The sequence below is a fragment of the Deltaproteobacteria bacterium genome (assembly GCA_020845775.1).
Lineage (GTDB): Bacteria > Bdellovibrionota_C > UBA2361 > SZUA-149 > JADLFC01 > JADLFC01.
This window is the reverse complement of record JADLFC010000167.1, coordinates 1-43,815: the sequence shown is the minus strand read 5'-3', so window position 1 is coordinate 43,815 and position 43,815 is coordinate 1. Positions and strand designations below refer to the sequence as shown.

36 protein-coding genes and 1 tRNA gene are annotated in these 43,815 nt (G+C 46.4%); 23 read left to right on the top strand and 14 right to left on the bottom strand.

Going from position 1 to position 43,815, the window contains the following annotated elements:
* Both pdxT and pdxS read right to left on the bottom strand, forming a co-directional pair.
* A partial coding sequence (pdxT, locus tag IT291_10740; GenBank protein MCC6221704.1) for a pyridoxal 5'-phosphate synthase glutaminase subunit PdxT occupies positions 1–386 on the bottom strand: 386 nt, incomplete at its 3' end.
* Positions 387–424: 38 nt separating this feature from the next.
* Complete coding sequence (gene pdxS, locus IT291_10735; protein ID MCC6221703.1) at positions 425–1,309, bottom strand: pyridoxal 5'-phosphate synthase lyase subunit PdxS; 885 nt, start codon at positions 1,307–1,309, stop codon at positions 425–427.
* Positions 1,310–1,467: 158 nt separating this feature from the next.
* On the opposite strand from pdxS, the gene IT291_10730 reads away from it, so the two are divergent.
* Positions 1,468–2,679: a DUF4340 domain-containing protein gene (locus IT291_10730; GenBank protein MCC6221702.1), complete on the top strand. Its 1,212-nt coding sequence runs from the start codon at positions 1,468–1,470 to the stop codon at positions 2,677–2,679.
* A 2-nt stretch (positions 2,680–2,681) separates the two neighbouring features.
* Here IT291_10730 and IT291_10725 read toward each other — a convergent pair whose 3' ends face one another.
* From IT291_10725 to IT291_10710, 4 genes are all read right to left on the bottom strand, one after another.
* Complete coding sequence (locus IT291_10725) at positions 2,682–3,722, bottom strand: general secretion pathway protein GspK (protein MCC6221701.1); 1,041 nt, start codon at positions 3,720–3,722, stop codon at positions 2,682–2,684.
* 90 nt (positions 3,723–3,812) lie between these two features.
* Positions 3,813–4,142 (bottom strand): hypothetical protein, encoded by a 330-nt coding sequence (locus IT291_10720; GenBank protein ID MCC6221700.1) that lies wholly within the window; start codon positions 4,140–4,142, stop codon positions 3,813–3,815.
* Between the two features lie 339 nt (positions 4,143–4,481).
* Positions 4,482–5,885, bottom strand: a complete 1,404-nt coding sequence (locus IT291_10715; GenBank protein MCC6221699.1) for an HD domain-containing protein — start codon at positions 5,883–5,885, stop codon at positions 4,482–4,484.
* A gap of 1 nt (position 5,886) precedes the next feature.
* Positions 5,887–7,041: a 3,4-dihydroxy-2-butanone-4-phosphate synthase gene (locus IT291_10710; GenBank protein MCC6221698.1), complete on the bottom strand. Its 1,155-nt coding sequence runs from the start codon at positions 7,039–7,041 to the stop codon at positions 5,887–5,889.
* Between the two features lie 182 nt (positions 7,042–7,223).
* On the opposite strand from IT291_10710, the gene IT291_10705 reads away from it, so the two are divergent.
* Both IT291_10705 and IT291_10700 read left to right on the top strand, forming a co-directional pair.
* Positions 7,224–7,793 carry a hypothetical protein gene (locus tag IT291_10705; protein ID MCC6221697.1) on the top strand — a complete coding sequence of 190 codons (570 nt, stop codon included), beginning with the start codon at positions 7,224–7,226 and terminating at the stop codon, positions 7,791–7,793.
* Entirely contained in the window at positions 7,786–8,373 is a 588-nt protein-coding gene (locus IT291_10700) for a TlpA family protein disulfide reductase (protein MCC6221696.1), read from the top strand. Before IT291_10705 ends, IT291_10700 begins: the two co-directional genes overlap by 8 nt.
* Before the next feature lie 23 nt (positions 8,374–8,396).
* Here IT291_10700 and IT291_10695 read toward each other — a convergent pair whose 3' ends face one another.
* Complete coding sequence (locus IT291_10695; protein ID MCC6221695.1) at positions 8,397–8,897, bottom strand: hypothetical protein; 501 nt, start codon at positions 8,895–8,897, stop codon at positions 8,397–8,399.
* Positions 8,898–9,154: 257 nt separating this feature from the next.
* Between IT291_10695 and IT291_10690 the strand changes: the two genes are divergently transcribed.
* Both IT291_10690 and IT291_10685 read left to right on the top strand, forming a co-directional pair.
* Positions 9,155–10,546 (top strand): hypothetical protein, encoded by a 1,392-nt coding sequence (locus IT291_10690; GenBank protein MCC6221694.1) that lies wholly within the window; start codon positions 9,155–9,157, stop codon positions 10,544–10,546.
* Between the two features lie 43 nt (positions 10,547–10,589).
* Entirely contained in the window at positions 10,590–11,252 is a 663-nt protein-coding gene (locus IT291_10685) for a DedA family protein (GenBank protein MCC6221693.1), read from the top strand.
* Between the two features lie 33 nt (positions 11,253–11,285).
* Here the strand turns inward: IT291_10685 and IT291_10680 are convergent.
* Together IT291_10680 and IT291_10675 are read right to left on the bottom strand one after the other, a co-directional pair.
* A tRNA-Lys gene (locus IT291_10680) sits at positions 11,286–11,358 on the bottom strand.
* 53 nt (positions 11,359–11,411) lie between these two features.
* A complete protein-coding gene (locus IT291_10675) occupies positions 11,412–11,729 on the bottom strand; it encodes a hypothetical protein (protein MCC6221692.1) in 318 nt (105 codons plus the stop codon).
* 183 nt (positions 11,730–11,912) lie between these two features.
* Between IT291_10675 and IT291_10670 the strand changes: the two genes are divergently transcribed.
* Genes IT291_10670 through IT291_10650 form a run of 5 tightly spaced genes read left to right on the top strand, consistent with a single transcriptional unit; the run spans position 11,913 to position 17,656 of the window.
* The gene (locus tag IT291_10670; protein MCC6221691.1) at positions 11,913–12,464 is read left to right on the top strand and encodes a cytochrome c; all 552 of its coding nucleotides are present in this window, start codon (positions 11,913–11,915) and stop codon (positions 12,462–12,464) included.
* 30 nt (positions 12,465–12,494) lie between these two features.
* Positions 12,495–13,850 carry a glutamate--tRNA ligase gene (locus tag IT291_10665; GenBank protein ID MCC6221690.1) on the top strand — a complete coding sequence of 452 codons (1,356 nt, stop codon included), beginning with the start codon at positions 12,495–12,497 and terminating at the stop codon, positions 13,848–13,850.
* Between the two features lie 2 nt (positions 13,851–13,852).
* Entirely contained in the window at positions 13,853–15,910 is a 2,058-nt protein-coding gene (uvrB, locus tag IT291_10660) for an excinuclease ABC subunit UvrB (protein ID MCC6221689.1), read from the top strand.
* Between the two features lie 17 nt (positions 15,911–15,927).
* On the top strand, positions 15,928–17,331 hold the full coding sequence (locus IT291_10655; GenBank protein MCC6221688.1) for a spore maturation protein: 1,404 nt from the start codon (positions 15,928–15,930) through the stop codon (positions 17,329–17,331).
* 19 nt (positions 17,332–17,350) lie between these two features.
* On the top strand, positions 17,351–17,656 hold the full coding sequence (locus IT291_10650; protein ID MCC6221687.1) for an RNHCP domain-containing protein: 306 nt from the start codon (positions 17,351–17,353) through the stop codon (positions 17,654–17,656).
* On the opposite strand, the gene IT291_10645 is transcribed toward IT291_10650, so the two are convergent.
* The gene (locus tag IT291_10645; GenBank protein MCC6221686.1) at positions 17,616–18,410 is read right to left on the bottom strand and encodes a thioredoxin domain-containing protein; all 795 of its coding nucleotides are present in this window, start codon (positions 18,408–18,410) and stop codon (positions 17,616–17,618) included. The two genes, IT291_10650 and IT291_10645, sit on opposite strands and share 41 nt — an antisense overlap.
* A 74-nt stretch (positions 18,411–18,484) precedes the next feature.
* Positions 18,485–20,533 carry a glycosyltransferase gene (locus tag IT291_10640; GenBank protein MCC6221685.1) on the bottom strand — a complete coding sequence of 683 codons (2,049 nt, stop codon included), beginning with the start codon at positions 20,531–20,533 and terminating at the stop codon, positions 18,485–18,487.
* Positions 20,534–20,638: 105 nt separating this feature from the next.
* Between IT291_10640 and IT291_10635 the strand changes: the two genes are divergently transcribed.
* From IT291_10635 to guaA, 8 genes are all read left to right on the top strand, one after another.
* A complete protein-coding gene (locus IT291_10635) occupies positions 20,639–21,820 on the top strand; it encodes a DUF1972 domain-containing protein (protein MCC6221684.1) in 1,182 nt (393 codons plus the stop codon).
* A gap of 441 nt (positions 21,821–22,261) precedes the next feature.
* Complete coding sequence (locus IT291_10630; GenBank protein ID MCC6221683.1) at positions 22,262–22,702, top strand: HU family DNA-binding protein; 441 nt, start codon at positions 22,262–22,264, stop codon at positions 22,700–22,702.
* 91 nt (positions 22,703–22,793) lie between these two features.
* Complete coding sequence (locus tag IT291_10625; protein MCC6221682.1) at positions 22,794–24,167, top strand: hypothetical protein; 1,374 nt, start codon at positions 22,794–22,796, stop codon at positions 24,165–24,167.
* Between the two features lie 30 nt (positions 24,168–24,197).
* Positions 24,198–24,713: a hypothetical protein gene (locus IT291_10620; protein MCC6221681.1), complete on the top strand. Its 516-nt coding sequence runs from the start codon at positions 24,198–24,200 to the stop codon at positions 24,711–24,713.
* Positions 24,714–24,916: 203 nt separating this feature from the next.
* Positions 24,917–26,335 carry a hypothetical protein gene (locus IT291_10615; GenBank protein ID MCC6221680.1) on the top strand — a complete coding sequence of 473 codons (1,419 nt, stop codon included), beginning with the start codon at positions 24,917–24,919 and terminating at the stop codon, positions 26,333–26,335.
* A gap of 140 nt (positions 26,336–26,475) precedes the next feature.
* Positions 26,476–27,381 carry a hypothetical protein gene (locus IT291_10610; GenBank protein MCC6221679.1) on the top strand — a complete coding sequence of 302 codons (906 nt, stop codon included), beginning with the start codon at positions 26,476–26,478 and terminating at the stop codon, positions 27,379–27,381.
* Between the two features lie 51 nt (positions 27,382–27,432).
* Positions 27,433–28,899, top strand: coding sequence for an IMP dehydrogenase (guaB, locus tag IT291_10605; protein MCC6221678.1), 1,467 nt, complete (start codon positions 27,433–27,435; stop codon positions 28,897–28,899).
* A gap of 48 nt (positions 28,900–28,947) precedes the next feature.
* Positions 28,948–30,543: a glutamine-hydrolyzing GMP synthase gene (gene guaA, locus IT291_10600; GenBank protein ID MCC6221677.1), complete on the top strand. Its 1,596-nt coding sequence runs from the start codon at positions 28,948–28,950 to the stop codon at positions 30,541–30,543.
* Positions 30,544–30,561: 18 nt separating this feature from the next.
* Here the strand turns inward: guaA and IT291_10595 are convergent, their stop codons facing one another.
* Positions 30,562–32,025, bottom strand: coding sequence for a glycosyltransferase family 39 protein (locus IT291_10595; protein ID MCC6221676.1), 1,464 nt, complete (start codon positions 32,023–32,025; stop codon positions 30,562–30,564).
* A gap of 139 nt (positions 32,026–32,164) precedes the next feature.
* Between IT291_10595 and IT291_10590 the strand changes: the two genes are divergently transcribed.
* Both IT291_10590 and IT291_10585 read left to right on the top strand, forming a co-directional pair.
* The gene (locus IT291_10590) at positions 32,165–33,661 is read left to right on the top strand and encodes a lipopolysaccharide biosynthesis protein (GenBank protein ID MCC6221675.1); all 1,497 of its coding nucleotides are present in this window, start codon (positions 32,165–32,167) and stop codon (positions 33,659–33,661) included.
* Between the two features lie 128 nt (positions 33,662–33,789).
* Entirely contained in the window at positions 33,790–35,682 is a 1,893-nt protein-coding gene (locus IT291_10585) for a response regulator (GenBank protein ID MCC6221674.1), read from the top strand.
* Here IT291_10585 and IT291_10580 read toward each other — a convergent pair.
* Positions 35,665–35,973 (bottom strand): hypothetical protein, encoded by a 309-nt coding sequence (locus IT291_10580; protein MCC6221673.1) that lies wholly within the window; start codon positions 35,971–35,973, stop codon positions 35,665–35,667. The genes IT291_10585 and IT291_10580 overlap by 18 nt on opposite strands.
* Before the next feature lie 238 nt (positions 35,974–36,211).
* On the opposite strand from IT291_10580, the gene IT291_10575 reads away from it, so the two are divergent.
* Together IT291_10575 and IT291_10570 are read left to right on the top strand one after the other, a co-directional pair.
* The gene (locus IT291_10575; GenBank protein MCC6221672.1) at positions 36,212–36,493 is read left to right on the top strand and encodes a hypothetical protein; all 282 of its coding nucleotides are present in this window, start codon (positions 36,212–36,214) and stop codon (positions 36,491–36,493) included.
* Between the two features lie 122 nt (positions 36,494–36,615).
* On the top strand, positions 36,616–40,326 hold the full coding sequence (locus IT291_10570) for a hypothetical protein (protein MCC6221671.1): 3,711 nt from the start codon (positions 36,616–36,618) through the stop codon (positions 40,324–40,326).
* A gap of 41 nt (positions 40,327–40,367) precedes the next feature.
* On the opposite strand, the gene IT291_10565 is transcribed toward IT291_10570, so the two are convergent.
* Complete coding sequence (locus tag IT291_10565) at positions 40,368–40,940, bottom strand: lytic transglycosylase domain-containing protein (protein ID MCC6221670.1); 573 nt, start codon at positions 40,938–40,940, stop codon at positions 40,368–40,370.
* 563 nt (positions 40,941–41,503) lie between these two features.
* Between IT291_10565 and IT291_10560 the strand changes: the two genes are divergently transcribed.
* A partial coding sequence (locus IT291_10560) for a methyl-accepting chemotaxis protein (GenBank protein MCC6221669.1) occupies positions 41,504–43,815 on the top strand: 2,312 nt, incomplete at its 3' end.

The following is a 43,815-nucleotide window of genomic DNA, read 5'->3' as shown; positions in this document are numbered from 1 at the left end:
CTAGTCCACTCTAAACGCTCCTCTATAAAGGAATCTTTTTGTCTGCCATAGGCGTTTCTAGTAACGTCGATGTCGAGCACATTTAGAGATTCTTGCCGAGGAGAAAATACGTTCTTTGCTAGCAAGATAATTCCTGCACAAGTGGCTAGTACTGCTAGGCCGTCGCTTGCAATATCTCTAATGCTGCGACGAAACTTGGCATCCATCAGCTTTAACATCGCGGGCGACTCGCCACCGGGTAAAATTAAGCCAGAAATATTAGAAAGTTGTTCAGCTTTTCTAACTTCAATAGACGAAACTCCAAGACTACTCAATTTGTCGCGATGCGCTTGAAAATCGCCCTGAAGCGCTAAAACGCCTATTTTTATTTCCGATGACCTATGCATTCTACGCAATTAGCTATCGCTAGTTCATAGCTACTGATCTACCAGCCCCTTCGAGCCAAACGTTCTTCGGCGGTTAAACTTTCTATATTAATTCCAGGCATCGCTGCTTTAAGCCCTCGCGACACCTCGAGCAGCATTTTAGGATCGTCGAAGTGCGTTACAGCCCTCACTATAGCTTGGGCCCTTTTGGCAGCGTCCTCTGATTTAAATATGCCAGAACCCACGAAAACGCTTTCCGCACCGAGTTGCACCATTAGAGCCGCATCGGCAGGGGTTGCCACTCCGCCTGCTGCAAAATTCGGAACTGGCAACTTGCCCTTAGCGGCGACGAGGCGCACTAGCTCGACACAGGCTCCAAGCTCCTTTGCAGTTGTAACTATCTCCTCTGAGGAGAGCGTAGTCAAATGGCGCATCTGTGATGTAATGCATCGCATGTGAGTAACTGCTTCTACTATATTTCCCGTTCCAGCTTCTCCCTTCGTTCGAATCATTGCAGCACCTTCGCTTATGCGTCGCAGTGCCTCCCCCAAATCCCTGGCACCACAGACAAAGGGAATGTTAAACTTAAACTTATCAATGTGATATTTTTCATCCGCCGGTGTTAGAACTTCGCTCTCGTCTATAAAATCAACTCCAAGTTCGCAAAGAATTTGCGCTTCGGCAAAGTGACCAATTCTTACCTTAGCCATAACAGGGATGCTAACGGCAGACATGATTTTTTCAATTACATCTATTGATGCCATGCGAGCTACTCCACCATCCTTGCGAATATCGGCTGGAACGCGCTCCAACGCCATAACCGCAACTGCCCCAGCATCTTCGGCAATTTTCGCCTGTTCGGGATTAACGACATCCATTATGACGCCGCCCTTAAGCATATCCGCTAGCCCGACTTTAAGTTTTAATCCTTCTGTGCTCGTCATCTCCCTTAGTCCTCTATGAAAGCTAATATATGAGTGGTTTGGTATATTAATGTAGCCGAGGGGTATTCTACAAATATTTTTGATAATTGTCGATCGTCTGCGCTCTATATATATAGAAGTTTGCAGAAATTCTTTTTCCCATGAAGTTGACTAGGTAAATGAGTAGAAGAAACCTCAAATTGCTTGGAATAATTGTAATGCTCCTCATCGGATCCTTGTTCTGGAGGTCGTCCGAAGAACGCGATGTTTCGCTTACCTCGGAAGGGTCGAATAGAATGCTATTTGGCGATGTGCCTTCAGAAAAAATTGCCAGGGTTATAATAGCCGATGGCAGTGGTAAGTCCGAATTGCTGCTAGTCGACAATCAATGGGTTTTGCCGGCGCGCTCCAATTATCGCGCGGATAACACAAAAGTCCAGGCCTTTGTCTTGAATCTATTAAGTCTAAGCGTTTCAAAGGTAGTTAGTAATTCGACTAAGGATTACGAGAAGCTAGGGGTAGGCGAGAGGTTGGACGGGAGTGGTATTGGAAAGGTGTTATTTTTTGATGTCGAGAATAGTGTGCTAGGCGGTTTGCATGTGGGATCTCTTCGCGAGCGCGCAAATTCTTCGCCCCAAAAACCTAAAATATTTGATGGGCAGTATCTTCGGCGAGTTGGGGAGAATGCAGTGTATCTCTTAGATGAGGCAATTTCGATAAATTCTTCTAACTTGTTTTGGCTGGATTTGAGTCTAGCTAACGTGCTTACGTCTAGGATTGAATCGGTTGAGCAGGCGAGACTTAAAAGCGATGGAGAAGTTTTAGTAGAATTTGAGTTGATCCGAAATGCCGCGTTTCAAGGCGCAAGCGACACATCCTTTGTCCCAGGCGGAACAGTGGTCGAGGGAGCTAGAGTTCGACCACTTACTATTTCACAGGTAGTTTCAGGTTTAGAAAATCTCAGGCTTAACGATGTGGCAAGACGAACAAATGCCGTTGGCAATGGTGCCCTGCCAGTGGAGTTTGATATGAAAACTACCTACAGGCTTTTAAATGGCCTTTCCTATGCAGTTTCTACTCATGAATCTAAGGAGAGTGAAAAATACTATGCCGCGATTGAAGTCAAGTTCGACATGGAACGCGCGTCTCGCTTGGTAGAAAGGGAGGAGCAAGCGAAGCAAGAAGAGGCATCGTCCATCGGTAGCGGGGATGATTCCAATAGTAAGAAGATTGAACGTGAACTAAAAATGTCAAATGTCGAGGAGGCTAAAGTTTTAAATGAGGCGTATGCGCCGTGGATTTATGAACTGCCGGACTATCTGGCCCAGAAATTTCGCAGTAGCAAAGAAGATCTGTTCGAGAGAGCCGAATCTCAAAAACCCGTTTTCTAAACTCAATAGTACTTAACAGATTTTACCCGAGTCCCTCTTTGCTGAGTTCCGTGAACGCTTACAATAGCATGAAGCCATTTAGTCACATTTGGCATTGCGACGCGACTAATTACGCTGAATTCGGAGCTAGTAACTTTAGTGTGCTTGGCAAGGAGTGGATCCCCAAGAACCAGTGGGTAGAGGATGTCTTTTGTTATTGGCAGATTTAGGCGCTGTTGAGCGAGTTCAGCAGCTTGGGATTCTGAAAAGCCTACGGCTATCAACACCTCATAAGGTGCAGTATTTACATTAATTCGCCGAATAATAGCACTTGGCTGATCGGAGACGCGTATAAAAGGAGCTATCCTTCGCACTCGCTCTGCCGTCATGCCTGGAACGAGTTGCAATTCTGTTAGACTTTTTAGTGGCCGGTCAAAAAACATATCGCTATTGGAGCTCGATTCTATGCCCTCGCCATCAAAGGAAATGTTGCTGTAAGAGGTATCGTCTGGGTCAATCCAGTCGTGAATTATCGCTACCTGTTGACCAGCCTCATAAGCTAGATTCCCAGGAGTTCGGTACTGTTCGGGGTCGTAACTTTCGCTAAGAAATCCAGCGGCAATAAATATTTCTCGAACTGAGTTTTTCCAAAACAAACTCGACTCCTGCAGAGGGTTCGCCTTTTCTTGTGCCTGCGGGTTTGTTGCCTCTACGAGACTTCCGCCATGTGGATTGGGATTTGGCGTGGGTGGGTCGGCTATGGAATTGATGTCAATTTTTCCCTCTTCGTCGACTATGATTAATCTCGTATTTCCTTGAAAATCCGAGATAGGTAACGTCGGTGCGGAGCCTATCAATGCCCACGGTTCGCCCAACCAATCCTCGTTAATGCCATCTAGTTTCGGTAATTCGAGCAGCAAGCGAGCAAAGTTCAAGGTGGATTTAAGGATGTATTCCGCTTGAATTGATTCACAATATGCGCGTGAGGTACGAGTATCGAAACGCATTCGATAAGAAAAATCCATTACCAATATGCTCGCAAGGGCAAGAACAAATACTGTCATGAGCAGGGCGAGACCCGACTCATCTTTGCTCCGCAATGAGATTTTTTTTGCAATTAGTCGAGTTAGGAAAGCGATTACTACCACTTTATATTACGACAACATGAGCTCCTTTTCCCTTTCGCCAGAGGGAGACCGCAAGTTAAATAGTATCTCGCGAGCATCATCGCGAATCATGCCTGAAAGCCCATTAATTAGCTGAACATGCCTACTTACTTCCTGCCAGTTTTCCAAGGTAAAATGCTTACAAAGATCATTCCCCAACGTGCGCTGCTTTCTTAAAATTTCCTCATATGAGTCAATTCTGCTAAGGAGTTCAACAGGCGGTTCGTGCTTAGCCCGCAGAGAAACTCGCGCAGACTCAATCGCTTGCTCAAGGTCATTTAGAGAATCAAATAGTCTTTTGATCACTAGATGTTTCACAGAGGTTCTCCTTAAAAAATAGCTAGTTCAATTGCTTTGCACAGCAATGAGCAGCAAATGCGTGCTCATTCCCTCTTACGTAACGGCTATAGCCTTTGTGGGGAAACAAATACACCCTACAGCAAATATGCGGCCAAACACAACTTGCTTTTAATATGGGGAGTTATAAAATTTATGTGAACTAAGAATGTCGCCAAAATGTGCGGTGTTTTTCTCTGATATGTGGGCTTACTACTCAAACAACGTGGAGGTAAGAGGGGTTAGACAGGCTGTCTAAGAATGAGTCGACCTGTCGCTGAATAATTCAATTGCGATTTCTACTGCGTGAGCATGTAGAAATTATCGGATTCGTCCCAGTTTTTCTTTAACTATTTTTGGTACCGCCATCCACCTTTTTGGGTTTTCCCTCTTGGTGCACAAGTGGTTAATGAGTGGCTCGACTTGAGCGGCTGAAACTATTGAGTTGTTGTCGAGAATGACTAGTGGCGCTTGCTCGCTCGGCTCCTTATGTGAGTCGGCTCTCTGGATGCTAAGGACGTAATACGTTGGGTCAAGTCCAAGATTACTAGCTATTTCTCGGGCTCGGACTAGCAATGGATGCTCGCTGCACTCGCCAGGCGCGCATGGCGCAGACTTATCCAAATCTAGTCTAATGGTTTTAAAAAGCTGTCTATCGCGCAAGCGAATAGCGAGGTCTCTTAGTATGTGGTCTTTGCATTCGCACCAGCTTTCAGTGTGATAGCTCCACCAACCTTCAGTCATTTTAAATATGGTTTCAAGCGGAAGCTGATGGGCGTAATTGTTAGTAGTTATGGCACTAAACATGACGTCATCGCAAAAAATGCCTAAGTCTTCTAAAGCATTTCTCGGCGAAGGATTACCTGAGTATGGTTTAGTAGAGACGACTACGAGATCGCGAAGTCTCCTAATCAGGCTAAACATTAAAGCATCCGCCGATTGAAGGACTCTGTGTTGATATACCTGACGGTACATTGATTCCCTAGCGACGAAGAAGTGAGTGAGAGCGTCTAGCCTATTTTCTTGAATGACCAAATGTCCATCTGGAGACAAGCTAAAAGCGTCAATTAATGCCAGCACGTTGTAGCGTCCATAGCTAACGCTACACATTGCGCTGTCGACGATGGTCCAATTTCCTCTATCGGCATTCCAGCCAGCCCCTGATATTATTGATTTAGTCCAGGGCGGTAGAGAGCTGTCGTCAAGCAATATTCGCGAGACCAAATCTGGCAATTCCTTGCGCGCAGATTTTAATATCCTGCTAATTTCGGCATCCTCCTTAATAACTCTAACGCTAATGCCTTCGTGATCGTCAGCGGTATCGCGGCCCCACAATTTTGCTGCAACGTGAGAACCTGGAGCTACGTGTCCAACATCGTGGAGTATGGCCGCACATGCAACGGCGTCTCTATATGGCATAACCATTTCGGGACTGATTTTTAGCAAGCGATCCATCAGCAACATAGAGAGATAGGCAACGCCTAAACTGTGTCCGAAACGCGAATGTTCGGAATACATGTACACTAAATTCGTGTTACCGGTCTGCCGTATGTGGCGAAGACGCTGCATCCAACGCGTTTCAACTAATCTTAAAACGAGATTTCCTACAATGTCGGCAGAATCGAAAATTAAGGTTTGATGCGCAACGTCGGCAAAACTAACCGTCGACGAAGAGTTGCCTTTGCCAGCAGCGTGAACATTATCTGGCCATGCGGCATCGTCCATTCTAGCAAACCTTCTCCTGTGAAATAGACTCTTGCGGTTTTAGCGGTAGCCTATCGACGATCTCCACGGAAAATGCCTTAATCCCCGCTAACTCCTGACTGCTATTGGTAAGCAGTTTAATGCGACGGATTCCAAGTGCCGAGAGAATTTGAAAGCCTATCCCGGTTTCTCTTAGTTCGCGGCTCTTAGTCGGCGTAAAAGCGCTTTTTCTTGCAAGTGCCTCCACCTGTGCCTGCAAAACTCCCTTCTTGGGATGCCGAATGTAAACCAATACGCCGCATCCGGCCTCGCTAATAGTGCTAAGCGCGCTGTGAATTGAATCTCTAGTGTTGGCATTGTCAATTCCCAAAAGATCCCCAATCCTATGCTCAGCTTGAACTCTGACTAACACAGCTCGGCTCGTTCCGTCCGAAGCAAGTTCGCCGATGTCTCCTTTTATGAGTGCAAGATGCTCACTGTCATCGCTCTTGGAGCGAAAGACGACTGCGCGAAAAGTGCCGTGTTGTTTTAACGGTATACGAGTGTCGGCTATTTTCTCGATAATGTTTTCCGTAGCGAGTTTGTGTTTAATTATATCCGATATTCCAACGGTTCTGAGGTCGTTAACATCAGCTAGTTCAAGTAGTTCCTCGTAGCTTGCAAAATCGCCATCCTTATTTAAGCAGTGGCAAATAGCTGCAACCGGAACCAAATTAGCAAGTTTTAGGAGATCTGTGCTCGCCTCTGCAATTCCACTGTTTACTAAAACTCCACCATTGTTTGCGCGTAGTGGAAAGATGTGACCAGGCATGACTAAGTCTAGCTTGGGGTGAGCGGTGGTGGCTAGGGCTTGTAAAGTCGCTGCTCGATCGGAAGCGCTAATTCCAGTTGTGACGTTATTGCGAGCATCGACGCTTACAAAAAAGTCTGGAGCCGAGTTTGCCTTTGCGGGAGTCATCATGTGAAGTCCTAAATCAGCTAATCGCTCCTCAGTTATAGCAGCAGATATAACTCCGCGACCAAAATTGACCATGAAGCATATGTCCCTGCTGAGAACTTTCTCAGCAGCTAGCACTAAATATCCGCTAATATGCTTACTGGCGTCGTCGATTGCGACTATAAGCTTTCCCGCTTTTAGTGCTTCTATGGCCCGACTTACTTCTGTATTCTCTTGCATCTAAAAAACCTTTTATGCACTAATATTGTCGACAAATCTTGTGCGCCGAAAAATAGGCTTTCCCTATGAATGTGTCCACGTGCTAAGAATTATTGTTTAGGCGTAATTTTTTATTCAAATGGCCCTTTCGATTGTTCTTGTAGCATAGTGTGCCAAAATTGTCAGGCCTAGGGGGTCACAACATGGTGGATATTATGAGAGTTAGTTATTTACATGAGTATTTTATGAATTGTGGCTTTTTACTCGTCTTAGTAGGCCTTGGTTTTATAGCTATCCCCTTGGCTGAGGCGATAGAGCCAGCCGCGCAAAAGGTGGATATTGGCTTGTCTCAAGGAGCAAAGGTTGCTGAGGGAGAGGTTGCGAGCATAGAAGGCGATGGAGGTGAAATTGGCCAAAATGTCAACGTAAGAATACGATCTATAGAAATTGCGCCGACCGCAGTTCTGGTGAATCCTGGAACTACGGTAATATGGGTAAACGACACGTCGAGCCCTTTAAAGGTGAAGTTTGTATCGCGGGCAGTTTCTACTACGTGCAAGGCCCCTCTAGGCTTTATTATTGGGCGAAAGGGCATTTACGAGTCTAAGGAGCTTAATAGCGGCAGTGCTGCTAGCTTGTGTTTTCTCGAAAAGGGAAAATACGAGTACGTGGTGATATTTCCGCGCGATGCCGTAGTGGAGAAGAGTGGGGAAAGTGCGGATGGGAAAACGCTTCTAAGCCCGATGAAGGGCTTGGTTGAGGTTGGTGGATAGAGTCAGTCATTCCCCAAAAATGTTGATGCTATGCGTCGTTCTGGCATGTAGGAATGTTTTTATTTTTATTTTAGCCAGCTTTTTTTTGCCTCTGTCAGCGTTTGCCGATGATTTGATTGTTGAGTATAAAGTATCGCCTCCGCGGATGGGGGAGGCTTATGATATTTCGGCGCTTCAATTTACTTACCTCGACAATAAAGCTTTTAACGCGACTGAGATAAGGAATAAGAAGGTAGTCTTGTATTTTTGGTCAATATATTGCAGCAGTTGCATGGAGCATCTTCGAGAGTTTGATGCCTGGCGGGATAAGTTTATCAGTCATGACGTAGCTTTTGTTAGTGTTCATCTATTTGAAAGTGACGGCAAGAAGGTGGCGGCGAAAGTAGCTAGTTTGGGAGTTAATTTAACAGTCTTGTTATGTCCTACTTGGGTGCGCGATTTGCTTGGAATTCGCGAGTTGCCAACGGCTTTATTATTTGACAGTTCCGGGATATTTGTTGGGCGGCTAGATGGCATTTCTAGTAGCGAACAATTGGGCGCAGAGCTATTTAAAGGGCAGGTTGAGGATGACTCTCCTTAGGTGGGGCGTAGACTTTTCTGGAGTTAAGTGGTCAATTTCCTAAAAAATTTTAGGAGTATGGACGAGTTTTTGTTCTTTAGTTTTGCGTTAGAAAGCGAGTTTAGCTGAGTGCCGCTTATAACAACTGGAGTTGGAGCTGCTTTTTTCGTTACGCTGTGTAGCTTTGAGTTGGTGCTAGGCTGCGTTTTTTTTCGCCTTGCGCTAGCGTTTACTAGTTGCTGTTCTGCTTCCGGAGCTTGGTCGTGCATGAGTCGCCAAAGGGCGTATCTACCGCAGGCGGAAGAGAAGTTGCAGATCAGCAGATGGTGAGTTTCTAATGCAGCCGAGTCTATTGACATTTTGTAATCGCGGCCAGTTTCTAATAAAAAGTAACTGTGAAGTATTTCTACCCAATTTTTTCGTGCGCGATATGCAGATAGCTCGTCCTCGTATTGGCCAATGAGGGCTGCTGCTTCGGCGTTAAAAAGTAGTCCAGAGCCATTTCTGGCCTCGCTTAAGGTAGCTCTTTCTATTTCCATGGCCATAAAAACCGGTGGTTCTTGCAGTTTGGATTAAGTCGTTCGGTGCTTTATTTGGTATCGTCATAAGTTGTGAACTTCTTTACGGATATGCTTAGTAAAAGTTAGGAAGACAGTTGCCTTAAATGCTCGCGAGTTTTTTGTGAACTCTAGACGTTTGTGTGCGGAGCGCGGTGCCGGGTTGTGTATCTTTTGCGCTGGGATTTATTCGTGATATTTAGGGGTTATAGCGACTCGCAGTAATTTAAAGGGAGGTACGGGTATTGGATAATGTAATATCGCATGCGGTTGAACGGAGCGGGTTTCGACCGATGGTAGGGGCTTTGCCGATTGATTGCGGACTGGCTTTTGCGTTTAGCCACAAGTGGTCGCTTATTAGGTTGGCAATTGTTCCACTGTTGTTAGAAATTTTAGCAAGTTATGTCGCCAATTCTAGTAATTTGGCTCGACCTGCCTGGCTTCTTGGGGTTGTTATTCCGGCTATTTCCTCTGTGTGGGTTTTTTCTGCCGTTTTAATGCTGGCTGTAGACGAATTAAGGAATGAAACCAAGCCTCTATGGGAAGTTATAAAGAGGTCTTTTTTTTACATGCCTAAGGCCTTTATAAGCTATAGCGTAGTCGTTTCTATCGTAGTAGTTGGTCTTTATCCATTGGTAGTGCCTGGCTTTTTGTTTTTCTGTTTCTTTATGTGGGCGCCAGCATTTTGCGTTGGAGAGGCGTACTGTCATAAAGGAAAAGAGAGCGAAACAGAGGAACTTGAGGAAGAGGGACAAGTCCTGCTTTCGAGGAATAAGGCTAAGAAGTATTTTTGTAACTTGTTTCCCTGGGATCTCGGCTTAGTTCGCTCGTCTCGCCTTGTTACTAAGCATTTATCTACGACAGTTCAGCTTTCCTTAATTTTACTTGCGGGTCTAGTTGTGCCCATCGCGTTAATTGGCGTAGCTACTGCATCTAGCGGTCAAATGTTTGCCGTTGTGATTCGAGAGGGTCTTCTTTCCCTAGTAGGCGTTTTTATCACGGCCATTTGGGCGGGCACATTTTTAAACATATTGCCAACTGAGGCGCTGAGAGAAATAGGTATTGTTGAACCTAGGGGTCGGGAGATCTTGTTAAAGAATGGACTGGCGAGCAGGTTTTGTCGCGTGCAGGGTAGATGGATTCCAAGCGTTATTTTGCTTTTGTTGACGGTCATTTCTGCTTGGAGCATGGTGCAACAGTCAGTTAAGTTGAGTCAGGTTCCGGCATCGGCAAAAGTTGATGTCGCGTCGGCCGAGATTAAAGAGAGTGAATTTGTGCTAACATTACACCTACGAGACGAAGAACAAAACTTTCGTTGGCTTGCTCCAGAAAGATTTATGGTAGCGGTTAATTCGGCGCAGCCGTTAAGTGCGGAGAGCACTAGCGTGTTTCCAACTGACGAAACTGTTTCTGAGGGTGCGCGCATTGCCCCGCACCAAGCTGTTTTATTTGGACAAGATGGGGCAATTCTACCTTATGTACATCCTGCCCACCGCATGGGGGAACTCCAGCTCGTTCTGCATTTTGAACGATCGAAACTACCGATTGAGGAAGATAGTAATTTTTCTCTATACTATAAAACGATTTTAGGAGATGGGAGTAAGCTATATCAGGGCTCGTTGAATAAGAACTGGTAATAGTAGCGAGGCCGAGGTAAAGTGACGCATTGAGGGTTTATTTGTGGAAGCTTTGATTCAATTATTTGACCTATTTCTTCATATCGATAAGTACCTGGATATTATCATTCGGGACTATGGTGCGTGGACGTATGGGTTGCTGTTTGTGGTGGTATTTTGCGAAACCGGCTTGGTCGTGACTCCTTTTTTGCCCGGCGACTCGTTGCTCTTTGCTGCAGGCGTGTTCGCGGCACGCGGATCGCTAGATGTTTGGCTTCTTGGGCTTTTGCTTTTTGTAGCAGCTGTTATCGGAGATGCAGTCAATTATGCGGTAGGGGCTTATATAGGACCCAAGGTCTTTGAGAGGAAAGGTTCTAGAATTTTTCGCCCGGAATACCTCGAAAAAACTAGGAGTTTTTATAATAAGTACGGCTCGAAAACCATAGTGATTGCTCGTTTCGTTCCCATTGTCCGTACATTTGCCCCTTTTTTAGCTGGGGTCGGTTCCATGCGCTATCGGCACTTTGCCATGTTCAATGTTTCTGGTGCCGTGCTTTGGGTAGTCTTGTTTGTCGGCGCTGGTTTCTTATTCGGAGAGCTTGAATTTGTAAAAAAGAATTTCACTGTGGTTATCTTTGCGATTATCCTTCTTTCTATACTCCCTGCGGCAGTAGAGGCATGTCGTGCTAGACGTGTGAGTAAGGCTAGTTGTTTGGTGGAAAACTAATCGTATCTGCGCGTTATTTCAATAGGTTGAATATGAGGCGTACTGGACTCGAACCAGTGACCCGTTGCTTAAAAGGCAACTGCTCTACCGCCTGAGCTAACGCCCCTCATTTGCAGGAGCGTGAGACTCTCGTATTTTTGCATGCGTTGTCAAGACTGATTAAAGTCTAAGATTATTGAGAGCAGTCAGTAATCTTGAGGATTCAAGTAGGTTATTAATTTGTCTCTGCACGTCGAGAACTCTTTGAAAGGTTGCATCGAGGTCGCTGGCGGAAGTTTCGCGGTCTAGTTTAATTAACAAGCGTTCATAGGTTTCCAATAGTTCATGCATTTCGTTTTTTTTCTCTTCGTCCTGTAAATTCGCCTCAAAAATTTGCCTAAACGACACATGGCGTTTATAGGCACGAGGAAGAAAACGATTTAGTTCCGTTATAGGCATGTTGCTTTTCATATTATTTGCAGGATGTGTCGAACGCAAAGGAAGTGTCTCCCGAGCCATTCTTTTTGACCGATTTCTAAGCAAAAGACAATCCCCAATTAATATTATTAAGTGCCTCGTGGCTATGAACTATTGAGTGAGGTAGGGTATTGACAAAGCTAAGGCATGGGGGGAGATTTGGTGCCGGATTTATTGTATCAATAGGTGTTTTAGTGAAAAGTTATGAAATTAATTAAAAAAACTTTTATTGTTTTTTCCTTGTTAGCGGTTGCAGGTTGTGAGCGCAATTGGCGCGATGTGGGCGGAAAAGGCGATGTGATAACTGCGCCGAAATACGAGACCTCTGCTAGCGTCTCAGCAGTGCCGGGAAACTCGCAAATTGCCGAAGTAGCTCCCAAAGGCGCTGGGCCAGATGGAGCTGCGTTATACGCTAGGCACTGCGCTGCTTGTCATCAAGCTACCGGCCAAGGAATCCCCGGAGTTTTCCCGCCACTCGACCAAAGCGAATATGTGGTAGGTGACCCGAATCACTTAGTCGCCATTGTAAATTATGGGCTGCTTGGGCCAATAACCGTAAACGGTGCGGCTTACAATAGCGCCATGGCGGCTCTTGGCACACAGATGAACGATGAGGAGCTTGCAGCAGTAGCTTCGTACGTTAGGGGTGCTTGGACCAACAAGGCTTCGGCGATTGATAAGTCTGTCATTGCCGAAGTGCGAGCAAAGTGGGGGCAGCGTGGGCCGCTTACGGTTGCTGAGCTCAGCGGCAAGTAGGCGCTTAAATCTGCATTCCTAGGTTAAACAGTGGAAACAACGCGCGTTAGATTTGCACCTAGCCCCACCGGCGAACTTCACGTCGGCGGAGCGCGAACGGCACTGTTTAACTACTTTGTGGCAAAAAAAAATAAGGGCACATTTATCCTCCGCATCGACGACACCGATCGAGAGCGCTCGAGACCCGAATTAGAGCGGGATATCTGCGAAAACCTGCGTTGGCTAGGCATCGAATGGGACGCCGGGCCCGATAATCCGGGAAGTTATGGTAGTTTAAGGCAGTCTGAAAGGCTTAATAGGCATTGCCAAGCGGCTCGCGAGATGTTGGCTAATAACAAGGCCTATTGCGATGAAGGTGGAGCACTGCGCCTAAAATATCCAACAAGTGATATTGTAATAAATGATGTCATCTGCGGAGAATGTGTATTTTCGCCCAAAGCCCTGGGACCGGAACCGGTCATCCTCCGCCAAGATGGCACGCCGACATATCACCTAGCCTCCGTAGTCGATGATGCTGACATGGGGATTACGCATGTAATAAGAGGTCAGGATCACCTCACTAATACGGCAAAGCAGGTTCTAATTTTTCATGCGCTCGAAGCTAGACTTCCAGTATTTGCGCACCTGCCGCTTATTTTGGGTACGGATGGCCAGAAACTTTCTAAGAGAAACTCAGAAGGTTTAGCCGCCGTTTCTCAGTTTAGGACAAGTGGATATTTGCCACAGGCGCTTGTGAACTTCCTAATGCTTCTAGGTTGGTCACACCCTCAAGGCAAAGAACAAATCTCTATAGAGGACGCAGTTGAGGCTTTTTCTTTAGATCGAGTCGGAAAGACGGCCTCTATATTTGATGTGCCTAAGCTAGATTGGCTTAACGCTTGGTGGATAAAACATTTGCCCGTAGAAGAAATTAGCCGTGAAGCATTGCAGTTTACGGCTGAATATAGAGACATAATCCTTCAACGCGGAGACAAGTATTGGCGAGATGTCATAAGCACTTTGCGAGATGAGCTTAGGTCGCTGCGAGACGCAAAAGTGTTGGCAAAGATATTAGTCGCTGAGGAATTTGAAGTTTCTGCTGATTCGCGCGCACTTTTAACCGATTGCGATGAGCAAGCAGTTTGTAGCCAGATTGCAAAGGCATGGCTCGAATTAATAAAGGAAACCGCGACTGAGGGCGATTCGGATTGCTACGATGCAGCGCAGTTTCAGCAACTAAACTCTATGCTTAAGAAGCAATTGGGATTTGGCGGGAAAAAGCTTTTTCAAGTTCTGCGAATTGCGATAACCGGACAACTTTCTGGTCCCGAACTCAAGGCAATAATTCCGTTTATAAGACGAGAGTTGTTGATCGAACGAGCAAGTCAAATACTTGAGAATTTTTAGCCATGTGTGGCGATGGCCCGCTCTATTCCACCAACGCATTTTTAATTAATAGCGCCTATGGCCCTAGCGGGGATCAGAACAATGCCATTGAGGAACTTTCTCGCAACCTGTGCGCTGGCAAAAAGCGACAGGTTTTATTGGGCGTTACTGGGAGTGGAAAAACTTTTACAGTTGCCAAAGTTATTGAAAAGGTTAATCGCCCGGCATTAGTCATAGCGCACAACAAGACATTGGCCGCTCAACTCTATTCAGAGTTTCAAGAGCTGTTTCCCGAAAACGCAGTGAGGTATTTTGTAAGCTATTACGACTACTATCGCCCAGAAGCCTATCTTCCGGCTACGGATACATATATCGAGAAAGACGCTGCCATCAATGAGGAGATCGACAAACTCCGCCACGCTACTACCAAAGCCCTTCTTGAGAGGCGAGATTGCATTGTCGTTGCAAGTGTTAGCTGCATATATGGATTGGGCGCGCCGGAAAACTATTTTAACATGATGCTGTATCTCGAAGCAGGAGACCGCGTATCCCGTGAAGAAGTCGTAAAAAAACTAGTGATGTTACAGTATTTGCGAAATGATGTTGATTTTCGCACAGGCAGATTCCGCGTTCGCGGCGATGTTGTCGAAATTTGTCCCGCCTATGAGGATTCCCGCATTATACGCATAGAGTTCTTTGGCAATGAGGTCGAGGAGCTTAGCGAAGTAGATCGCCTTAGTGCCAAGGTGTTGCGCCGCTTAGAAAGAATCTGCATTTATCCGGCAAGTCATTTCGTTACTACTAAGGAACGACTAAAACAGGCCGTTCAGACTATTAGACGAGAATTGCGCGAGCGCCTGAGCGAGTTAGAGCGACAATCAAAGGTATTAGAAGCAAGGCGTTTGGAGCAGCGCACCCTCTACGACATAGAGCTTTTGGAGGAAATGGGATTTTGCCCAGGGATTGAAAATTATTCGCGACACCTTACCGGAGGCACTCCCGGCGAGCCGCCACCGACCCTACTTAGCTACTTTCCAGAGGATTTGTTGGTGTTTATAGATGAAAGTCATGTCACAGTTCCACAACTCGTTGGAATGTATAGGGGAGACCGCGCGCGCAAGCAAACTCTAGTAGACTATGGCTTTCGCCTTCCATCGGCTCTGGATAATAGGCCGCTTAGATTTGACGAATTTGAGAAAAATGTTGGCCAGGTCATCTTCGTCTCCGCTACACCGGCAGAGTTTGAGATTGGAGCAAGCGAAGGATTTGTAGTAGAGCAAATTATTAGACCCACCGGCTTATTAGACCCTGAAGTCGTCGTGCGGCCTGCGATAAGCCAAGTTGAAGATTTTTTAGGTGAAATTAAGGAAGTCGTCGGGCGAGGGGAAAGGGTGCTGCTCACAACACTTACCAAGAAGATGGCTGAAGACTTATCCACCTATTATAGAGAAATTGGGGTGCGCGTAAGGTATTTGCATTCGGAGATTCATACGCTAGATCGCATTGAACTAATACGAGGTTTAAGAGAGGGCGAATTTGACGTGCTCGTAGGAATCAACCTCTTGCGCGAGGGTTTGGATTTGCCAGAGGTTAGCTTGGTAGGCATCATGGATGCCGATAAGGAGGGATTTTTGCGGTCCCAGACTAGCCTCATTCAAACGATTGGCAGGGCGGCGCGGCATCTCCATGGGCGGGTGATTTTGTACGCGGACGTAGAGACGCGTTCGATTAAGGCAGCAGTAGCAGAGACAAACCGTCGCCGCGAAATACAGCAAAAACATAACGAGACTCACGGCATAATCCCCACACCCGTAAGGCGCGCACGAGACGGCATTGGATTGGTGGCTCAGGAATATGGCGAGTCGGGAGATCGTTTGTGGATGGGAGTTGACACAAATGAAACTATCGCCGGCTTCTCATCCGAGGAGCTCCCACATGATATTGCTGGATGTAAGGCGCTAATCGAGCGCATGAGAGGCGAGATGCTAGGTTTTGCTGCTCAATGTGAATTTGAAAAGGCCGCATCGCTGCGCGATAAAATATCTTGGCTGGAAAAATACATGTTGGGTTTTTGTGATTAATATGGGCTTGTAAGAGTATGGCGAATAATAAAAGCACTGGCAGAGATAACGCTGAAGAGATTGCTTCCACTACCGACAATAAGGCGAGCGCGATAAGCATAGTCTTTGTTTTTTTCGTTGTGGGAGGCATTTTTTTTGGCGCTTTTTCGGGGAAAATGCAGCAAATCACCGAGGAGAGTTTTAATGCAGCTAAAAGCGCGGTGACTCTTGCGATTAACCTTATAGGTGTCATGGCGTTATGGCTCGGCTTTATTCGCATTTTAGAAGCAGGAGGCTTAATGTTTTGGATAGCACGTAAAGTTAAGCCACTGATGACCAAGCTTTTTCCAGAAGTTCCGGCGGAACATCCGGCAATGAGTGCAATGATCCTAAACCTTTCGGCCAATCTTCTAGGATTAGGCAACGCGGCAACTCCCATGGGAATACGGGCTATGGAGGAGTTAAACAAACTTAACCCCTTTCCAGGGATGGCAACTAACGCAATGTGTCTGTTTCTAGCCATAAATACATCTAGTGTAACGATTTTGCCGTTGGGAGTTATAGGAGTAAGAGCTGCGGCTGGAAGCAAATATCCAGCAGAAATATTCTTGCCAACATTAATCGCGACGATTGCTTCGACGACGATTGCAGTAATCGCGGCTACTCTTTTGGCGCGCAGGGATAAGAAATATTTGGAGTTAACTCAGCAGGCTATAACTACACCGCAAGGTGGGTCAAAAGTTTCTAGTAACGAAGTCGATATAGACGCCTCCAAAGCGGAAAACTTTGGCAATTTTAAACACCTGCTTGGCAGTAGCAAAGCTAGTAATCGACTCATAGCGAGTGGGATGTTGCTCATGTTATGTATCGCGCTTGTAGTTCGCGCATTTAAGGCACCAAATATACTTGATTTTCTAAGTAATGAGGTTATGCCGTTTTGGCTGATGCCATTTTTAATGCTCGGCATAATTTGCTTTGGAATAGCTAGAGGAGTGCGGATTTATGAGGCAATAACCGAAGGAGCCAAACAAGGATTTGATATTGCGGTAAGGATTATTCCATTCCTAGTCGTAATACTAGTAGCAATCGGAATGTTTCGCGCATCTGGCGCAATGGAGGTTATGGCAGTGAGGCTAGAGCCGCTTACGGGACTTATAGGCATGCCAGCAGACACATTGCCAATGGCGCTAGTTAGACCCCTTTCGGGGAGTGCGGCTTTTGGGATTATGAGTGCGCTAATAGAGGCGGATCCAAATTCTTACTCGGCTTATGTAGCCTCTACCATGCAGGGAAGTACCGAGACGACTTTTTATGTCCTAGCAGTTTACTTTGGTGCGGTGGGCATTACCAAAATTCGCTACGCCTTAGTGGCTGCACTACTAGCTGATGTGGCGGGTTTAGTTACCTCTTCTCTTGTCTGTTCGGCCATGTGGAGACATTGATGTGACCGACGCTAATAAACTGTTTTCGGCCTGCAAGGAGGATTTTACCTGTTTTCGTTGTGCTAAAGTAGTTAAGGGAAACGGTTATACCAATCATTGTCCACAATGCCTATGGAGCAAACACGTCGACAATAATCCAGGCGATAGAGCTTCAAATTGTGGAGGGGAAATGGAACCAGTAGCAATAGAAAAGAGAGGAAAGCAGATGGCGATCTTACACAGATGTCAAACTTGTGGGTTTGAACGCCGCAATAAGACCGCCTCTGCGGATAGCTTCGAGGCAGTTATTGAAGTTTTGTCTTCCAGCGCTCGACGATGTCCTTAAAGTATGGCAGTGGTCGCGCGCCGCGCACCTGCACGCCATTTACAAAAAAACCAGGTGTCCCACGAACGCCATGCTTGGTGGCCAATGCGACGTCATCCTCTATTACTTTGTCGTACTTGCTCGCGTTGGCGGTTAGGTCAGCCTTGAACTTATCTACGTTAAGCCCGCTAATGCCTTTAGCCATCTCAAGAAATCCTTCATCGGTTAGATTTTGCTGATTCTTAAATAGCGCGTCGTGCATTTCCCAGAATTTTCCCTGCTCGCCAGCGGCCAGTGCTGCTCGCGATGCGGGCTTGGCTTGAGCATGAAAGGGTAGAGGCAAATGCTTGAAAACGACTTTTACGTCATTTGGATATTCCTTTAACAACTCATCCATTACGCTTGCGCCGCGTTGACAATAGGGGCACTGAAAGTCCGAAAACTCAACAACGGTAATTTTTGCATCGGCCTTGCCGCGTGCCGGAGAATTGCTCACATCTAGCTTAATAGGATTATTGAACTGATCCTCCAGCTCTTTTTGCTCGCTCTCTGCAGCTTTCTTCTGTTCGTCCTCTCTCTTTTTCCTAAAATGAGCTTCGAGAACCTCGCCAATCTTTTCGACATTCTCTGGTTTAGCCAAATAAGAATTCATCTGCTGCTCAAATTCAGCAGTATCCAATGCCATAGCTGGTGACGAAGCTAGTAAAAGCAAGCTGGACATTAACATGCCAGCATGTGTTTTCTTTCTCTTTAGGAATATATTTTTTGTAACCATTCTCTATCCTTTCTCCAATCGATTAAAATCTACCCTGGACGTTCTGCGTCCATGTTCGAAAGTCCTTTAAGTATCTACCCCGCACAGTGTTCTTTTGCAAGGAGAACGCTGTAAATTCGCTGGCCCATAGCGAGCAGCGTAAGCGTAGAGAGAAACTGTTCGAGGGATTTTTGGTCGATATCCTGGCTCGTAGCCGCTATTAAAGCTTTTTTGAGGGCCGAGCTAAGAAAACTCACTAACGAGCTGCCTAAATCCGGGCACTTTAAAACGCTTAGATGCGGCATGTCTAACGCAATGTTGGGAATCTCGCTCTGGGGCACCTTGGCACTGGGCGAAGGTGTTGAAGAACTAATCCACGATGCCAAGTTAGTTGTCATAGACTCTGGTGTCTCTCTTGTGAGGGCAATAATTCCAATGCCTGCTAGGGCAGCTATGGCCGCTTCAACGCGCAGTTCTATAATTGCAGACATCTCTGTCAGCGTGCTGCTAACATTTAGAACAGTTTCACAGCTACTTAAGACATACATAGTTGACTTCTCCACGAGATCGCGATTTTCATTTTGAGACGAAAGGTCGATAATTCTAAGATTGCTATTCGACTTGCTTTCTATTAGCGACAGGTTTAGATCGTCAGCAGCCATGCGCTGCAATTCATTATTGCAAAGTGCGACAAACGTGAAATCCTTTATACTTGAAATTACAAGCCTTAGAACGCTCATCTTCCAACAATAGTCTTCCATCGACGAACTCAATAATCCCCCTTGGTTGCTTGAACCTTGGCTTATTTTGTCAGGCATAAAGATGAGCACTGTGGCGCGAGATGATTTTGTAGGCGTGACTGCCTTAAAATTGCCCTCTCTTGCCATGCGCAGGCTATTGGGGAGCTTAAATGGCGGAAGCATCCATGCGTGCGGCGACAACCTTGCGTTCGCTCCCAAAAATTTAAGCGGCGAAAATTTGGACACGACGAAGGGAAGTATTTCTTTGTTTACCAAAAGAGATTCGTGCGAGCTGTGAGAAAAACAAAGTTTAGTGGAAAAATTTAATGGCCTGAATGCATAAGCACTCAGTTGCGAGTTTTCTGTGCTACTAGCGCCTTTAGCGTGGGCGGTTATTTCTGTAATCGCTAGCAAGGACTCATTTTCGTCTTGAGATTTAGTTGCAGTTGACGCCCTGCAGCGGTTTCCGGAGGCTTCCAAAGATGCCGAGATTAGGGCTTGCATCTGGTGCGCCTCAGTAGAACGGTTGTAACAAAGTGCGATCTCGAGCGGCATTCTAAAATGCTCCAAATGGGCTTTTGCCTCAAAGGCAGTTTCTTTAGCCTTTTCTGCAAGTGCGTTTGCCTCGAGTTGTGCAGTTAGAGAATCCTCGTGCAAACAGTAGAGGTACAATGTTTCGTCTGTATCGATGTGAGATAAAGGTGCGGCGACACTAGCCCTAAGCCAGTAATCGTAGTCCTCGTGCCCTAAAAGGCGCGAATCGTACTCTCCAACCATGTCTCGAATACAGCGCCTGTAAAGGAAGCAAGCATTGACAAAGTTATCCCCAAAATCTGCTAAAAGATCCGCTGACAAAGGGAGAAGAAGTTTGTGGCTGGCGTCTGTCTGCTGATTTTGCGGCCTATAGGAGCTGTTTTTTAGTGGCTTTCCATCGCGATCTATCAGCTCCACATTCGCGTAAACTAAACCTATGCTTGGGTTAGCAATCAAATAGTCAGCAAGCATGCCAATAGCCCGGGAGTGGTAGCGGTTATCGGCTGATGTCCATGTCAAGAACCTTCCCTTTGCTGCCGAAAATCCACGGTTTAAAGTCTCGCAAAGTCCTCTATGGGGTTCGTGAAGAACTGTTACTCGGCTATCAGCGAGGAATGGCTTAACAGCGGTTTTAATTTCATCGGTAGAGCCGTCATCAACGATTATTAGTTCCAATGGATAATTATCGTTTGCCAGAACTGAGGAAATCGACTTAGTAATAAAACCACTTTGGTTATAGACGGGTAGGATTACGGATACGAGGGGACGATATACCCAGGTAAGTTTAGTTCTTGTAGTAGCAAAGGGAAAGTTAAAAAATTGCCTGCGCCGCAACATTGCTAATAAATGGAAGTAATAACAAAAAAACACAAACGAGCCTGGTTTCTGGTGTGGAGTTTAATGCAGGCTGGCAATTGCCACAATCGCCCGCCTGCATTTTGAGTGCTTATCAGTTACAAATTTTCGGAACGTAAGATGAAGATAGCTATTTGCGGCATTCGCGGAATACCGGCTAGTTATGGCGGGTTTGAGACTTTCGCCGAAGAGCTTTCGGTAAGGCTCGTGGCCAAAGGGCATGAAGTTCTCGTTTATGGCCGTACGCACGTGATTAGTCATAATGAGCCATATTATCGGGGGGTGCGCATTATACTGTTGCCAGCTATACGGCATAAATACTTAGAAACGCCTTTGCACTCGCTATTGTGTTTTATCGATCTGTGTTTTCGTCGTGCGGATGTAGTGCTCGTCTGCAATGCAGCCAATAGTCCTTTTGCTTGGCTTCTTCGCCTTGCGGGACTACCAGTTGCAATTAATGTCGATGGCATAGAGCGCCATCGCGCTAAATGGAATAAACTTGGGAAGCTTTGGTACAAGTTGGGCGAGATTGCTTCCGTTAAGTTCGCTAACCGCCTAATTGCCGATGCTCAAGTAATAGCCGATTACTATGCTGAGCAGTACTCTGTTAAGGCCGAGGTCATACGCTATGGTTACAACGAGTCGTGTTTAGAGCAGGAAATTACCGCTAAATTAGATTTAAGTTGCAGTGCTGTAGCTCCCGCATCCTCTTGCGTTTGGAATAACGAAGTGTGTGGCAGTTTGGGAGTTAGTCCAAACAACTATGTATTATACGTTAGTCGACTAGAGCCGGAAAACAACGCGCACGTAGTGATTGAGGCTTATAATGGGTTGCCGCAGCGCATTAGGGACTCGATACCGCTAGTTGTAGTTGGGGATGCTCCTTATGCTGGATCTTATATTGCGCGTCTAAAGCGCATCGCTGGGCCGGGCGTTCTTTTTGCGGGATATCGCTTTGGCGAAGCATATCGTGCTTTGCAACTTGGTGCGCGTGTATATGTTCAAGCTACAGAAGTTGGCGGTACTCATCCGGCTTTGGTTGAAGCAATGGGATTTGCAAACTGCATAATTGCGAACAAAACGCCTGAAAACGAGGAGGTGTTAGGGGACGCTGGACTTCTTTATGAAAAAAATAGTTCGCTAGCACTGCGGAAGTGTTTAGAAGATGTGTTGATGGACGAGAGCGCGTTAAAAAGGTTTAGAAAGCTAGCTCATGCGCGGGCCAGAACAGAATTCGCTTGGGGTAAAATTGTTAATGAATACGAGGAGTTATTAAGGCTAGTTGCTAATGTTCGCGCGTGAGCTCGAGAGCGTTAGCTGTGCCTTGTGGAGTGGTACTGCAGTTGTTTTTTTTCGTTCTAAGAATCCGCACAGAGATGAGAAGTTGAATTTTATTGTGCAAAAAGATTGATTTTGCTTGTCAACAGCACTTGACCTTGCATAAAAACGAGTTTAGCAACGGGTATAGATTTGTTGTGAGAAGTAATTTGTTTTCCTAATAGAGTTATTAAAAGAGAGAGGTGTCACGTGGCGACAAAAGTGAAGAAAACCGCATCAGCTAAACAAAAAACAGCCGCTACGGCAAAGAAGAAAGTAGTGGTGGTAAAAAAGTCAGTGTCGAAGAAACCTGCCAAGGGATCTGCCAAGAAACCGGTCGTAGCTAAAACTAATAAGGGCAAGGTTGCACCAAAGGCTGCAAAGCCTGCAAAAAAAGCCGCAGCAACAAAGCAGCCAAAGGGGGCTATGAAAAAGGGAGCGGCTGCGAAGGTAGCGTCAAAAGTAGCTAATGGGAAAAAGGAGCCTCAAAAGAAAGTAGAGGCAGCAGCAAAACCAGCTCCGACGAAGTTTATTCCCAAACCACCTACAAAGCCAGTTTTAGTCGTTCCAAAGAACGATGAGACCAAGCAATATACTCAGAGCGAGTTTCTTGACTGCGTTCAGAACTACTGTGGCTTTAACAATCGGCGTCAAACGAAGGAGTTTTATGACGATTTTATGGCTGTGATTCAGAACGGCTTAAAAAGTGGCTATAAAATACCACTTCCTGGCTTAGGCAAACTTCAAGTTCGCAAGACTAAGGCCAGAATGGGTAGGAATCCTGCAACTCAGCAACCGATGATGATACCGGCACGAAAAAAGATCGCCTTTACGGCAAATAAGGCATTGAAAGAAGCGGTGCTATAAGAGCCAGGTTTTGGTTTGAGAAAAATATGGCCTGTCGTACTACTAAGTTTAAACGACGGGCCATTTATGAGATAAAAGGCGGGTATGCTAAGTGCGATTTAAAATTATCTCTCTAGGTATTTCCTTACTGTTATTGTTGTCTGCTTGTAACGGCGCAGGAATTGGGACGACGGCTAAGACCTCTGGCAATAGTTCGACTGGTTCTAATCTAAACTCCGGTAACGGCGATTCTATAGGCTTAGGGGATACTCCGTCGCCAATTCCGGGTGGAGGTGGTCTGAGTGGTGGAGGTGGCGATGATGGTGGCAGTGACAGTGGAGGGGGTTCAGGTACAGGTGGTGGAGGTTCTGGTGGCGGTAGCACTGTTAGGGTTAATGTCAATCCCGGCACATCTGGCGGGGTCACTCGCACGAAAGTAGAGTTTTCTGGTCGCAGTGCTGAGGATGGCTTGGCGACAGTTGAGCTCAGTTTGAGCAATACTACTAGTTTTCAGGTAGTAACGCAGAAAAGCGGAGTAATGCTTGGAACTTTGGAATTGCTTAATCCGAGCAGTGCTTCCTTACAAAGCCTGTTCGAAAACGAGCCGCCATTTTCGGATGGGCTAAATTTATTTGATAACTTAAATGCTCTGCCATATCCGAGCAGGTTGGCTGATGAGCAGCTAATCGACGGCGTTTACACTCAGGTTCTGGTTTTCCTAGATAATGGCGAGGCTATTGCTACTAACTTTGATGCAACTGTCGTTGCGAAAAGCGATGCTAATTTGACGTCAGGAGTGTTGCGAACAAATATCTTCTTGCTTGGCTCCGAGGCACAGAAGGACAGCACGGTAGCAATACTCAATAACGCAATTGATGTTTGGAGGGATGTCTACGCCTCTCGTGGAGTCGAGCTAGATATTGAGATGTTTGACGTGAGTAGCGATAGCGGCATAGTGCCAAGTCCTAGCGTTGGTTCATCGTTAATTGCGGACGCCATTAACAGCAACGGTGCTCAAATCGATGCGCTTAACATTTTCGTAGGTGAGGATATTTCTGAAGATGATAGCACGAGTGTCGTTGCCGGAGGTGATGGAACGCTTGGCGTTTTAGGCGTTGCCGCTGGGCGGCCTGGTTCGGCGATTGTTGCTAGTACGAGCTATGTAGCAATTAGCCTCTTGATGCACCAAGGAGGCGATGGCTCGTTTAGTAATGAGGAAGTGGTTGTGCTGGGAGAAACGCTTGCGCATGAAGGGGGGCATTATTTGGGCTTAATGCACCCTGTAGAGATAGTGTCCGAGGATTTTGAATTTGTCGAAGGGGATAGATTAACTGATACTGCTACTTGTGATTCTATTGCGACATGTCGAGGCAGCGGGCTTGTTTCGAATAACATGTTTCCTACGCCTGTTACTGGAGTTGGCAGTCAGCAGGATCTAAGCGCGCAGCAGGGTGGGGTGATTAACTTGCAAGCCATAGTGGACTAAGATTTCTAGGTAAGTTTTTGGATTAGTGTTATGAGCAGAATAGTAAGAGTTGCGATAGTGTATGCGATTGTGCCGCTTCTAATGTTAAGCGTGGCATGTTTAAGGATTGCCCATAGTGATGATGACAAGGTCGAAAAGATAGCTCTCGTTCTTGGGATGCGGCACATGACGGCAACTGTACAAGATTTGGAGCGGATGGCCGGAGGTGAAGATGAGCTAGTGAAGATATTCCTCGAGCTAAGGAAGCTTGAAAACCGGCCGTTTGTTGGCGTTCGAGCCGAGAAATTTCTACTTGGTTATGCCGATAAAGATGCAGTTCAAACGGCTCTTATAGCCGACATGGAGTCGAAAGAGTGGGCTGGTCACGCGAGGTTAATTGCAAAAAATATCGATGTCGTTAAGAACACAGCCGCAAGGCGTCGCCTTGCTCTTGGTGCCGTTTCTCGCGCCAAAAAAGATCCCGAATTTATCCCCCACGCACGCGGCCTTATTAAGAGCTCTGATGTCGAAATCAGTAAACTTGCCCGAGAATCATTTTCTCAATAGTTTTGTCGAATATCCGCCGTGGATAGTGCATTTTTGAGCGCATTGTGTTAGTATTTTGCTCGGTTGTTCGCAATTTGCTTCGTCTGGTGTTCTTTTTGTTGTTCTCGGATTATATACTGACATTTAAATTTGTTGTTTGGGGCGACTATTGCCGGTTAGATCTTTTTTAAAGGACTGGCAGCTCGGCCCGGGTGCGATTGCCAATGTTTAACTCGTATAGGACAGTTTTGATATTATTTCTCGCCGCCTTGCTAGGCGTGTGTTTTGTTTTCGTTGGGATTCCTTCGTCTGAACAATATCAAATTCTCGATCCTTTAGGGGCCTTTGTAAGAGAGGAGACTGCCAAGGTCGCTATTTCTCCTGACACGTCAGAAAAGGGGAGCGAAGCGGGGGGAGTGTATCGGCGAGTTGGACGTATACTTAAAAATCCAGCGGTAGAGCAGGCTGGTCGCATTATCCTAATAGGCGCGGCATTGGAAGAGGGAAGTGCGGAGTCGCTTTCATTGCTAAAGCCCGCGGTACTTAAGGAGCTCCCTGACTATGAGCGAACGATCTGGCCTGCAGTAAGAAAGCACTCTTTGGATATAATCGTCCGCAAATTGACCGAAGACGATTGGAACAACTGGCTTGAGCTGCGGCAGGGATTTAGTACGCGCCTTTCTCCGGCTGAAGCTTATTTGGAAAAGATTTACCTAAACAACAAAGAATTAGCGCTATATTTGGACACTGCTGTTATTTTGCTTAGCAATATGCAGAGGCGAATATCGGCTGGACATCGCTTTGATTTGGAGGCCGAGATTAAGAGTCTTGTGGAGAACGCGCCGAGACTCCTGGGTAAGAAGAAGAGGTTGGACGAGTCATTTGCTACACTAGTAGACTCTTCAGTGACAAGCGACGCCTTTTTCTTGGAGCTGATCGAAAGAAAAAGAGCTGTTTTTGTGGCAACCCTACTAAAACGCCAACCTTATAATGCCGCAGATAATTTGCTACATGTTGCAAGCCTTGCTCCAAAGTATTGTGGCGACGAAGTGTTGCTAGGCATTGCTGACTTCCTCCTAAATATTGCCACAGGTGTTGGAAAGGAGGTGCGTTTTAATTTTCTAAAGCAAGAGGTGACTTCGAGGATCATCCAGACGTTTTCCGCAACGAATGACCGAGTTAAGCGCGCCCTCGCTCAGGCTTATCTGATGGGAGCAATTGATGCCTTGGAAGACGGTGTTCCTAGCTATGCTTTAGATTTTTTTCGCGAAGCCATTACGCAAGACCCATATGTAAGCGGACGCGAAGCTATTCGCTCTCTCTTAATTGAGCGATTCCCCGAAACAGTGACAGGAGTGCTGATTTCGGCCAAGGAGCGTTCGCTATTAGCTATAAACACAACTGCCTTCGATGCAGAGGATTCCGAGCCGGAAGAGGATAGTTCTGGAGTATTCGGCTGGCTCGTACTGCTGGTTTTGGCCGTAGGTGGTGGATATGGCATCGTGGCAGCTAAGAGGACTTTTAATAGTCTCGCTGCCCAGCTTGACCAACCTGTTCAACAATGGACACGAGAGGAGAATAAAACTCTTAGGCCAAAATTCGGCATTCCAAAAGACGACCTAAAGGAAGTGCTGGGACACTGAGCGGCGCCAATTCGCAAATGGCGACTTCTCGATAGAGCTCTAACCATATGTAATTATTAAAGAAATAATTTAACCCAAAAGATTATTGAGGGAACTGCCGTATTTATTGCTATGGATCGGATCTGTCATGGAGTTTCTGCATGTCCTTTATTAACAAGATTAGTGGCGGTGTATTAGTCGAGCTAGCCAAGAGCTCTGGCCAAAAAGCTAGCTCGGCCAAGTCTTCAATAAATGGCCGAGGCTTAGGTGCTACATCTGATAGGGACAATGTCGATTTGGCATCCGGTTTGCGAATTGGTGCCGAGGCTTTTGCGCGCTCTTATGTTAGGTTCAATGAGGCAATTGGCCTTGTGCGCACCAGCAAGAATTTACTTTCCGAACTAGAGGATATTACGCACGACCTTTTAGATCTATCCGAAGAATCGGCCGCATCGGATGCAACCCAAGCAGATCGCAATAGTCTGAATTTGCGATATCAAGGCCTTGTGCGCGACGCCAGAGCGGTTATCGAGCTAGCAGACGGGGAAACGTACGATGCTTTTAGCAAAAGCGACATTTCCGAAGTGTTAAAAGACGCTGGCGTCGACCTCAATGCCGCCACCGCATTATCGCTTTCGCTTGATCGCAGCGGAGGTGCCGATGGAATACTGGGCGTCGAATACATAGACGTCGAGCCATTAGCGGAAGCGGTAGAAGGCGAGGTTGCCTTGCAAGACGTAAGCAGCAGAGACCCGCTCAATAGCGATATTAAGACGCGAACAACCGCCTTGCTTGCAGTTCAATCGCTTAGTGCTTACATGGCAGAGTTAGAAAACGACCTAGAAGCCATGAGTTTTGTCGAACGCGAAATTCAAGCCACTATTAATTTTAGCCTTGCTTCGACAAGTATATTTGAGTCCAGTAGCTCGAGAATTGATAGCTTTCCCGATGCCGAAAAACTCGCTCAGGATATAGTAAAGCGAATTAGAAACGCAACTAATGACCCTTCTCTCGCTGCTCATAGTGACTTGGATACTATTCTTGTCCAAGAAATACTGGATTCTTAAAGCCAGTAAGGCTATAATTAGCACCCAACCGATTATATTAGGATTATATATATGCTAGATGACAATACGCCTTTAGCGTTGACATTTGACGATGTTCTCCTCAAGCCAGCCTATTCAGAGCTACTTCCAAAGGATACGGACATACGCACCAAGCTAACAGTTTCCCTGGATCTACATATCCCAATACTGAGTGCCGCCATGGACACTGTTACTGAGTCTCGGCTTGCGATAGCTCTTGCTCAGGAAGGAGGATTGGGCATCGTTCACAAAAACATGACTCCTGCCGAACAAGCTAGGGAAGTGATGTTAGTTAAGAAGTCCGAAAGCGGAATGATAACCTCTCCAGTAACGGTTCGTCCGGAGCAGCAAATAGGTCAGGCCCTAGAATACATGTCAGAGTTTAGAATATCTGGCTTGCCAGTCACCCGCGAAGATGGCTCCGTAGTCGGAATTGTAACCAATCGCGATCTTAGGTTTGAAACAAATTATTCCAGGCCCATTAGTGAGGTAATGACAAAAGATAACCTCGTTACAGTCCCGCCGGGAACAGTTTTAGAAGATGCCAAGGCACTGTTGCACAAGCACCGCATTGAGAAGCTCTTGGTCGTGGATGAAAAGGGGATTTTGCATGGGCTAATTACAATTAAAGATATAGAGAAAACTAGGAGATATCCTCACGCCTGCAAGGATAAGTTCGGACGCCTATGTGTCGGTGCGGCCGTAGGTGTTTCTTCGGATTTAAAAGAGCGCCTAGAGCGTTTAGTAGCGGCCGGGGTGGATGTCATAGCAGTAGACAGTGCACACGGGCATTCTAAAGGCGTGCTCGACGCAATAAGGTACATCAAAGCCCAATTTAGCGAACTTCAGGTAATCGGTGGGAATGTTGCTACGGCCGAAGGCGCTAAAGCCTTGATTAGCGCTGGAGCACAGGCAGTGAAAGTTGGCATAGGCCCTGGTTCTATATGCACGACGAGAATTATTTCTGGCGTAGGGGTGCCGCAGATTACGGCCATTGCCGAAGTAGCCAAGGCATTGCGCGGAACTCAAGCAACGGTAATTGCGGATGGGGGAATCAAATACTCTGGCGATCTAGTAAAGGCGATAGCTGCTGGGGCTGATAGCGTTATGGTTGGTTCGCTCTTTGCTGGAACTGAAGAATCGCCTGGAAAAACAGTGCTTTACCAAGGGCGAAGCTATAAATTGTATAGGGGTATGGGATCGCTCGGTGCCATGAGATGTGGCTCAAGGGATCGCTATATGCAGGAAGCCGAGGCGGATCCGGCCAAGTTAGTGCCGGAAGGCATCGAGGGAAGAGTTCCGTTCAAAGGGTCTTTAGCCTCATCCGTCTATCAGCTAGTGGGCGGGCTGAGGGCAGGAATGGGATACTGTGGTATGCGAACGATTGCCGAGTTGAAGGAAAAATCGGAATTTTTACGCATCACGCCCTCTGGCTTAGGCGAGAGTCATGTGCACGATGTCTTTATTACAGAAGAGGCTCCAAACTATAGCGTGCGCTAGGAAGCGATGTACAAAGGTCTAGGTAGGTAGATAAGAGGAATTCCTTTAGTGAAGGCTCAATTATTAATTCTCGATTTCGGTTCGCAGTATACCCAGCTCATTGCAAGGACAGTTAGGGAACTTGGTGTTTATTGTGAGATTGTTCCGGGCAATACTCCCGGTCAAGAATTGCTCGGACGACATCCAAGTGCTCTGATACTTTCCGGTGGACCGGCATCCGTAAATTCTAAATGCGCTCCCAAAATAGACGAAGTTTTATTGCATGCCGGTATTCCGGTGTTTGGAATTTGTTATGGCATGCAGCTAATCGCAACTGTTCTGGGTGGAAGGGTAGGTGGTTGGGGAGATGAAGATTCATCGGCTACTGCTGATGCCGAAAGTGCGCAAAATTGCGTTTCGCCACAGGAGAGGGAGTTTGGCCCATCTTTGGTTAAGTTTAACCGCTTACAGGCTCCATTTTTGTTTGACGTATCGCGAGAGCATTCAGTATGGATGAGTCACGGTGACAAGGTGTTGGAAATGCCGCGTGGCTTTGAAATACTTGCCTCGTCTAAAGGATCCCCAATTGCCGCATTTGGAAACATTGCAAAAAAGATATACGGCGTGCAGTTTCATCCCGAAGTTCATCACACTCCTATTGGCAAGGACATTATTAAGTCGTTCCTGTTTGACATTGCTGAGCTTAGACAGGACTGGAATCCTGTGTGTTTCGCCACGGAAGTAATAAGCGCCATTAAGGAAAAAGTGCCGTCGGGCAGAGTTATATGCGCCCTTAGTGGTGGTGTCGATTCCACTGTCGCGGCACTCCTGGTGCATAGGGCGATAGGTGAGAGGTTAGTTTGTGTATTTGTAGATAACGGCTTATTGCGCGAGGGCGAGCGCGAAGTTATAGAGCGCTCGCTAAAAAGTTTAGAACTCAATGTTTGCGTTGTAGACGCAGCAAAGCGATTTTTAGGCGAATTAAGGGGCATAAGCAATCCCGAGGAAAAGCGAAAAATCATAGGTAGGATATTTATTGAGATTTTCGAGGAGAAGGCGGCTTTGCTTTCCGATGTTCAATATCTAGTGCAGGGAACCTTGTACCCGGATGTCATTGAAAGTATCTCTGTAGTCGGCCAATCGCACACTATTAAGAGCCATCACAATGTTGGTGGTTTGATCGATAACATGAAATTAGGTCTAATTGAGCCGCTGCGCGAGCTTTTTAAGGATGAGGTTAGGGCTGTGGGTAGAGGCTTGGGTATTTCTGAGGAGTTTATTATTAGGCAACCATTTCCCGGGCCTGGGCTTGCTATTCGCTGTCTTGGTGAGGTTACGGAAGAGCGCTTGGCGATTCTTCGCAAGGCAGATTTTATTTTGCGCGAGGAGGTTCATGTTTTAGGCCTCGAAGAGGTGCTATGGCAGGTTTTTGCGGTATTGCTTCCGGTTTATAGCGTGGGCGTGATGGGAGATGCGAGGACGTATGAACAAGCCGTTGCAATTCGCGCAGTAACTTCTAGGGACGGCATGACTGCCGATTGGTATATGCTTCCCGAAGAAGCATTGAGGCGGATTTCAGCCCGCATCATCAACGAGACTAGCGGGGTTAATCGCGTCGTTCTAGACATATCCACTAAACCGCCCGCGACTATAGAGTGGGAGTGATGCGCTACTTACTTGCGATTACTCTTGCCGTTGTGGGGGGACGAGGTGATAAAGCGCGATAGTGTTTTCTAGAGGAAAAAAATATTGTTTGGCAATACTAAAATTCTTAGCCTTCCACCAAGCTAAAGCACTTGGTTTCCCGCCACTTTCGATTAACCAAATGGCTTGATTTGCGAGCTCTGGATGTGCTTCAGAAAATTCTTTATTGCTTAGGTCGTCGGCATTAACGCCCATCACCTCAAAACCGCTCGGCAGGTAGTAGCGCATTAGGTTCTTAGCGTAATGCGGATTGACTATGGCAATTTTGCTACTGTCTGTAGCTTGGGCAATTGTTTTAGCAGCGTCCTTCCACTGGGTGTTCCCAAAATCGTCGCTTTCATGATGAGCTACTAATGCAAGCACGATTAGCCCGAGGGCGGAAATATTTAGGACGCTGTTTAGTGTGGAGTGGACTTTAAGAGTTGGACTAAGGGCCAGTGCGCCAAAGAGAAAGGGAAAGATTACGATGAGATATCTTTCGCTAAGCATGGGTGCAAATAGACTTAATGCTAATGCTATCAGAGCTGGCAAGATGGAGGCTGAAAGAAACAGTGCGAGATGATTCTTGTATTCGCGGTAAATTGTTCTATATGCGCCAACTAAGGCGAAACCAAAGATAAGGCTAAATGCAAGCAGAAGACCTAAATTGCTCATTATCGTCCCTACGATATGGGTCTTGTCCTCAAGTCTAAGCGGCATGAGAGCGTAGCCTGCAAAAAAGCGGAAAAAAGCATAGGGAATTACGCTAAATGTAAATTGGCGAAATGACTGTCCACCGCTCATTGCTAGATTTGCCACGACCCTAATCCATGGCAAAAAGCCTAAGGCGATAAGGCATAATATGGCAAACCATTTGCAAAGAAATTTCTTAGAATGCCTGCCGCTAAATGCCGCACCTAATGCCAGGCTAAAAAGAAAAATCGCATAATAGTAATGGGTGTACATACCAGAAACGCCGATTGCTGCTAGCCACAAACTTTTGCTTAAAGTTAGGCGATTTTGGAGGAGGTCAAGCGTTAGTAAATACGTAAGCAGCGCGAGAAAGACGAGTAAGGTATACATGCGGCCTTCCTGCGCATAATAGATTGCAAAAGCCGAGTTTGAATAAAGCAGCGCCGCGTTTCGACCAATGCGGCAAGTAAATTGGCGTGCAAAGACTAGATAGACTAAGGCGATATTAGCTGTGTCAATTATGGCAGAGAATAGGCGCAAAAAAAATTCCGTCACCGGCACTAAAGCGAACCATAAGTGTAGAATCGCATAGTACAGCGGTGGTGTGTGGCTATCAAATCCGCGACCTGAAAAAATCCTTTGAATGGAGAGAGATGATACCTCCATGCTCGTCATTTCGTCTAGCCAAAGACTGCGAGAGTCAATATGTGCCAGGCGAAGACCAAGTCCAATGGCCATAATCAGCAGTATGTAGTAGATGCGGAAGAACATTTGTTTATAACTTTGGCTAAGTCTGGTATATTCACTCACTATGGCGCAAATGGCCACACTACTCAAAGTACTTTTAATAACATATAGGGCCCAGTAGCTTAAAAAGTCACATAGGGCATGCCGAAAATATCGCGAACAATTGAAAAACACGCCAGATAATATCAATAGTCCATTAGCGGTCGAAGCTCGCAATGCCCTCTGGATTCTAGCCTCCTCGACTTTTGTGTGGCAGGTAATTTCTTGGGGATTAACCATTTTGACGCTTCGCGTGCTTGAGCCCTCGGACTATGGGGTGATGGCTTTGGCGGAGACATTGGTTCCTTACCTTACAATGGCAGCCTCCTTTGACCTCATGACTTGGATAATTCAGGAGGCACATTTTGATAAAGCTAAGGAAAGGCAAATGTTTTCTCTTAATATGTTATTGGGAGCTAGCCTATCCATTATTGCGGCCGTGTTAGCCCCGCTGATGGCGTCTTTTTATAATTCGGAGGAGTTAGAGGCGCCGCTTCTAGCGATCGCTGGTACCTTTGTGATTCGAAGTGCTGCCGTAGTGCCCGATGCTATGCTGCGGCGCGAATTGAAATTTGGATCCATAGCAACTATGAATTTTTGCGTCGGAGTGAGTAGGGGAGTTTTGCAGTATGTGTTGGCAGTATTTGGTCTGGGGTACTGGGCTCTAGTGATTGGATTTGTATACCGCGACATCGTATCGTCAGTCTGGTTGCTGTGCCTTAGAGGCTTGCCGCGTGGCTTTGCTTGGAATGGCGAGCTATATAAGAAAGCTCTTAAATTTGGCTTGCCATCCACTGTCGCAACACTGTGTTGGATCGTGTTTTCGTCTATCGATAATGTCTTGGTAGGGCGGCTCCTTGGCGCTGAGGTTTTAGGGTATTACGCCATGGCTTTTTACTTTTCCGACTTGCCTCTATCGAAAATTAATTCCGTATTGCGACCTGTCTTAATACCGTATTATAGCAAGTTAAAGAGCGACAGTGAGGCACTAAAATCGGCTTTTTTACGCAGCGTTGAGGGCGTTTTAGCAGTGGCGTTGCCATTTATTGCGGGGCTAGGAGTAATAGCGGAGGAAGCAGTGGAACCTTTACTAGGCGAGAGATGGCGGCTAATGATTACGCCACTTGAAGTTATGGCGGCTATAGGCTTAATGCGCGCGCTCATGAATAATGCAACTCCACTCTTTCTTGCTCTTGGGAAGCCGAGATATGAGCTTCAATGCAATTTAGCTGGAGCTCTAGTTTTGCCGCCAGCTTTCTATGTGGCAGGAAGCTTTTTTGGACTAAATGGCTTTTATGCCTGTTGGCTAATTATCATGCCATTTTTGTCCTTATTGATTTTAAAATACCTGAAGACAGCTATTAAAATAACTTCATTGGAGTATTTTAGGGCTATTTTACCGGCGCTGAGTGGGGTTTTAGTTATGGTTTTTGTAACTTCCTTGTTTTCTGCGCTCTGTGCTAGAAGTATCGGGCCGCTCGGGGTGGCTGTTGGAAAAATACTCCTGGGCTCGGTTAGCTACTTCTTAGTATTATGGATTTTTTATCGACGCGATTTGTTAAACTTAGTTGTTTCCTTAGGTGTTTCTAGTAGATTGACCACAGCTAACGCGGTTTCCTAGGGTGGTATTATTATCTATTATTTGGCAACAGCTAAGAAAATTAAGCATCTAATAGCTAGATAAACTGTCGTTATGTTCTATCGTTGTTCGGTAAGTGAAAAAGCTCGCATGTATTTGAATTTGGAGAAGTGAAGATAAACACAAGGACTGTCGTACCAGCGGCTACTAGCATTCTCGTAGGAAGCGTACCTATGCTTTTGATGTTATCTGGCATAGCGGAGCCTTCTTTGTACTTTTATATAATTTCAGCGCTTAACTTCATTGCCTGGACGTCGTTGTGTGCGTTGTTTCTTTCGCGCAAAAAAATGCTTTCTGCAGTTGATTCGGCGGTGTGTAATTTAGGCTTGCCAATAGTTCAGGGAGATTTGGAAGAGAAGCTTGGGAGTTTTCTCTATGAGTCGACAAGGCTTTACAAGGCCTCATACGCTTTTAATAAGCCGGGTAACGTTTCGGCGAACGATCTAGGTTTGAATCTGCGGCGAATCGTTGAATTAGCTTACCAGCAGGTCGATGCTCAAGCGGTGGAACTGGCGCTTTACAATCAATCTACGCAACAATGGTCTCAGGCCTTGGTATTGGGGCGCCCAATGTCCCTAGCTTCTCAGTCAATGTTGCTCGATGCCTCCAATGAGGAAAATGTCGTTTCTTCTCGTGGTCTAAAATCTCGCGTCATAGCGCAGCCGCTATCATTTGCTGGGCAGGTTTTTGGCGCACTGCGCGTCGAATTTCTACCCGGGGTTGAACCAAGCAAGACAGATATCGAGGTAGTATTTTTGCTAGCTAGGCAGGGCGCCTTAATGCTCGTAGATGCTCAGTTTACTGAACAACTACTACACATGACCAAGGTTAGCGAAGAGTCTGTTCGTGCAAAGACTGGGTTTTTGGCAAATTTGAGTCACGAAATTCGCGGGCCATTGGGAATTATTTTAAATGGCGTAGAGCTCATTCTCGATGGCCTTTGTGGCCCGATTACTGAATCTCAGCGAGATACTTGCCAGATGATTAAATCGAGCGGGGACCATCTAGTCGAGTTAGTAACGGATGTTTTGGACTACGCCAAGGTAGAAGCTGGTAAGGTTACTGCGAAGCCAGTAGTAGTCGATGTCGGGGCGCTGCTCTCGGACTTGACCAATGTGGTAAGAAGTCAGGCGAGCGAGAAGGGGCACAAGTTGGTATTGGAAAAAGTCGATAGTGGTTTAGCAATGCTTTGCGACAAACGACATGCCCGGCAGATGATTATTAATTTCTTAACCAATGCCATTAAATATACGCCCAATGATGGAACTATAACTGTTTGGGCCGAGCGAGTTCCGGGTCATCGCGTCAAGTTGAGTGTTCGAGATACCGGCGTGGGCATTTCAGAGGAGGATAGGGCCAAAGTTTTTAGTGCGTTTGAACGAGTGGAAAATGAATACTCCAAGGCTCAAGTTGGCACTGGCTTAGGTATGCCGCTTACAAAAAAACTTGCTGAAGTAAACGAGGGTACGGCTGATTTCATTTCCGAGTCAGGTAAAGGCTCTACTTTTTGGATAGTGATGCCAGCTGCAGAAATAGACTCCCATAAAACCAATATTGGAGGCGAGCAGACTGCATCTGCCGGGATCCCAGTCTCCTGCGGGCATGGCGAAAAGCTTCTCGTCGTGGAGGGCAATAGCGATACGCAACAAATGCTCGAAAGGTACCTCGTCCACCAAGGCTTTTCCGTGGTCAGGGCTCAGTCTGGTGCGGAGGTTATAAGTGTCCTGCGCTCTAATAACATTGAACTTGCCTTAGTTGACAGCGAGATATCGGATACCGGGGGAGAGAATATAATTTCAGTAATAAGATCTGCAGTCAATGGTTCGGCTGTGCCCGTAATACTACTTAGCTCACAGGCATTTGTTTTTGACATCGAGCGCTTTCTAAAACTCGGCGTGGATCGCTGCTTGTCTAAACCTATTGATTTACGCGAAGTAGCAATTGCAGTTAGGCAACTATTAGACGAAAGCAAAACGACGCACGCATCAAGCAGTAATGTCTAAATTCGTCGAAGGGAGAGAAGCTTTCTCGTCATCTTTTTTTTGAGTTTTCTGCTCCTGCTCTTTGCTGTGATCTCCATTATCCCCTGGGCTGTATTTCTCGCTTCCCTTGAGTGCTTCTATTTCCAAGACAAATTCTTGATCCTGGTTTAAATCATCGTTTCTTTCGTTCGCCACCTGGCGAATTTGCTTGGGCGTTTTAATCGCTGGTTGTGGTTCTAGAGGTTTAATATACATGCCCCCTCCTTGCTCAGTATTAATCCAGGCAGATGGCGAAGCGAATAACCACCTCATAAAAGACGGTAAGCACCGCCAATAGTCTGAAACTTAAATCCTTATAACAACTTATATCGTCATAATTAAACTATAACACTAGCGGCATTTGGTGAAGCTGTTTTTAGCGCTATAGCGGTAGTTTGGAAATTCCTATAAAGGAAACTCCACAATAAGTCGATATAATTCATAATAATACCTCGTTTATTTAAGTATAAGGTATTGTATTCGTTGAACAAAAGTGAAACGAGGAGGGTCTTTGAAGGCAGAAACAGCGATCTACTCGGCATTTGAGGATGTCGAGCCAATGGACACCGCAGATTCGGAGCGCAACCTCATGAGAGCTGTGCTGAGAACTGCCATGGAGGACCTAAAAAAAGGCGGAGAACTGCATCGCGATGCCTGTCGATTTTTTCTATCTACCGATGAGGACTACCTTTTTTCCTTTGTCAGTATTTGTAACCACCTCGAAATTTCGCCAGCTAGCATCCTTCGAGCAATTGGCGTAATAGGGCCGTCCTTCGGCCGCATAGCTGCGTAACTCAAGCCTCCATAAATATACCGTCTCCAAAAAGTAAAATATTTGACTTACTTTTTGGAAACGGTATAGCTTTTTTCCCTAATAATAGTTTTTGGAAGGCGGTGTTAGCGTTCGGTATCGGCATGAGGCAATTTGTTCGGCATTTCGCAATCTTAAGTGGCTTTCTTTGTTATATTTTGGCTTTTCCGTCCGTAGGTCTAGCGCAATATATCGTAGCAGTGGACGAGAGCCGCTTGATAGACGACCAAGGATTGGACATATTTGCTAATGGTCTTTCGGAACTGGATACTGGAATCAAGTGTTTGGTGGAGGATTCGGTACCTGGCGAAGAAATGTCGCCAGCTATGTTATCGACGCTACGGCAGGGGCAAGGCCCTTTAAAACTTGATGACGCAGAGTCGAATTTGAATATTTGGCGTCAGATTGATGTTATTGCGATTTCCCCAGGAGAGTTTACTGGGCTTCGTGGCGATGATGAAGTAGTAAGCGAAATTGTTCAGGCTGTTATCGGCGCCAACAAATATCTAAAGACATTAAAGCTCCAAATATATTTGGCCGGCGTGCAAATTTTTCGAGACGATTATTTTGATCCATTTGCCGATGTTTCGTATCGCGGCGATGCCTTCGGGATGCTAAATGTATTGCATAACGAGTGGCAAAATAGAGCGCACCCGGAACACGATTTAAGGGTCGTACTTGGACGCGGCAACTTTCACAGCACTTTCGGCCTCGCCTATGCGGCCTCTTCGTGCGTTGCTAAGGACTATGCTGTATTGTTTGTCTCTCAGGGGGGAGATTTTTCAGGTGCTAAGCTTAGTATCGCATCGACCTTAGCACACGAGGTTGGTCATTTTCTCGGTATGGGGCACGACAACACTTCGCCTGCTTCTCTAATGTGGCCATTTTTTAGAAACAACGCAGATGGCTTTTCTGGCTATTCTATAGCACAGTACGAAAGGCATGCTGGCGTTGGTGCGCCAGGAGGTGAGTGTTTTACTGGAATTTATCCGCCTAACTTTTCAACGAGTGATAGCGCGAGCGAAGGCAATTCGGCGCTTGCTTTTAGCTCTGGCAGTGAGCAGCGGGTGCAAGTTTACGAGGGCGGAGTGCTTAAGTCTAGTTTCCGCGTCGACGCTCACGATGAACTGCCCGGCTTGACGTATGAAGCTTATGGTTTGCCTCCTGGGGCAATGTTCGACCCGCGCACGGCCGAGCTGTTTTACGCCCCCGACTTCTCAGTCGCTAATCGCAAGCAACCAATTGTGAGCTTCCCGGTTTCTATAATTGCTCGCACCTCTTTGGCTGTTAGTGAGCTTACACTCCTTATCGATATCTATGATACTAACCGCAAGCCAAGGATATTGACGACTGCGGCTGTTGCAGATGAACGCAATGAAATAATAGTAGAGCAAGGTCAGGATTTTTACGTAGAGTTTTGGGTTGAAGATGATGATGCTTTGGATCAAGTTAAGTCCTTTCAGCTAATTAACAGGTTCGTGCTAAACGAAATGCCTGGAGCCAGATTTAAAAAGAATGGAAATAGGGGCAGTTTTAAATGGAGTGTCCCAAATGACTATCTAAAACGCCAGCCTCTTAGTTTTAGAGCGGTAGATTCTTCTAAGCTGTTGAGTGAGAAAACATTTTGGCTTGCAGTGGCGCCAAAAAATGCGGCGCCAGCTATTGAGATTAGTTCTGCAATATCCGCAAATGCTAGCGCCGACGTGCTGTATTTTGCTGTAAAAGTTCATGATCCAGAAGGCGCTCCGGTAGTTATAGATATTTCCAATCTACCTAAGGGCTCCATAGTTACATATAACCCTCAAGGTGCGACGGTTCAATACGCCGTGAGCGAAGACAATACAACGTCACTGAGTCAGGAGTTAGTAATCTCGGCATCGGACGGAATGAGGACTAGTTCTCAAAGTTTAAGCGTTTCCTCTCTATTGGCTAGCATAGTGAGTTCAAGCGACGACTTGCGATGGCCGGGCGTAGAAGTGGCGCGCCAAGAAGGAGGTGGTGGTATGGCAAATGTTGGAGGAGGGGGTTTTGTCGATAACCGAATAGCTCTCTACAATTCTCACTCGGGCAGATGGCAAGACGTGGATTGCATGGGAAATGTGGTAGAAGGGCCGCAGTTTGGTGGTTTTTTTGGGGATATTCCATTGCTCTACAAAGACGGCTTGGGGCTAAATAGAGCAGTTTATCGCAATGCTGGAGAATGGTTTATATCTGGAACTGGAAGTGAAGGTGTCTCAACTACTCAGTGGGGACTTGCCGACGATGTCCCTCTCGTTGCAGATTTCGACTCCGACGGAAAAGGCGATTTAGCTGTATTTCGCCCGGGTGATGGTTGGTATATTAAATTTTCGGCTATGCCAGAGCAGCATTTGCAAGATACTTTTCAATTAATTGGCGATAGAAAAGCCTTGCTGCTTCCATTAGTTGGAGATATCGACGGAGATACTTATTCGGACCGGATCATTTTTAAGCGTTCGGCTAATGGCGAGACTTTTTTTTATAGCTGGTTAGCGAATGGCAATAGGCATGCCTTTACCTTAGGTCAAGTGCCATTTGTAGATATGGTAGAGCCGTTGGTCGGTGACTTTGATGGTGATGGGCGAAGTGACCTTGGCATAAAAACAACTTCTGGGCTTCTTAGAATATTCTTCTCTAAAGCGCGCGAAATTAAAGACTTCGTTCGCAGCCCACGTAGTGGAGAGAAGATTGCAATTGGCGATTGCGACGCGAACGGGACAGAGGAGCTAGTATTGCTTAACAAAACTCGCGGAGAGGTGGAAGTTAGAAATTTCGTAGATGGCAGAACAACATCGTTTGCACATGAAGTGCTGGCGGGGGACACGACAGTGTATAGTGCGAGGCTCTTAGGGAGCTACGCTAAGCAGATTATGGTCTATGGCGATAGCGATGGGGACGGACAAACCAATCTGGCTGTCTGGCGGCCGGAATTTAATTTTTCGGCTGGTAAGTGGTTTGAGAAGCGGCGATCCTCGGGCCTCCTTGCACGTGAAATTGGCGATTCGGGAGATTTCGAGGCGCTTTTGCCAAGAGATGGTGGGGCTCACGGGGTATTTGAGAGCATGGCTCTTAAGCTGAGTTTCGGATTTCCCGTTGCAGGTGACTTTTACGGAGACGGCAATAATAGTCCGACGATTTTTTCAAATGGCAGATGGATTTCCAGATTGGCTAATGGCCAAGACTGGCTAGAGGAGCGTTGGGGCCTTAACGGAGACGTTCCGGTTGCTTGTGATTATAATGGCGACGGGATTACGGACTATGCGATTTTTCGTCCAGGTGACGCTAGTTGGTACCTTTTGATACAGAATAAACTTAAGCAGCAGGTTCGAGCGTTGTACTGGGGAGAGCAAGAGGACATTCCAGTTCCAGCTGACTACGATGGCGATGCGGTATGCGATATAGCGGTTTGGCGACCGTCGAGCGGTGAATGGTATATATTATTCGCCGATGGCAGTGTTAAAATTACGTCGTGGGGACAGGAGGGAGATGTTCCCGTTCAAGCCGATTTTGACGGAGATGCGGTGGCCGATATAGCAGTTTGGCGACCCGGAACTGGGCAATGGAACATATTAACTGATGAGGATCCCTTGGTTATAAATTGGGGTCTCTCTACAGACCAACCTGTGCAGGGAGATTTTAACGGCGATGGGCGCCATGATTTGGCAGTCTGGCGACCAGAGAGCGGATTATGGGCTGCTCTTCCCATTTCAAACTTCGGAGAACGTCCTTTTATAGAGCAATTTGGGCTAAATGGCGATTTGCCACTGGGAAGCTGGAAAGGTTTAAGGGTGTATTGAGACTGCCAGTAGCAATACTCGACTAAATCCAGTCAGGCTTATCATGCTTTTCTCTGTAATGCGCGATATCTTTCGAGGAGCGTTAATACTCTCGTCACATACACTTGCGTCTCTCTATAAGGTGGAATTCCCCCATAGCGATCTACCGAATGCTCGCCAGAGTTGTAAGCAGCAAGGATTAGGCGGAGATTCCCGCGGTACCTGTCGCTAAGAACGCGCAAATAACGAACACCGCCGGCAATGTTGTCTTCGACGTTAAAACTATTTGCCACGCCGAAACGCCTGGCGGTTTGTGGCATTAATTGCATTAGTCCCACAGCGCCTTTAGGCGAAACAGCGCGCGGATTAAATGCCGATTCTGCGTGTATTACTGATTTTACCAATGCAGGCTCAAGGTCGTTAGCCTTTGCAGTCTTAACGATGATGTGATCGAATTGGCTCTTGGCTATCGGGCTAGCGCTCCATCCCCGGCGGCCGATGCGACTAAAATGCGCTCGCTTAAATCTATTGGTCGGCAGAACATAGTAAGACGATCCGTTCCTTGGCACACGAGTCGTAAATATTTTTTTGCCATTTGCTCCATGCACGACGTAAATCGGACTAGCAAATGCCATACTTGGCAGGAGAAACAGCAGCAACACAACTGCCGCTAAAAAGCCGACCCTAGCAACTGCTGAACGTTTCATCTTTCTTTGTTTCGTTACCATATCATTCGCTCATAATCGCTCACTAATGATCCCCTAACTTAAGTAACGCCGCATTGCGAGCTAATTAATCTACGAGTTTATTATCTTACTTATTAGATGCATCCAGAAAAGCGCTGTATTCTCTATAGCTGGTGATTTAGCTTAATTCTACTTAGTTCCTAATTACACAAGATATGTCTGTTTTATTATATCAGCCATTGCTGGACTAATGCAAAGCCAGTGATTGTTTGCTTACATCTTTCAATTGCGAGCTACATTGTGCCGAAAGCTATGGATTCTAAAACAAGTGTTAATTCAAACACTTAGGCCGGTAAACTTTTCTGTTAAAGAATTATTTGGCAGATGCCGTGATATAAAAGATAAAACTCGGCGAAGCTGGAAACTAGACAGTCCTTAGTCACATCTAAAATCGAAAGCTTCAGCCATTTGGAAAGCAATTCCGTTCACTATATTTCGGGGGGATTTTTATCATGTTACAGAAACTGTCATTGCGTGCGAGATTAATTCTTGGCTTTTTGCTAGCTGGCATAGTGCCGGTTTTGGTGCTCGCGTTAATCTCATTAAACACGACTAGCAATACAATTAGGCAGGAAACTTTTAATAAGCTAACTGCTATTCGAGAAATTAAGGGCGAACAGATAGAAGACTACTTCGCGACTATACGAAATCAGGTCGCGTCGATGTCTGAGGATCCCGGCATAGTGCAAGCTATGGTTGAGCTTAAGGCGGCGTTCCGAACAGTCGCCAAGGATAATAATATTTCAAATACGTCTGACTTAAGAACAAAATTAGGCACATATTATACAGGCGAATTTTCCAGCGAGTACAGCAAGCAGAATAACGGCAAAACCGCTGATATGATGTCAATCCTAAATAGGCTAGACGATGAGTCGGTATCGCTACAGTACTATTACATTCGCGCAAACCAAAATCCACTTGGGTCAAAACACAAACTCGACCGCGGTAGTGACAACTCGACCTATTCCACTCTCCATGCAAAATATCACCCTGCAATTCGTGGGTTCTTGGAGAAGTTTGGCTATTATGACGTGTTCCTGGTCGATCCGGATACTGGCGATGTGGTGTATACGGTGTTTAAGGAATTAGACTTTACTACATCTCTTATTGATGGGCCATATGCAGAATCAAATCTCGGCAAGGTTTTTCGCGAGGCAAATGGCGCAACTGACTCTAGTTATGTAAAGCTTATAGACTTTGCGCCCTATTTGCCATCGTATGAGGCACCAGCGAGTTTTATCGCCTCGCCCATTTTTGACGGCGATAAGAAAGTTGGGGTGCTTATTTTCCAAATGCCGGTGGATAAGATTAACTCAGTAATGACGAGTAAGGAGCGATGGTCAGAAATCGGCTTGGGTGCTAGCGGGGAGAGCTACCTCGTTGCTCAGGACTATTCGATGAGGAGTAAGTCGCGATTCTTAATCGAAGATTCAGAGGGATACCTTTCCATGATGACAGGTCTAGGCGTTCCTAACGCAACATTGGATAAGATTCGAGCAAAGAACACCTCAATACTTTTTCAGGAGGTAAAGACTAAAGGCACTGAGGCAGCGCTAGGCGGAACTTCAGCCGTTGAGGTATTTCCGGACTATCGCGGAGTTCCAGTGGTAAGCGCCTATCGACCACTAAACATCGAAGATATGAACTGGGTCATTATGTCCGAAATCGACGACGAGGAGGCATTTAGGCCACTTGCTGAATTAAAGTGGCTAGTCGTCTGCGTCCTGGGCGTTGCTGTAGTAGGCATCGGATTATTCGCAGCCTTGAGCGCAAGATCTATTGCGCGGCCGCTCATAGAGGTCATGAATCGGCTAACGACTGGCACTAAGGAGGTAACGCACGCTGCAAATCAGGTAGCTGCAAGTGGGCAGGCGCTGGCACAGGGAGTGTCTGAGCAGGCGGCGTCGTTGGAAGAAACGGCGGCTTCGCTTGAAGAGGTGTCGTCGATGACGAAAAACAATAACCAAAACTCCGATCAAGCGAGTAAACTATCTAGCGAGGTATACGAGCTATCTACGGAAGGGGTTGATGTAATGCAGAGAATGTCCTCGTCCATCGGTGATATTAACGAATCCGCTGACGCGACTGCGGCTATTATCAAAACTATTGACAATATCGCGTTTCAGACAAACCTGCTCGCCTTAAACGCCGCCGTAGAGGCTGCAAGAGCAGGGGATGCTGGAAAGGGATTTGCCGTAGTGGCCGAAGAGGTGCGAAGCCTCGCTCAAAGAAGTGCGGCAGCAGCCAAGGAGACAAGCGATAAAATCAAACGCTCTAAAGACTTAGCCGAGCAAGGCGTAAAAGTGTCAGAGGAAATGGCTAGGGCTCTGGAGAAGATGAAGGAAAGTTCAGTAAAGGCTGCTGACTTAGTAAAGGCAATTTCGGTTGCTAGCGGCGAACAGACTACGGGCATTCAGCAAGTTAACACCGCTGTGACCGAATTGGACAAAGTGACGCAGACCAACGCTGCTTCCGCCGAGGAATCAGCGGCAGCTTCAGAGGAGCTGTTGGCACAAGCCTCTGATATAGACGCCGTGGTCAGAGACCTGTCAGTGATGGTGTATGGCAGTGGGGGCGCCGAACGCATGTCAGAGGAGGAGGACGAGGAGGAAGATAGGGATGAGTGGAGCAATGGTAAGCTCTCAAGAAAATCCCCGGAACCCACAGTGCTGGCTGGAAAGAGCCAGAGAGTCAACGGGAAAGCTCACGGCAAGACCGGAACTAGTAATAAAGCTAGCTCGCGAGCTGTTGAGAGAGAGTTCGG

What these genes read in the sequence shown, in the direction of transcription:
- guaB (MCC6221678.1), top strand. Translation starts at nt 27,433, where the DNA reads ATGCTAGATGACAATACGCCTTTAGCGTTGACATTTGACGATGTTCTC.
- IT291_10725 (MCC6221701.1), bottom strand. Translation starts at nt 3,722, where the DNA reads ATGACAGTATTTGTTCTTGCCCTTGCGAGCATATTGGTAATGGATTTT.
- IT291_10580 (MCC6221673.1), bottom strand. Translation starts at nt 35,973, where the DNA reads ATGAGGTGGTTATTCGCTTCGCCATCTGCCTGGATTAATACTGAGCAA.
- IT291_10615 (MCC6221680.1), top strand. Translation starts at nt 24,917, where the DNA reads ATGTTTAACTCGTATAGGACAGTTTTGATATTATTTCTCGCCGCCTTG.
- uvrB (MCC6221689.1), top strand. Translation starts at nt 13,853, where the DNA reads ATGTGTGGCGATGGCCCGCTCTATTCCACCAACGCATTTTTAATTAAT.
- IT291_10610 (MCC6221679.1), top strand. Translation starts at nt 26,476, where the DNA reads ATGTCCTTTATTAACAAGATTAGTGGCGGTGTATTAGTCGAGCTAGCC.
- IT291_10570 (MCC6221671.1), top strand. Translation starts at nt 36,616, where the DNA reads ATGAGGCAATTTGTTCGGCATTTCGCAATCTTAAGTGGCTTTCTTTGT.
- pdxS (MCC6221703.1), bottom strand. Translation starts at nt 1,309, where the DNA reads ATGACGAGCACAGAAGGATTAAAACTTAAAGTCGGGCTAGCGGATATG.
- IT291_10655 (MCC6221688.1), top strand. Translation starts at nt 15,928, where the DNA reads ATGGCGAATAATAAAAGCACTGGCAGAGATAACGCTGAAGAGATTGCT.
- IT291_10670 (MCC6221691.1), top strand. Translation starts at nt 11,913, where the DNA reads ATGAAATTAATTAAAAAAACTTTTATTGTTTTTTCCTTGTTAGCGGTT.
- IT291_10730 (MCC6221702.1), top strand. Translation starts at nt 1,468, where the DNA reads ATGAGTAGAAGAAACCTCAAATTGCTTGGAATAATTGTAATGCTCCTC.
- IT291_10635 (MCC6221684.1), top strand. Translation starts at nt 20,639, where the DNA reads ATGAAGATAGCTATTTGCGGCATTCGCGGAATACCGGCTAGTTATGGC.
- IT291_10565 (MCC6221670.1), bottom strand. Translation starts at nt 40,940, where the DNA reads ATGGCATTTGCTAGTCCGATTTACGTCGTGCATGGAGCAAATGGCAAA.
- IT291_10710 (MCC6221698.1), bottom strand. Translation starts at nt 7,041, where the DNA reads ATGCAAGAGAATACAGAAGTAAGTCGGGCCATAGAAGCACTAAAAGCG.
- IT291_10620 (MCC6221681.1), top strand. Translation starts at nt 24,198, where the DNA reads ATGAGCAGAATAGTAAGAGTTGCGATAGTGTATGCGATTGTGCCGCTT.
- IT291_10695 (MCC6221695.1), bottom strand. Translation starts at nt 8,897, where the DNA reads ATGGCCATGGAAATAGAAAGAGCTACCTTAAGCGAGGCCAGAAATGGC.
- IT291_10630 (MCC6221683.1), top strand. Translation starts at nt 22,262, where the DNA reads ATGAAAAAGGGAGCGGCTGCGAAGGTAGCGTCAAAAGTAGCTAATGGG.
- IT291_10705 (MCC6221697.1), top strand. Translation starts at nt 7,224, where the DNA reads ATGGTGGATATTATGAGAGTTAGTTATTTACATGAGTATTTTATGAAT.
- IT291_10645 (MCC6221686.1), bottom strand. Translation starts at nt 18,410, where the DNA reads ATGGTTACAAAAAATATATTCCTAAAGAGAAAGAAAACACATGCTGGC.
- IT291_10595 (MCC6221676.1), bottom strand. Translation starts at nt 32,025, where the DNA reads ATGTTCTTCCGCATCTACTACATACTGCTGATTATGGCCATTGGACTT.
- IT291_10715 (MCC6221699.1), bottom strand. Translation starts at nt 5,885, where the DNA reads ATGGACGATGCCGCATGGCCAGATAATGTTCACGCTGCTGGCAAAGGC.